This is a genomic window from Cupriavidus sp. FW305-46 (genome assembly GCF_058787075.1).
Genome location: NZ_JBYSZI010000059.1, coordinates 1 through 42,724, shown reverse-complemented (window position 1 = coordinate 42,724; position 42,724 = coordinate 1). Strand labels below are relative to the sequence as shown.

Here is a 42,724-nt window from a genome sequence, read left to right as displayed (position 1 = left end):
GGGTAGTCATTGGGGGCCTGAGAGGAAGGGGTTAGCGGCGCGCCGCATGCATCGTTATTTGCCAACCGATCGGTCGGTTAATTATATGCACATCCGGCTCGCCACCGCACCCCGCGGCCCCAACGTGCGTCAGGCCGCTGCCACCAACTGGTCGATCGCGCCGAATACCGAATGGCCCTGTGCGTCGAACATCTCGATCTTGACCGCGTCGCCGAACTTCATGAACTCGGTCGCGGGCTCGCCCTCATCGATGGTTTCCAGCATGCGCTTCTCGGCAATGCAGCAGTAGCCCTTCTTGCGGTCGACGTTGGAGATCGTGCCCGAGCCCACGATGCTGCCGGCGCGCACATTGCGCGTCTTGCAGATATGCGCGATCAGCTGGCCGAAGTCGAACACCATGTCGGTGCCGCAGTCGGGCTGGCCCACCTTCTTGCTGTTCCAGTGCACGGTCATCGGCAGGTGCACCTTGCGCTCGCGCCAGGCCTCGCCGAGTTCGTCGGGGGTCACCGCCACCGGCGAGAACGCCGTGGCCGGCTTGCTCTGGAAGAAGCCGAAGCCCTTGCCCAGTTCGGCCGGAATCAGGTTGCGCAGCGAGACATCGTTGGCCAGCATCACCAGCCGGATGGCTTCGCCGGCCTGCTCGGGCGTGGCGCCCATCCTCACGTCGCCGGTGATCACGGCCACCTCGGCCTCGAAGTCGATGCCAAACGCCTCGCTGGCGCAGACGATATCGTCCTGCGGCCCGACGAAGTCGTCCGAGCCCCCCTGGTACATCAGCGGGTCGGTCCAGAACTCGGGCGGCATTTCGGCGCCGCGCGCCTTGCGCACCAGTTCAACGTGGTTGACGTAGGCCGAGCCGTCGGCCCACTGGTAGGCGCGCGGCAGCGGCGCCATGCAGTCCCTGGGGACGAACGCGAAGGGGTGGCGTGCGCGGCCGGCGTTGAGCGCGTCGTACAGGTCCTGCAGCTGGGGCGCGTAGAAATTCCAGTCGTCCAGCACGGTCTGCAGCTTGCCGGCGATGTCGGTGGCGTAGTGGGCTTGCTTCAGGTCGCGCGACACGACCACCAGCTGGCCGTCGCGCGAACCGTCCTTCAGGGTTGCGAGTTTCATGGGTGCGATGGGGTAGGGATCAGGGGCGCCTGCATCGCAGGCGCGGCGGCCGCTAGTCTACCGTGGCGCGCCCGCGCGCCAGTCAGTCGACGGTGATGCCCTTGGCCTTGATCAGCTTGCCCCAGCGCTCGCCCTCGGCGCGCGCGTAGCTGGCGAATTCCTCGGGCGTGCTGTAGACCGCCTCCACGCCCACGCCTTCCAGCTTCTTCTGCACCTCGGGCGTCTTCAGCGCCTTGACCAGTTCGGCGTTCAGGCGCGTGACCACGGCCTTGGGCGTGCCGGCCGGCGCCACCATGCCTTGCCAGGCGTAAGCCTCGAAGCCGGCCACGCCGCCCTCGGCCACGGTCGGCACGCTGGGCAGCACGGCAAGGCGCTTGGGCGTGGCCACGCCGAGCGCGCGCAGCTTGCCCGCCTGCACATTCTGCTGGCCCGAGGCCAGGTCCAGGAACATCAGGTCGACCTGGCCCGCGAGCAGGTCCTGCACCGCCGGCGCCGCGCCCTTGTAGGGCACGTGCGTCATCTTGACCCGGGTCTGGTCCATGAACAGTTCCATTGCCAGGTGGTGCGGGCTGCCAGCGCCAGGCGAGCCGAAATTGACCTTGCCCGGGTTCTTCTGCGCGTACTCGACCACTTCCTTGAGCGTGCGCGCCGGGAAATTGGGATTGGCCACCAGCACCAGCGGGAAGCGCGCAAGCTGGCCGATGTAGACGAAGTCCTTGTCCGGGTTGTACGGCAGCTTCTTGTACAGCGACGGATTGGCGGCCAGCGTGGCGGTGTCGGCGGTGAGCACGGTGTAGCCGTCGGGCTTGGCATGCGCCACGGCGTCGGCGCCGACGATCGTCGCCGCGCCCGGGCGGTTGTCGATCACCACCTGCTTGCCCAGCCCCGGGGTAATGGCCTGGGCCACGGTGCGCGCCACCACGTCGGTGCCGCCGCCAGCGGGATAGGGCACGACCCAGCGGATCGGCTGCGACGGCCAGTCATCGGCGCGCGCGGGGGCGCTGGCGGTGAACAGGGCGGCAAACAGGGTACCGGCCGTCAATGCGGCGAGGGCGGGGCGGAAGTGGCCAAGGGGGCGCATCGGTTGTCTCCGTGTTAAAAAGGGCCCGGTTCGGGCGGGCTTGCACGAGAGGCATGCCGCCGGCCAGGTCTGTTGCGAAGAAAGTCTACCGATGGCTTAAAAATTGGTAAATCGATTTCGCTATAGTAAATTTACCTACGAATTTCCCCGGCCCCTGGGGATAGCCAACCATCCGCCGCATGTCAGAGATCGAAGAAGAAGACACCAAGCTGCGTTCCGGCATCCAGTCCATCGAGGTGGGCTTCAGGCTGCTGCAGGCGCTGGCGGTGTCGCCGCGCGCGATGATGCTGCGCGACCTGGCAGCCGCCGCCGACATGAACCCGGCCAAGGCCCATCGCTATCTGGTCAGCTTCATGCGGCTGGGCGCGGTGGCGCAGGACCCCGTCAGCGGGCGCTATGACCTGGGCCCGTTCGCGCTGCAGCTGGGCCTGGCCGGGCTGAACCGTCTCGATCCGGTCAAGAAGGCGCGCCCGATCCTGTCGCAGCTGCGCGACGAACTGGACCTGACCGCCGGCATTGCCGTGTGGGGCAACCACGGTCCCACCGTGGTGCACTGGGAGGAATCCAGCCATCCCGTCACCGTCAGCCTGCGCCTGGGCGATGTGATGCCGATGCTGAACTCCGCCACCGGGCGCCTGTATGGCGCCTACCTGCCGCGCAAGCAGACCCTGCCGCTGATCGAACGCGAGCTGGGCGCTCGCGGCAATGACGGCTTGCCCGACATGCCGCGCTCGCTGGCCGAATACGACGCGATCTGCGCCGAGGTGCGCGCGCATGGCGCGGCGCGTACGCTCGGCGGCGTGCTGCCGGGTATCAATGCGTTCTCGATGCCGGTGTTCAACGCCAACGGCCACCTGGCCATGGGGCTGATCGTGCTGGGCGCGCAGAGCATATTCGATGCAGAATGGGGCGGTACGATGGATCGTCGCATCCGCGACATCGCCCAACAGCTCTCATCGGAACTTGGCTACCTTGGTGCAGCCACCCCGGCCGGAGAAACCGGCCAATCCTGATCCCCTCGCCCGGCCCGGCGCGGATCCCCGCGTCTGGCGCCGGCGGCGCTGGATCATCGTGATCGCCCTGGTGCTGCTGGTCCACGTGCTGGCCGTGGTGGGCTTCGTGCGCATGCCGGGGCCGCTGATCCCGGTGGATGTCAGCAACACGCCCACGCTGGAAGCGGTGCTGCTGCCGCCGCCCAGGCCGCCAGCCCCACCCGCGCCGCGGCCGGTGCCGCGCCCGCGCCCGCAGCCCAGGGCGGCCGCGCCGGCCCCGGAACCCGCGCCGCAGGAAGCCCCCGCTCCCCCGCTCGCCACCAGCCCGCAGGGCGCGACCGAAATGGCCTCGGGCAGCGGCGGCGAGGGCAGCGCGGCCAAGCCTGCCGCCGCAGCCGCGCCGTCCGGCGGGCCGCAGGGCGGCGTCGATGGCGTGCGCTACGACCCGCCGCCGTCGGCGACGATGCACTACGCCAGCTTCGTCAACGGCGTGCAGAACCCCGACGGCCTGATCCGCTGGGAGCAGGACGGCAGCCGCTACCGTCTGGCGGTCGAAACCCGCGTGTTGTGGTTCCGCTTTGCCTTCCAGAGCGGCGGCGCGATGGCGGTGCAGGGGCTGTTGCCGGAACGCTACGAAGAGCGCCGCCGCAACAAGACCGAGACCTCGCGATTCGATGCCGCGGCCGGCACCGCGGTGTTTGCCTCGGGCACGCAGGCGCCGTTCCCGCCCGGCGCGCAGGACCGCTTCAGCGTATTCCTGCAACTGGTGGGGTTGGTGCGCGGCAATCCCCAGCGATATGCCACCCCCGGAGTGACGGAAGCATTCCTTGTGGCCGACACGCGGGATGTGGAACCCATGCAAGTGCAGTATGTTGGAGAGGACGAGATCGACACCGGCAACGGCGTGATACGCGCAAAGCACTTTGTGAGGCTGCAGCGCCGTGCCAATGACAGGCGCCGCGTCGAGCTGTGGCTGGCGCAGTCGCTCGGCTGGATGCCGGTGCGCCTGCGCCAGACCGAGCCCGACGGCACCCAGATCGACCTGGTGTACCGCGGCAGGGAAGGGCAGTAGGACCGCGGCGCGCGCCTCCCGACGCACCATCTAACCGAAAGGAGCCCAGCCATGACCGTTGCCACGCCACCCGCCGAAACCCACCGCATCCACGCCGAAGGCGCCGACCTGCACGTGCGCGTGGACGGGGCGGACGGGCCCTGGGTGATCCTGGTCCACGCCCTGGCTGCCGACCACACGCTGTGGGACGCCACCGCGCAGCACCTGGCGGGCCGCTATCGCGTGGTGCGCCCTGATATGCGCGGCCACGGGGCCAGCGACGCCCCGCTCGGGCCCTATACCATGACGCGGCTGGCCGACGACGTGGTCGCGGTGATGGACGCGCTGCAGATCTCCCAGGCGCATTTCTGCGGGATTTCCGTCGGCGGCATGATCGGGCAGACCATGGGGCTGCGCCATCCCGAACGGCTGTTGTCGCTGGCGCTGGTGGCTACCAACAGCCAGACCCCGATGGAGGCGCACCCGATGTGGCACAACCGCATCGGCCAGGCCGAGGCCCATGGCATGGCCGGCATGGCCGATGCCACCCTCGGGCGCTGGCTGACGCCGGCCTTCCATGAGGCGCATCGCGACCAGGTGTCGCGCATTCGCGACAGTCTGGTGGCCACGCCGGTACGTGGATACGTGGGTGTGGCCGAGGCAATCATGGCTTTTGACCTTGCCGGCGCGCTTTCCCGCATTCATTGTCCTACGCTGGTAGTAGCGGGCGAGCAGGACCAGGGCGCAACCGTGGCGATGGCACAGAGCATCGCCGCGGCGATTCCCGGAGCCAGGCTCGAGGTCGTGCCGCAAGCGGCGCACCTGGTGCACGTGGAGCAGCCCGAGCGCTTCCACGCCGCGCTGGACGCCTTTCTTGGGAATGCCGCATGCGGGGGGCAGTGCGACGTTCCGTGACAAGCAACACACTGATGTGGAAGGCTCAAGAAACTTGTTGCATTGGCCGATGCCCAATCCATGTAAGGCAGAAAATCGTGGCAACGAGGTGACCCGCACCAATAACTTGATTTCCCGCTGGTCACCCCAAGTTTGGAGGTAAAGCCGCGGCGCCCCCTCAAGGCATCAACTGAGGCAAGAACCACAAGGGCATGCCGCCCATCCATGACGCCCAGGAGGTGTGCCATGCAAATGATCTACAACAGCGACAACTACTGCATCGTGGAATTCGGTGCGGATGTCGATCAGGCGCCGCTTGAGTTTGGTGGCTACGAAATCGTCGACAAGAATCTGAAGCGCGAAATCTTCCTCGGCGGCCACCTGGCCGAGAGCTTCCGCGCCGACGTCAAACGCCTGATTGAAAGCGAGCCATCCGTGGAGGAAGTCGACGATTTTCTCGGCAAGTTCGACAACGTCATGATGCACCCGCTGGTGATGCACTGAGCGGCTTTGCCTGGAACGATCACCGCCCGCTTCGGCGGGCGTTTTTGTTGGTGGCGGGCGCTGCGGGCCGCGCTCAGTACTGTTCCCACGGCAGCCCGTCATGGCGCCAGCCGTTGACCGTATTGCGGTGGCGCTGCGCATCGAGGTCGCCCTCGAAGCCGTGCAGCACGAACTGGACGTTGGAGAAGCCCGCGCCCTCCAGTGCCCGCGCCGCCGCCGACGAGCGGTTACCGCTGCGGCAGATCAGCAGCACCGGCCGCGCCGATGCCTGGCCCGCCAGTTTCTTCACCATCTGCACGAAATGCGGGTTGACCTCCCAGTCCGGGCCATCGTTCCAGGGTACGTTGTGCGCGCCCTTGGGATGGCCGACGAACAGGTATTCCATCTCGCTGCGGCAGTCGATAAAGAGCGTCTCGGGCGATTGCGCCAGCAGGTTCTGGGCGTCGGCGGGGGAGAGATGTTGCATGGCGGGCAAGGAAGGGGGCAGCGCGAAGCGCGCCCTGGGGCGGTGACGGTTACGTCTCTCAGTGTAGGCGCCAGCGGGCCGGACAGGCAACCGCGGGCCACCGCGGGCAGCCGCAAGGCCTTGATACACCTGATAAAATCGTCCCTCTTTGGCCAGCATAGGCCACAGCAGCGGCCCGGCGCCGATCCAGCCATGGATACGCCGCAGGCCCGCCTTTCCAGAGTCCCCGCCATGAGTGCCCCTGAATCCACCGCGGCCGCGCCGCGCCCCTACACCCGGGCTGCCGAGTTGCCCCGGCTGCTGCAAGAACGCATCCTGATCCTGGATGGCGCCATGGGCACCATGATCCAGCGCTACAAGCTGACCGAGGCGGACTACCGCGGCGCGCGCTTCGCGGAACACAAGGTGGACGTCAAGGGCAACAACGAGCTGCTGCTGCTGACGCGCCCGCAGGTCATCAGCGAGATCCATGAGCAGTACCTGGCCGCCGGCGCCGACCTGATCGAGACCAACACCTTCGGTGCCACCGGCGTGGCGCAGGAAGACTACAAGATGGCGGACCTGGCGTACGAGATGAACGTCGAGGCCGCGCGCCTGGCGCGCGCCGCCTGCGACAAGTACAGCACGCCGGAGAAGCCGCGCTTTGTCGCCGGCGCCTTCGGCCCGACGCCCAAGACCGCCAGCATCTCGCCCGACGTGAACGACCCGGGCGCGCGCAACGTGACCTTCGAAGAGCTGCGCGATTCCTACTACGAACAGGGCAAGGGCCTGCTGGAAGGCGGCGCCGACGTGTTCCTGGTCGAGACCATCTTCGACACGCTCAATGCCAAGGCGGCGCTGTTCGCCATCGACCAGCTGTTCGAGGACACCGGCGAACGCCTGCCGGTGATGATCTCCGGCACCGTGACCGATGCCTCGGGCCGGATCCTGTCGGGCCAGACCGTGGAAGCGTTCTGGAACAGCCTGCGCCACGCCCGGCCGATCACGATCGGTCTGAACTGCGCGCTTGGCGCGACGCTGATGCGCCCCTATATCGCCGAACTGGCCAAGGTGTGCGATGCCGCGGTGTCGTGCTACCCGAACGCGGGTTTGCCGAACCCGATGAGCGACACCGGCTTCGACGAAACGCCGGAAGTCACTTCGTCGCTAGTGGAAGAATTCGCCGCTTCCGGCCTGGTGAACCTGGTGGGCGGCTGCTGCGGCACCACCCCCGAGCATATCGCCGCCATCGCCGAGCGCGTGGCCGACAAGAAACCCCGCACCTGGCCCGGCCAGTACCGCGACGCCGCCTGAGCCGGAGCCTGACAACATGAGCGACAACCAACTGCCCCCGCGCCCGATGCGCCTGTCCGGCCTCGAGCCCTTCACCATCGACGACGACACGCTGTTCGTCAACGTCGGCGAGCGCACCAACGTGACCGGCTCCAAGGCCTTCGCGCGCATGATCCTGAACGGCCAGTTCGACGAGGCGCTGGCGGTGGCCCGCCAGCAGGTCGAGAACGGCGCGCAGATCATCGACATCAACATGGACGAGGCCATGCTGGACTCGAAGGCCGCCATGGTTCGCTTCCTGAACCTGATCGCCTCCGAGCCGGACATTGCGCGCGTGCCGATCATGATCGACTCGTCCAAGTGGGAAGTGATCGAGGCCGGCCTGCAGTGCGTGCAGGGCAAGCCCGTGGTCAACTCGATCTCGCTCAAGGAGGGCGAGGAACAGTTCCGCCACCACGCCGCGCTGATCCGCCGCTATGGCGCCGCCTCGGTGGTGATGGCCTTCGATGAGAAGGGCCAGGCCGACACCTTCCAGCGCAAGACCGAGATCTGCAAGCGCAGCTACGACATCCTGGTCAATGAAGTCGGCTTCCCGCCGGAAGACATCATCTTCGACCCGAACATCTTCGCGGTCGCGACCGGCATCGAGGAGCACAACAACTACGCGGTGGACTTCATCGAGGCCACGCGCTGGATCAAGCAGAACCTGCCGTACGCCAAGGTCAGCGGCGGCGTGTCCAACGTGTCGTTCTCGTTCCGCGGCAACGACACGGTGCGCGAGGCGATCCACACCGTGTTCCTGTACCACGCCATCGGCGCGGGCATGGACATGGGCATCGTCAACGCCGGCCAGCTCGGCGTGTATGACCAGCTTGACCCCGAGCTGCGCGAGCGCGTGGAAGACGTGGTCCTGAACCGCCGCGAAGATTCCACCGACCGCCTGCTGGAGATCGCGGACCGCTTCAAGGGCGGCGGCGCGAAGAAGGAAGAGAACCTGGCCTGGCGCGGCACGCCCGAGCAGCCGGTGCCGGTGGGCGAGCGCCTGGCGCACGCACTGGTGCATGGCATCACCACCTTCATCGTCGAAGACACCGAAGAGGTCCGCCAGCAGGTCGAGGCGCGCGGCGGCCGCCCGATCGAGGTGATCGAAGGCCCGCTGATGGACGGCATGAACATCGTCGGCGACCTGTTCGGCGCGGGCAAGATGTTCCTGCCGCAGGTGGTCAAGAGCGCGCGCGTAATGAAGCAGGCGGTGGCGCACCTGCTGCCCTACATCGAGGAAGAGAAGCGCCTGCTGGCCGAGGCCGGCGGCGACGTCAAGGCGCGCGGCAAGATCGTGATCGCCACGGTGAAGGGCGACGTGCACGACATCGGCAAGAACATCGTGTCGGTGGTGCTCCAGTGCAATAACTTCGAAGTGGTCAACATGGGCGTGATGGTCCCGTGCAACGAGATCCTGGCCCGCGCCAAGGTCGAGGGCGCGGACATCGTCGGGCTGTCGGGCCTGATCACGCCGTCGCTTGAAGAGATGGCCTACGTGGCCTCGGAAATGCAGCGCGATGACTACTTCCGCGTGAAGAAGATCCCGCTGCTGATCGGCGGCGCCACCACCTCGCGTGTGCATACCGCGGTCAAGATCGCGCCCAACTACGAAGGCCCGGTGGTGTACGTGCCGGATGCCTCGCGCTCGGTCAGCGTGGCGTCGAGCCTGCTGTCGGATGAAGGCGCAACCAGGTACCTGGACGAGCTGAAGACCGACTACGACCGCATCCGCACCCAGCACGCCAACAAGAAGGCCACGCCGATGGTGACGCTGGCGCAGGCGCGCGCCAACAAGACCCCGATCGACTGGAGCAGCTACGTGCCGCCCAGGCCCAAGTTCATCGGCCGGCGCGTGTTCCGCAACTACGACCTGGCGGAACTGGCCAACTACATCGACTGGGGCCCGTTCTTCCAGACCTGGGACCTGGCCGGCAAATTCCCCGACATCCTCAACGACGAGATCGTTGGCGAGTCGGCGCGCAAGGTGTTCTCGGACGGCAAGGCCATGCTGTCGCGCCTGATCCAGGGCCGCTGGCTGACCGCCAACGGCGTGATCGCGCTGCTGCCGGCCAATACCGTCAACGATGACGATATCGAGATCTACACCGACGAGACCCGCAGCAAGGTCGCGCTGACCTGGCACAACCTGCGCCAGCAGAGCGAGCGCCCGGTGGTGGACGGCGTGCGCCGCCCCAACCGCTGCCTGGCGGATTTCGTCGCGCCCAAGGACAGCGGCATCGCCGACTATGTCGGCCTGTTTGCGGTTACCGCGGGCCTGGGCGTGGAGAAGAAGGAAGCCCAGTTCGAAGCCGACCATGACGACTACAGCGCGATCATGCTCAAGGCGCTGGCCGACCGCTTCGCCGAAGGCTTTGCCGAGTGCCTGCACGAACGCGTGCGCAAGGACCTGTGGGGCTATGACGCCGGCGAGCAGCTCAGCAACGAGCAGCTGATCGCCGAGTCGTACCGCGGCATCCGCCCGGCGCCTGGCTACCCGGCGTGCCCGGAGCACACCGTCAAGGGCCCGATGTTCGAGTTCCTCGACGCGGCCGAGATCGGCATGGGCATCACCGAGTCGCTGGCGATGACGCCGGCCGCCTCGGTGAGCGGCTTCTACCTGGCGCATCCGCAGTCGACCTACTTCTCCATCGGCAAGATCGGCCAGGACCAGCTCGACGACATGGCGGCGCGCCGCCACGAGGACCGCGCCACGCTGGAGCGCGCGCTGGCGCCCAACCTGTAACCGGGTGCGACGGCAGGGCGGCGGGGGCGGCGGCATGGCCCCGCCGCCAGCCCATTGATGCAGCAGGGAAAACCGCTGCAGGCGGGCGGCAAAGCCGTGCCGGGGCGGCGTGGCAGGCGCCTCACAACTCCTTACAGAGCCTTTCAACTCCTCACAGACCGGCGCAGCCCGGCTCCCTAGACTGAGGGCTCGATACACGCAATCACCAGCGTGATCACCGCGGCGAATGTTTCGCCGTGGGGCATCCTGAAAGGAGTCTGTCCATGAAGAAACTGCTGCTCTCCCTGTCCGCTCTGTCGATCGCTGCCGCTTCCTCGCTGGCCATGGCCCAAGGCACCGGCGTTTCCGTTGGCACGAAGGCCGATGTCGGCGCATCGGTGACCACACCCTCTCCCGCCGCTGCAGCGCAGGGTGGCCTGAACACTGCCGGCAGCGCCGCCACGGGTGCCGCAGGCGCGGCCGAAAAGGGTCTGTCGACCGCGGGCGCGGCCACCGAGAAGGGTCTGTCGGCAGCAGGCTCCGCCGCTGACAAGGGCCTGTCCACCGCCGGCGCGGCCGTCGACAAGGGGGTTGGCACCGCCGCCGACGCCACCGCCGGCGCCAAGGCAGACGCCGGCAGCAAGTCCAAGCGTGACAAGCATGACAAGCACGCCGCCAAGTCGACCAAGAAGGCCAAGGCCGACGCGAGCGTGGGCGTCAGCGCCGGCGCCGACGCGGGTGCCAAGGCGCAGTAACGTGCCGCGCTGGTCCACAGTCACTGGCCACTAGCGACTAGCCTCAGCCTCATGCCGGTGCCGGCGGCGCCAGCGCCCTCCAGGAAGTTTCAGCACTGACGCGCCGCAGCAAAGCGGGACGGATCACCTCCGTCCCGCTTTGCGTTTGTGCGCGGCGAGCCGGCGCGCCATGTGCCGTGCACGCGTTCTGTCCGCGCATCATGTCAGCCTGACACCGACAGCCCGCGCCCGCGCGCGGCACTACAATGACAATCAACGCAAGCGGTTCCGCCTGCACCCGACTGCACCGGGCATGTGCCGGTCTGTTCAACCCAGTGGAGCCCACATGATCCGCATCCTGATCGCTGACGATCACGAGATTGTGCGTGCCGGGCTGCGCCAGTTCCTTTCCGAAGAGCCCGACATCCAGGTGACAGGCGAGGCCGGAAGCGGCGACCAGGTCATGGCGCAGCTGCGCGATGCCGAGTTCGATGTGCTGGTGCTGGACATCTCGATGCCCGACCGCAACGGCATCGACGTGCTCAAGCTGATCCGCCAGCGCAAGCCCGAATTGCCGGTCCTGATCCTGTCGACCTACCCGGAAGACCAGTACGCGATCAACCTGATCCGTGCCGGCGCTTCTGGCTACCTGACCAAGGAAAGCGCCCCGGACGACCTGGTCAAGGCCATCCGCACGGTGGCCCAGGGCCGCCGCTACGTGAGCGCCACCGTGGCCGACCTGCTGATCGGCGGGCTCGACAAGCCGACCGAGCAGCCGGTGCACCAGATGCTGTCGGAGCGCGAGTTCCAGATATTCTGCAAGCTGTCGCGGGGGCAGTCGGTGTCGGTGATTGCCGACGAACTGTTTCTCAGCGTCAAGACCGTCAGTACCTATCGTTCCCGTATTCTCGAGAAAATGGGCATGAAGACCAACGCTGACCTGACCTATTACGCCATCAAGAACGGCCTGGTCGAATGACAGCCCGCGATGGGCCGCACCGGACGAGGACCAGCAATACATAACATGTCGGAGCAGGCTTCGAACACTTCCTACCGGGCGCTGAGCATACTGCTGATTGAAGACTCGGCGGTCCTGCGAGGCATGCTGCTCGAATACCTGAAGGATTTCCCTTTCATCGAGAACGTGGACTGGGCCGATACCGAAGCCATGGCCCTGCGGCTGCTCGCCGCCGGCAAGTACGATGTGGTCATCGTCGACCTGCAGCTGCGCCAGGGCAACGGCATCAATGTGCTGCGCGCGATGCAGCGCAACGGCACCGGCGCGGTGCGCATCGTCTACACCAACCACGCCCAGGTCAGCATGTACCGCCGCCAGTGCGCCGAGGCCGGCGCGGACTACTTCTTCGACAAGTCGCTCGAGCTCGAGCAGGTGTTCCGCGTGATCGAGGAGCACGCTGCGCCGGCGCCCTGAGCCGCGCCAGCCCATCACATTCCCTGCCTGCCGGTGCGCGTCAGGCGCGCGCCGGCTCCTGGTTTTCCGGCGCCTCTGCCGGCGCCAGCACCGCGTCCGTCAGCGGCACCTCGATGCGGATGCGCACGCCCGCCTGTGCCAGGGAATCGATCTGCATGCTGCCGCCCAGCGCGGTGACGCGCTGCTCCATGCCCAGCAGCCCGTGGTGGCCGGCGGTGCTGCCGGCGTCGAAGTCCGCCGGCAGGCCCTTGCCGTCGTCGCGCACGGTCAGCGTCAGCAGGTTGTCCTGGCAGGCCAGGCTGACATCGATGTGCCTGGCTTCAGAGTACTTGCTGGCATTGGTCAGCGATTCCTGCACGATCCGGTACAGCGCGATCGCGGCCTCGTCGCGCAGCGGCGGCAGGTCTTCCGGCACGCTGACATTGGTCTCCCAGTCATTGCGCGCCCCCACTTCCTCGACCAGCTGGCACACCGCCGCGCGCAGGCCCAGGTTCAGCAGCACCGTGGGGCGCAGGTCCTCGATCAGGCGGCGCTTGATCTGGATGCCCTGGTCCACGTGCAGCATCACACGCGTGAGGCGCTCGGCCGCCACCGGATGGTCCTCCTGCACCTTGCGGCGCACCCAGTGCAGGTCCAGCTTGATCGCGGTCAGGATGGCGCCCAGTTCGTCGTGCAGTTCGCGCGCCAGGCGTGTCTTTTCGTCCTCGGTCACGCGCTGCAGGTGGGCGGCCAGCGCCGACAGCTGGCGCGTGCGTGCGCGCACCTTGCGGTCCAGCCGCACGCTTTCCTCTTCCAGCTGGGTGCGCACCGCCTCGGCCATCGACAGGCGCTTGGCGTGGCCGACGCCCACCGCCATCATCAGGATGATGTTGATGGCGGTGAGCAGGCCGATGCCGTAGCGCGACAGCTGCACGTCGTTCTCGGCGCCTTCCAGCCGGTGCGAGACCGCGCCGGCCTCGCGCGCCTGCAACTGGTCCAGGCCGCGGCGCGCGTTGTCCATGGTCTCTTTGCCGTAGTCGGTGCGGATCAGGTCCAGCGCCACTTCCAGGTCGCGCTTGCCGTAGACCAGCGTCAGCGCCATCTCATTGAGCTTGCTGTTGATCAGCTTGGAGGTGTCGCTGAACTGTTTCAGGCCTTCGGGATCGTTGGCATAGCCGGCGCGGATCTGCGCCATCAGTTCGGCGATGCGCGGCAGGGCCTTGTAGTACGGCTCCAGGTAGCTTTCCTTGCCGGTCAGCAGGAAGCCGCGCTGGCCGGCCTCGGCATTGACCAGCTCGCCGTTGAGCGCGGCCAGCTCGGTCTGCACGCGCTGCGAGCGGATCACGTCGGTATAGCTTTCGCGCAGGCGGATATTGCCGGTTTCCGACGCCACCAGCACCGCCAGCGTCAGCAGGATGCCGCCCGCCAGCAGCAGCGTGTGGGGGAGAAAGGACTGCTTGAACATGGGCAATTCCTGTTTAGTGAAGGCGCGCCGCTCGCCCGCCGCAGCGCCAGGGAGCGCCCATGGAATCACATCGATCGCCATGGGTCAACCTTGAAGCGGGCCCGCGCGGGCCTTGTCCGGGTGCTTGTAGGACTCGGCTGACAGCGGAATCGGCTCGCTGTCAGTATTGGTGCGCGGGCTGGCTTTCTACGATGAGGCTATGAGCTTGCACCCCTTGGCGCAAGCCCTCACATGGGCCCAGCCAGTGCGCCTGGCCTGGTCCGATTGCTTCGGGAGCCTAGCCATGCTGCAATATGCACTCGTATTTTTCGTCATCGCCCTGATCGCCGCGATCTTCGGTTTCGGCGGAATTGCCGCCGGCGCCGTGGAAATCGCCAAGATCCTGTTCTTCATCTTCCTGGTCGTGGCGCTGGTCGCCGCGGTGATGGGCCTGGTCCGCAGGGGGCGATGACACCGGCCGCGAGCCGTTTCCCGCCACCGCCGACCGAAACTGAGGAGACCGTATGCTGACGCAGAACCCGAAAGTCAGGAAGGAACTGAACCACCTGTCCGACAGTGCCGACAGTGCCATCCGCCACATCAGGCATGCTGCGCGCGACACGCGCGATGCGGCAGCGCCGGTATCCGGCGAGGTCAAGGCGCTGATCGCCCAGCTGGAGCACACCATCGAAGTACTGGCGCGCGAGGGCTCTGCCGAGAGCGTGCGCGCCGGGCAGCGCCTGCGCGAGCGGGCCACCGACATGGCCCATCGGCTGCGCGCCCAGACCACCGACGGCATGATGCGCGCCCGCGAGCGCATGGATGGTGCGGTAGAGCACGCCCAGCACCGCGTGGCCGAGTCGCCGTTGAAGGCTGTGGCGATCGCGGCGGCCGTGGGGGCGCTGATCGGGCTGCTGCTGGCCAATGGCCGGCGCCATTCAGAGGAGGAGTAGGCCCGCCCCTAGCCACCAGACCGATACCAGGATCCGCCTGCCACACCTGGCGGGTCCTGCAAGGGATTCCCCCCTTTCCGGAACCCTCGTCCGGAAGCCCGGCAGCCCACTGCGGTGCCGGGCGTTTTTTTGGGCGCGCGGCGATCCGTGCCGCACGCAACTGTGCCTGTTTCCGTCACACCCCCCACATCACATTGGCGCCCTCACGCTGGGAGGCACGCAGCATGTCCAGGAACGGGTAGGCGCGCTGGCCCAGGTGCAGCGGTTCTTCCTCGTCTTCGTCGTTGCCGGTGTCCGCTTCGACGGCCGAGCTGGCGGGATGGGTCTTGGCATCGGCGACCGCGGCTTCCAGCTTGTGGATCGCGGTTGGAAGCTCTTCTACGGTGATCACCCCTCGTTCCCCGAGGCGCTTGCCGATGATGCCCAGCAGCGTCATCGCCAGATCCTTCATCATGATCAGGTCCTGCGCGGCGTGGGATTTGAAGGTGATCAGCATGATGTGTTTTCCTTTCACGGAGAGGCGGGGGGCATTCCCGGGGGCGGGAAGTCTCGCTGATTTTGGGCCCGGATTGTGGCCCGGGGCCATCCTCGCGCATGATGTCAGCATAGCACCTGATAAAATTCGGCGTTCCCGATTCCAATGCCTGTCACGCGGCGCGGCGCGGCGTTCACTGTTCCTTTGCCGTCACTTGCCGCCTTCCGGGCGACGGCGCCGCCCAAGGCGGTGCCTGAATACCTTGCCCACAGGGCTTCCGACATCCATGCTGCCTGTTCAGACCTCCAATCTTGCCGCCGCGTTCACTGATGCGGTGCGCGCGCTCGCCCCGGCCGATGCCACCCTGCCCGCCGTCACCTTCGAGCGGCCCAAGGTGGCCGCCCACGGCGACCTTGCCTGCAACGTCGCCATGCAGGTCGCGCGCGCGCTCAAGAGCAACCCGCGCGAGCTGGCCCAGCGCATCGTCGATGCCTTGCAGGCCGACGCGCGCGCGCAGGGCCTGGTCCAGGCCATGGAGATTGCCGGCCCCGGCTTCATCAACCTGCGCCTGACCCCGGCCGCCAAGGCCGACGTGCTGCGCGCGGTGCTGGCCGAGGGCGACCACTACGGCGCGCGCGAGCGCGGCGTGCACGGCCAGGTGCTGGTGGAGTTCGTCTCGGCCAACCCGACCGGCCCGCTGCACGTCGGCCATGGCCGCCAGGCGGCACTGGGCGACGCGCTGGCCAACCTGCTGTCGTGGCAGGGCTGGCACGTGCACCGCGAGTTCTACTACAACGACGCCGGCGTGCAGATCCAGACCCTGGCGCTGTCGGTGCAGGCGCGCGCGCGCGGCCTCAAGCCCGGCGACGCCAGCTGGCCCGAGGCCGCCTACAACGGCGACTACATCGCCGACATCGCCGCCGACTTCCTGGCCGGCAAGACCGTCAGCGCTTCTGACGGCGAGCCCGTGACCGCGTCGGGCAACGTCGAGGACATCGACTCGATCCGCAAGTTTGCCGTCACCTACCTGCGCAACGAGCAGGACATCGACCTGCAGGCCTTCGGCGTCAAGTTCGACCGCTATTACCTGGAGTCGTCGCTGTACAGCGACGGCCGCGTCGAAGCCGCGGTGCAGTCGCTGGTCGGCAAGGGCAAGACCTACGAGAGCGAGGGCGCGCTGTGGCTGCGCACCACCGACGACGGCGACGACAAGGACCGCGTGATGAAGAAGAGCGACGGCACCTATACGTACTTCGTGCCGGACGTCGCTTACCACACCACCAAGTGGGAGCGCGGCTTCACCAAGGTCATCAACGTGCAGGGCAGCGACCACCACGGCACCATCGCACGCGTGCGCGCCGGCCTGCAGGGCCTGGACATGGGCATCCCGCAGGGCTACCCCGACTACGTGCTGCACAAGATGGTCACCGTGATGAAGAACGGCGAGGAGGTCAAGATCTCCAAGCGCGCCGGCTCCTATGTCACCGTGCGCGACCTGATCGAATGGTCCAACGGCGGCGACGAGACCATCCGCGGCTGCCTGGATACCGGCGTGGCCGACTGGCCGCAGCACTTCACCCGCGGCCGCGACGCGGTGCGCTTCTTCCTGCTGTCGCGCAAGGCCGATACCGAGTTCGTGTTCGATGTCGACCTGGCGCTCAAGCAGAACGACGAGAACCCGGTGTACTACGTGCAGTACGCCCACGCCCGCATCTGCTCGATCTTCGAGTCGTGGGGCGGCGCGGACTGGGAAGCCCGCCTGGCCGAGCTGGCCGGCGCCGACCTGTCCGCCGTGACCGGACCCGAAGCCAGCGCCCAGGCGCAGGCGCTGGGCCGCCGTCTGGCCGAGTTCCCGGACATGCTGTCGGGCGCCGCCGCCGAGCTGGCGCCGCATGCGGTCGCCTTCTACCTGCGCGACCTGGCCGGCGACTTCCACGCCTTCTACAACGCCGACCGTGTGCTGGTTGACGACGAGGCCGTCAAGCGCGCCCGGCTGGCGCTGCTGGCCGCCACGCGCCAGGTGCTGCGCAATGGCCTGGCGGTGATCGGCGTGTCCGCCCCGCGCCGCATGTAAGCAGGCGTCCAGCGCCCCCGCGCGGGGGTACGGGGCCATCCGGCCCCGGGGACGATGCCAGTGCTGCCGTTGGCGGCGCTGGCCCTATAATCCCGGCATCACCGAAGAGGACTTCATGCAACAGCAACGCAAGCGCGAGTCGCGCCATGTCCGCCGCAACCAGCAACGCGGCGGTACGTTCCTGGGCCTGGTGCTCGGGCTGATCGTCGGGCTGGCCATCGCCGTGGTGGTCGCCCTGTACATCACCAAGTCGCCGACCCCGTTCCAGCAGAAGAGTGCCCCGCGCCCGAGCGAGCCGGGCAATGTCACCAGCCAGCTGCCGCCGCCGGCCCAGCGCGCCGACGAGGGCCCGAGCGACCCCAACAAGCCGCTGTGGAGCAAGACCCCGGCCAAGCCGGTGGGCCAGGCGCCCGAGCCGGAACCGAAGCAGAACGGCCAGCATGGCCAGAACGGCCAGAACGGCCAGCAACCCCCGGTGGCCGTCGCCCGTCCGGCCGAGAAGCCGGTGGAAAAGCCCGTGGAGAAGCCGGCTGACAAGCCTGTCGCCAGCAAGCCGGCCGAGAAGCCGGTGGCCGACCCGATCGCCGAGATCGCCCAGGCCGATGCCAACAAGGTGGGCTACCTGCTGCAGGTGGGCGCGTTCCGCTCGTCGGACGACGCCGACCGCCAGAAGGCCAACCTGGCGATGCAGGGCTTCGAAGCCCGGATCACCGAACGCGATGTCAACGGCGTCAAGATGTACCGGGTGCGCCTGGGGCCGTTCAACCGCATCGAAGACATGAACAAGGCACGCGACCGGCTGCAGTCGTCCGGCTTCGAGGCCTCGGTGATCCGCTTCACCAAGCAGTAAGCCGGACCGCAGGGTCAGGCGTTATTCCGGTCGTGTCCGGCGGCACTGGCAGTAATCGCCGGTAACCGCCGCAACACGTTGTCACCAGAAGCAGCCGGCGTTTCGCTGAACCGGACGCCGCCGCCGCTGTCATACGCTCATCGTCCAACCGCAAGGCCGCACCAAGATGAAAAAACTCGCCGCACTGTTCGCCATGTTCGCCGCCGTGGGCGGCCTGCTGATGTCCGCCCCGTCCCGGGCGGCGCCCGCCGAGGGCAAGGAATACCAGGTCCTGAAGGCGGCCCAGCCGGTCGCCGCGGGCAAGATCGAGGTGACCGAGTTCTTCTGGTACGGCTGCCCGCACTGCTACGATTTCGAGCCGGACCTGGAAGCCTGGGTCAAGAAGCAGGGCGGCAACGTGGTCTTCAAGCGCGTGCCGGTCGCGTTCCGTGACGACCTGCTGCCGCACACCAAGATCTTCTATGCGCTGGAAGCCATCGGCAAGCTCGACGCCATGCACAACAAGGTCTTCAACGCCATCCACGTGGACCGCAAGCGCATGACGGACCCCAACGAGATCGCCGAATTCATGGCCAAGAACGGCGTGGACCGCAAGGCCTTCCTGGATGCCTACAACTCGTTCACGGTGACCACCAACTCGCAGCGCGCCAACAAGATCGCCGACGCCTACAAGATCGACGGCGTGCCGACCGTGGTGGTGCAGGGCAAGTACGTGACCTCGCCGTCGATTGCCGGCAACAAGCAGGGCGCGATCCAGACCATGGATTACCTGGTGGATCAGGTTAAGGCGAAGAAGATGTAATCTGCTGGCGACCTTCGCAAGCCGAGGGTTATCCAACACCTGTAGCAAGCCAAACGGCTGGTATCCTGTACCAGCCGTTTTTTATTTCAGACTGCAACCCTGCCTTCATGCGTCCCCTCAAAGTCTTCCTCACCGGCGCCTCCAGCGGCCTGGGCCAGGCTCTCGCGCGCGAATACGCGTCGCAAGGCGCCATCCTCGGGCTGGTGGCGCGCCGCGAGGACGCGCTGCGCGAGTTTGTCGCCACGCTGCCCAACCCGGGCGCGGTGCGCGTCTACGGCGCCGATGTGCGCGATGCCGATGCCATGGCGCGTGCCGCTGAAGACTTCGTCGGCCATTTCGGCTGCCCGGACGTGGTGATCGCCAATGCCGGGGTCTCGGTCGGCACCGTCGCCAGCGAGCGCGAGGACCTCGACGCCTTCCGCCAGGTGATGGATACCAACTGGTTTGGCGTGCTGACCACCTTCCAGCCGTTCATGCATGCGATGCAGGCGCGCGAGCCCGGCCACTTCGGGCGCCGCGGCACGCTGGTGGGCATTGCCAGCGTCGCCGGCGTGCGCGGGCTGCCGGGCGCGGGCGCCTACAGCGCGTCCAAGTCGGCGGTGATCAAGCTGCTGGAAAGCCTGCGGCTGGAGCAGCGCGCGCACGGCATCCGCGTGGTCACGATCGCGCCCGGCTATATCCGCACGCCGATGACCGCGCACAACCCGTACCGCATGCCGTTCCTGACCGATGCCGACGTGTTCGCGCGCAAGGCCGTGCGGGTAATCGCGGCAGGACGGCGGTTCCGCGTGATTCCGTGGCCGATGGGCGTGGTGGCGGCGCTGCTGCACGTGATGCCGCGCTGGCTCTACGATGCGCTGGCCGCGGGGGCGCCGCGCAAGCCGCGGCGCCCCGACCCGCCGCAGGAGCCCTGACCATGTGGCGCGACGCCATCGGCCAGCAGCATGCCGCCGCCAGCGGGGTGGTGCGGATCGCGTCGCTGGTGCCGTCGGTGACGGAGTTGCTGTTCGCGCTCGGGATGGCCCGGCAGATGGTGGCGCGCACCGGCTTCTGCATCCACCCGGAGCCGGCCGTGCGCGCGGTGCCCAAGGTGGGCGGCACCAAGGACGTGAACGTGGCGCGGCTGCGCGAGCTGGCGCCCACGCACGTGGTGGTCAATATCGATGAGAACCGGCGCGAGACCGTGGACGAGATCCGCGCATTCGTGCCCAATGTCATCGTCACCCATCCGTGCGCGCCGGAAGACAACCTGGGGCTGTACCAGCTGCTGGGCGGGATCTTCGGCTGCCACGCCGAGGCCGAGGCGCTGTGCATGGCGCTGCAGGTGCAGCTGGACGCGATCCGAGTGCGCCCGTGGCCGGCGCGCCGCGTGCTGTATGCGATCTGGCAGGACCCGTGGATGACGGTGTCGCGCGACACCTATATCAGCCGCATGCTGGCATTGGCCAACTGGCACACCTGGCCCGAGGGCAGTGCCGCATTGCAGGCCTGCGCGGGCGGCGACTGCAGCCGCCCCAACGCGCCCGGCGAGCGCTATCCCGCCTTCCGCTGGAGCGACGCGCTGGTGCGCGAGCTCGACCTGGTGCTGCTGTCGACCGAGCCCTACCGCTTCACCGAAGACCATGCCGACGCGCTCGAGCGCCAGCTTGGCAAGCCGGTGCTGCTGGTCGACGGCGAGATGCTGTCCTGGTATGGCAGCCGCGCCGTCGACGGGGTGCGCTACCTGGCGGCGCTGGCGGCCGCCAACTAAGCCAGTCAGGCCGCGCGGAAGCGGATCACGCCGTCGTCGCCGGTTTCCCGCGCCAGCTCGCCGCGGTGCCACAGGCAGTGCAGGTGGGCCAGCGACTCGCCCATGGCGAAGGTCATCTGGTGGATGTCGAACTGGCGCTTGAAGATCACGCTGACGATGTCGTGCGCGCTGCAGGCCTTCTCGCCGCAGGCTTCGAGCGTTTCGGCGAGGCGGTCGGCATGGTGCTCGCGCAGCTGCATGATGCGGGTATGCAGGTTGCGGAAGGGGCGGCCATGCGAGGGCAGGATCAGCACGTCCTGCGGCAGCGGTTCGTACTTGCCGAGCGAATCCAGGTAGAGCTGCAGCGAATTGCCTTCGGGCTCCATGTCGAACACGCTGACATTGGTCGAGATGCGCGGCAGCACCATGTCGCCGGAGATCAGCACATTGGTGGCGGCGTTGTACAGCGCCACGTGCTCGGGCGAATGGCCGAAGCCGGTGATCACGCGCCAGGCCGAGGTCGCCGCATCGGTGCCGATCCGCACCGTGTCGCCCTCCATCATGCGGCGGTACTGCGCCGGCAGGTCCGGCACCAGCGACGGGTAGTAGGTCTTGCGCGCGCGCAGCTTTTCCTGGCTGTCGGCATCGGTCAGGCCGTGCAGCGCGAAGTGCGCGGCGGCGGCGTCGCCGCCCGCGCTGGAGCCGGCACCGGTGCCGCTGCCCATCACGCGCGCGCTCATGTAGTCGCCCAGGCTCATCCACAGCCGCACGCCGAAGCGCTTGCACAGCCAGTGCGCCAGGCCGACATGGTCGGGGTGGCTGTGCGTCACCAGCACGCGCACCACTGGCAGGCCTTCCAGCTCATTGGCGAAGATGGTTTCCCAGTGGCCCTTGATGATGTCGTTGGTGATGCCGCAGTCGATGATGGTCCAGCCGTCGCGGCCGTCCAGGCGGTCGCGCAGCAGCCACAGGTTGATATGGTCGAGCGCGAACGGCAGCGGCATGCGCAGCCAGTAGACGCCGGGGGCGACTTCCTGCTTGGAGCCGGGCTCGGGCATGGTATCGCCGAACGGGTATTGGAGCTGGTGTTCGAGTGCGTTCATGAGGAGTCTCGTGGTCGAAGCCTGGCGCGGGGCGCGGGCTTTCTCGTTCTGCCGGCACGCCAAGCATTGAGCAGGGGCGTGCAAGCACCGGTTGCCAGCCGATCTGGTTGACGCTAACGTAAACGTCAATCATACGGGTTCGTTTCCATCTTAAGCGAAAACTTGACTTCACAACGAACGACCGTTCACTTTCTTTGGGCAGGCTATGTCAGCGACGCCAGCGGCGGCTTCCGCCACTTACACCATCACCGACCTTGCGCGTGAATTCGACATCACGCCCCGGGCCATCCGTTTCTACGAGGACCAGGGCCTGCTGTCGCCGGAGCGCGAAGGGCCGGGCGGGCGCAAGCGTGTCTACAACGGCCGTGAACGGACCCGGCTGAAGCTGACGCTGCGCGGCAAGAGGTTGGGGCTTACTCTCAATGAGATCCGTGAGATCCTTGACCTCTACGAGTCACCACGCGACACAGCCCCGCAGCTGGAGCGCTTTCTGCACTCGCTCGCGGCGCACCGGCGCACACTGGAGCGGCAGATGGAAGACCTGCAGGCACAACTGGCCGAGATCGACCAGCATGAGCGCCAGTGCAGGGCCTTGCTGGCCGCCCAGACCGGCAAGCAGCAGCCGGCCACGGAAGGCGGCGATGCGCCGGCCCGGACCTCGGCCGCCTGAAGCGCCACTTCCACCGGCATCCGTGCCGGATAGGATTGACGTTTACGTAAACGTCAATAGAATACCCGGACAGCGCGCGCAGCCTGTTGCTGCCGGCGACCCAACGTTTTCACACCGGAACTCCGCCATGACGTCATCCAACGCCAGTGCCGTACCCGCTGAACCAGGATCGCTGTCCGCCGCGCGCGCCGACGCCATCGCCACCAGCTTTTCCCGCCAGGGGCTGATGGCCACCTTTGGCGCGACCCTGCGGCGGGTGGAGCGCGGCGAGGTCGAGCTGGCGATGCCGTGGTCCGACGGCGTGACCCAGCAGCACGGCTTCTTCCACGGCGGTGCGGTGGGCGCGCTGGCCGACAGCGCCTGCGGCTACGCCGCGCTGACCATGGTGGGCGAAGATGAGGCGGGCCTGACCGCCGAGTACAAGATCAACCTGCTGTCCCCCGCCCAGGGCGAACGCCTGGTGGCGGTGGGGCGGGTCCTCAAGCCCGGGCGCACGCTGATCGTGGCGCAGGGCGATGTCTATGTCGAGCAGGACGGCCGCCGCAAGCAGGTGGCCACCATGCTGATGACGCTGTGCGTGGTCAAGACTCTGGGCCACGTCTGAACTGACGGCTCCGGCCATCCATCCGGAACCCGACACACATACCGATTCCAAACAGGAGACCATCATGACCGAACTGCCAGGCCTGAAATTCGATCTGGGCGAAGACATCGAGATGCTGCGCAACTCCGTGCGCGACTGGGCCCAGGCCGAGCTGGCCCCGCGCGCCGCCGAGATCGACCGCACCGACCAGTTCCCGATGGACGCCTGGAAGAAGATGGGCGACCTGGGCGTGCTGGGCATCACCGTGGCCGAGGAATACGGCGGCGCCAATATGGGCTACCTGGCGCACATGATCGCGATGGAAGAGATCAGTCGCGCCTCGGCGTCGGTGGGCCTGTCCTACGGCGCGCACTCCAATCTGTGCGTGAACCAGATCCACCGCAACGGTACTGCCGCGCAGAAGGCCAGGTACCTGCCCAAGCTGGTCTCGGGCGAATGGATCGGCGCGCTCGCCATGAGTGAGCCCAATGCCGGCTCCGACGTGGTCAGCATGAAGCTGCGCGCCGAGCTCAAGGGCGACCGCTACGTGCTCAACGGCACCAAGATGTGGATCACCAACGGCCCCGACTGCGATGTGCTGGTGGTCTACGCCAAGACCGAGCCCGAGCTGGGCGCGCGCGGCATGACCGCCTTTATCGTCGAGAAGGGCATGAAGGGCTTCTCGGTGGCGCAGAAGCTGGACAAGCTGGGCATGCGCGGCTCGCACACCGGCGAACTGGTGTTCCAGGACGTGGAAGTGCCGGTCGAGAACATCCTGGGCGCCGAGAACGGCGGCGCCAAGGTGCTGATGAGCGGGCTGGACTATGAGCGCGCGGTGCTGTCCGGCGGACCGGTCGGGATCATGCAGGCGTGCATGGACGTGGTCACCCCGTATATCCACGACCGCAAGCAGTTTGGCCAGAGCATCGGCGAATTCCAGCTGATCCAGGGCAAGGTGGCCGATATGTACACCACGCTGCAGGCGGCGCGCAGCTACCTGTACACGGTCGGCAAGAACCTGGACGCGCTGGGCAGCGGCCATGTGCGCCAGGTGCGCAAGGACTGCGCCGCGGTGATCCTGTACACCGCCGAGAAGGCCACCTGGATGGCGGGCGAGACCGTGCAGATCCTGGGCGGCAACGGCTATATCAACGAATACCCGGCCGGCCGCCTGTGGCGCGACGCCAAGCTGTACGAGATCGGCGCCGGCACCTCGGAAATCCGCCGCATGCTGATCGGCCGCGAGCTGTTCGCCGAGACCATATAAAGCGCAAGGGGGGCGCCGAAATCACCCGGAGCCCCCGCCCGAACCCCATTACAATCTCAGTACCCGTCGCAAGACCTCTCGCCGCACTTTCTCCCCGGCCCCCGTCGACCCATGTCCCACTTCCCCAAACTGCTCTCCTCGCAGATTGCCTTCGATGTGGCGAGAACGATGCTCGACGGGTTCGACAAGCATTACCGCCTGTTCCGCGAGGTCAGCCACCAGGCCAAGCTGAAGTTCGAGGCCGGCGACTGGCACGGGCTGCAGCAGATCCAGCGCGACCGCATTGCGTTCTACAACGAGCGCGTGCGCGAATCGAGCGTGATCCTGGAAGACGAGTACGACGCCGAGAACATCGAGGACGAGATCTGGCAGCAGATCAAGCTGCACTACATCGGCCTCCTGACCAACCACCACCAGCCCGAGCTGGCCGAGACCTTCTTCAATTCGGTCTGCACGCGCATCCTGCACCGCTCGTACTTCAACAACGATTTCATCTTCGTGCGCCCGGCGATCTCGACCGAGTACATCGAGAACGAGGAATCGCCCACGCGCCCGACCTTCCGCGCCTACTACCCGGGCAGCCGCGAGGGTATGGCCGCGTGCTTCGAGCGTATCGTGCACAACTTCCAGCTGGAGTCCCCGTTCGAGGACCTGCAGCGCGACATCGGCTACGTGGTGCGAGCGGTCAGCGAGCATTTCGGCGACCTGCGCATCGCGCCGAATTTCCAGGTACATACGCTGTCGTCGCTGTTCTTCCGCAACAAGTCGGCCTTCATCATCGGCCGTATCCTGAACGGCGACCGCACTTTCCCGCTGGCGATCCCGATCGTGCATGGCCCCGGCGGCAAGCTGGCGCTGGACACGGTGCTGCTCAAGAAGGAACAGCTGCTGATCCTGTTCTCGTTCACGCACTCCTATTTCATGGTCGACATGGAGATCCCGTCGGCCTACGTGACCTTCCTGCGCGACATCATGCCGCGCAAGCCGCGCGCCGAGATCTATACCTCGCTGGGCCTGCAGAAGCAGGGCAAGAACCTGTTCTACCGCGACTTCCTGCACCACCTGCAGCATTCGTCGGACAAGTTCATCGTTGCACCCGGCATCCGCGGGCTGGTGATGCTGGTGTTCACGCTGCCGTCGTACCCCTACGTGTTCAAGGTCATCAAGGACTTTTTCCCGGCGCCCAAGGAAACCACGCGCGAGCTGGTCAAGTCCAAGTACCAGCTGGTCAAGCAGCACGACCGCGTCGGCCGCATGGCCGATACGCTGGAGTACTCCGACGTGGCCTTCCCGCTCTCGCGCTTCGACGAGGCGCTGGTGCGCGAGTTCGAGCAGCACGCGCCGTCGATGATCGAATACCAGCGCGGCAAGGACGGCGGCGAAGAGATCGTGGTGCGCCACGTCTATATCGAACGCCGCATGACGCCGCTGAACATCTACCTGACGGAGGGCACTGACGAGCAGGTCGAGCACGGCGTGATCGAATACGGCAACGCCGTCAAGGAGCTGATCGCAGCGAACATCTTCCCGGGAGACATGCTGTACAAGAACTTCGGCGTCACGCGCCACGGGCGCGTGGTGTTCTACGACTACGACGAGATCGAGTACCTGACCGACTGCAACATCCGCCACGTGCCGCAGCCGCGCAACGAGGAAGAGGAGATGTCGGGCGAGGTCTGGTACACGGTGCGTCCGCACGATATCTTTCCCGAGACCTTCCGCACCTTCCTGCTGGGCGACACGCGCGTGCGCGCGGCGTTCCTGCGCCATCATGCGGATTTTTTCGAACCTGCCATGTGGCAGAGCCATAAGGACCGGCTGCTGGCCGGACATGTTCATGACTTCTTTGCCTATCACAGTTCAGAGCGATTCATTTACCGCTACGGCGAAGCCGGCGGCGCGCAGGGCGCTGTTGCCGATCCTGGTCCCGCAAGGAGGGTCGCATGACTGACGCCATCGCCCAGCTGTTCCGCAACAACCGCGAGTGGGTTGACCGGGTCAACGCCGAAGACCCCACCTTTTTCATGCGCCTGGCCAACCAGCAGGCGCCCGAGTACCTGTGGATCGGCTGCTCCGATTCGCGCGTGCCGGCCAACCAGATCCTGGGCCTGGCCCCGGGCGAGGTGTTCGTCCACCGCAATATCGCCAACGTGATCGCGCACAGCGACCTGAACGCGCTGTCGGTGATCCAGTTCGCGGTAGAGGTGCTCAAGGTGCGCCATATCACCGTGGTGGGCCACTACGGCTGCGGCGGTGTCAAGGTCGCGCTCAAGCGCGAGCGCATCGGCCTGGCCGACAACTGGCTGCGCCATGTGCGCGACGTGGCTGACAAGCACGAGGCCTATCTCGGCACGCTGCTGCGCGAGGACGACGCCCATACCCGGCTGTGCGAGCTCAATGTGATCGAGCAGGTCAACAACGTCTGCCAGACCACCGTGATCCAGGACGCCTGGACCCGCGGCCAGGCCGTGACCGTGCATGGCTGGGTCTACGGCGTGTCCGACGGCCTGCTGCGCGACCTGGGCATGGCCGCCAGCAACAACGACGAACTGCATGAGCAGCTGGCCGCGGCCTACCGCCAGTACGGCGACCCGCCGCAGGCGTCGATCCGCTGACCGGACGCACCCGACACCGCTTCTTCATACACCGATCCAGGAGACCCGACATGGAAGAGATCGTCATCGTTTCAGCCGCCCGCACGCCGATGGCTGCGTTCCAGGGCGAATTCGCCAGCGTCACCGCGCCGCAGCTGGGCGCCGTGGCCATCCGCGCCGCCGTCGAGCGCGCCGGCCTGAAGCCCGAGCAGGTGGAAGAAGTGGTGTTCGGCTGCGTGCTGCCGGCCGGCCAGGGCCAGGCCCCGGCGCGCCAGGCCGCGCTGGGCGCGGGCCTGCCGCTGGGCGTGGGCTGCACCACCGTCAACAAGATGTGCGGCTCGGGCATGCGCGCGGCCATGACCGTCTACGACGGGCTGATCGCGGGCTCGTTCGATGTTGCCATTGCCGGCGGCATGGAGAGCATGACCAATGCGCCGTACCTGGTGCCGAAGGGCCGCGGCGGCTACCGCATCGGCCACGGCATGATCTACGACCACATGATGCTGGACGGCCTGGAAGACGCGTATGACAAGGGCCGCGCCATGGGCACCTTCGGCGAGGACTGCGCCGCCAAGTATGGCTTTACGCGCGAGCAGCAGGACGAATTCGCGATGGAAAGCGTGCGCCGCGCCCAGCAGGCCACCGAGAACGGCGACTTCCGCTGGGAGATCGCGCCGGTGACCGTGTCCGGCAGGGGTGGCGACACCGTGATCGACACCGACGAAGGCCCGCGCCGCATCAAGCTCGACAAGATCCCCTCGCTCAAGCCCGCCTTTGCCAAGGCCGGCACCATCACGGCGGCCTCGTCGTCGTCCATCAACGACGGCGCCTCGGCGCTGGTGATGATGCGCGCCTCCACCGCGAAGCAGCTCGGCCTGCAGCCGATCGCGCGCATGCTCGGCCACACCACCCACGCGCAGGCGCCGGGCTGGTTCACCACCGCGCCGGTGGAAGCGATTTCCAAGCTGTACCGCAAGCTGGACTGGACCACCGACAGCGTCGACCTGTTCGAGATCAACGAGGCCTTCGCCGTGGTGCCGATGGCGGCCATGCACGACCTCAAGATCCCGCGCGACAAGGTCAATATCCATGGTGGCGCCTGCGCACTGGGGCACCCGATCGGCGCTTCGGGCGCGCGCATCATGACCACGCTGATCGGCGCATTGCGCAAGACCGGCGGCAAGCGTGGGGTGGCGAGCTTGTGTATCGGTGGGGGTGAGGCGACTGCGGTGGGGATCGAGATCCTGTAACGCGCTCCTTCCCGCTTGTTTTCTCCCCTCTCCCGCAAGCGGGAGAGGGAGCAAGACAGAGGCAGTTTGCTGAACCCGTGGCCGGGCGAGTCATTTCGCGCTCCGGCCAGCCCGACAAAGGAGCACAGCCTTGCCAACCGTCCTGATCCTCGGTGCCTCGCGCGGCATCGGCCTTGAATTCGTACGCCAGTACCGTGCCGACGGCTGGCGCGTCATTGCGGCGGCGCGTACGCCCGAAGGCGTCGGCGCATTGCAGGCGCTGGGCGCCGAAGCCCATCAGGTCGACCTGTCCGATGCCGGCGCGGTCGCGGGCCTGGGCTGGAAGCTCGACGGCGAAGCCCTCGACGTGGCGATCTACAACGCCGGCGTGCTGGGACCCCGCACCGAAGGCGCGCAACCGGTCACGCCGCAGGAATTCGACCGGGTGATGCATGTCAACGTGTTGGGCCCGATGATGGCGCTGCCGCTGCTGCTGCCCTATGTCGAAGCGGGCCAGTCCGGCCACGGCGGCGTGCTGGCGGTGCTGTCTTCGCGCATGGGCAGCATCACCGCGATGGAGCACAGCACCAGCTGGCTGTACCGCGTCAGCAAGGCCGGCGCCAATGCGGCGCTGCGCGCGGTGTCGCTCGATGCGCGCCACGCCACCTGCGTCGCGCTGCACCCGGGCTGGGTCAAGACCGACATGGGCGGCCAGGAAGCCGACCTGACCGTGCAGCAGAGCGTCAAGGGCATGCGCCAGGTGCTGGCCGGCGTCAAGCGGCGCGACAACGGCACCTTCCACAACTACGACGGCACGCCCATCCCCTGGTAAGCGCGCCCGCACACTGAGCATCGAACCGACATGCTGCTGACCCCCGAACAGGAAATGATCCGAGACGCCGTGCGCCAGTTCGCGCAGGAAGTGATCGCGCCGCAGGCCGCGCAGTGGGACCGCGACAAGACCTTCCCCAAGGACGTGCACCGCGAACTCGCGGCGCTGGGTGCCTACGGCGTGGCGGTTCCGGAGGAATATGGCGGCGCCGGACTGGACTACCTGTCGCTGGCGCTGATCCTGGAAGAGATCGCGGCCGGCGATGGCGGCACCTCCACCGTCATCAGCGTCAACAACTGCCCGGTGTGCAGCATGCTGATGTCGTTCGCCAGCGAGGCGCAGAAGCAGCAGTGGCTGGTGCCGCTGGCGCGCGGCGAGATGCTGGGCGCGTTCTGCCTGACCGAGCCGCACGTCGGCTCGGATGCGTCGGCGCTGCGCACCACTGCGGTACGCGATGGCGACCACTACGTGCTCAACGGCGTCAAGCAGTTCATCACCAGCGGCCAGAACGCCGACGTGGCGATCGTGCTGGCCGTGACCGACAAGGCCGCAGGCAAGCGCGGCATCAGCGCCTTCATCGTGCCGACTTCGACCCCGGGCTACGTGGTGGCGCGGCTGGAGGACAAGCTCGGCCAGCACTCGTCGGACACCGCGCAGATCCTGTTCGAGGACTGCCGCGTGCCGGCGGCCAACCTGCTCGGCGACGAGGGCGGCGGCTACAAGATGGCGCTGTCGGGACTGGAAGGCGGGCGCATCGGCATCGCCTCGCAGAGCATCGGCATGGCGCGCGCGGCGTTCGAGGCGGCGCTGGCCTATGCCAAGGAGCGCGAGAGCTTCGGCCAGCCGCTGTTCCAGCATCAGGCGGTGCAGTTCCGCCTGGCCGAGATGGCCACCCGCATCGACGTGGCGCGCCAGATGGTGTGGCACGCCGCCGCACTGCGCGACGCCGGCCGCCCGTGCCTGAAGGAAGCGGCCATGGCCAAGCTCTTTGCCAGCGAGATGGCAGAGCGGGTGTGCTCGGATGCGATCCAGGTGTTCGGCGGCTACGGCTACGTCAGCGACTTCCCGGTGGAGCGCATCTACCGCGACGTGCGCGTATGCCAGATCTATGAGGGCACCAGCGATATCCAGAAGATCCTGATCGCGCGCGCGCTGGCCTAGCGATGCGCGTACGATGGGGCGTGTGCCGCGAAGGCGGCACGCTTCCCTGATCCCAGTACCGGCAACCACAACAAGAAGGGCCCCGACATGACCGCAGCGATCGACTTCTACTTTGATTTCTCTTCGCCCTACGGCTACTTTGCCAGTACCCGCATCGACGACCTGGCGCAGAAGTACGGGCGCATCGTCGCCTGGCATCCCATCCTGCTGGGCGTGGTGTTCAAGACCACGGGCGCCTCGCCGCTGCCGCAGCTGCCGCTCAAGGGCGATTATTCGTGGCGCGATTTCGAGCGCACCGCGCGCTTCCACGGCATCGAATACAAGCGCCCCACGCATTTCCCGCTGCCCACCACGCACGCCGCGCGCGCCATGCTGTGGCTGCAGAACCACCACGGCGACGACATCGCCGCGGCCTTTGCCAAGTCGGTGTACCGCGCGCTGTTCGTCGACGACATCAATATCGCCGAGCCGGCCGAGATCATGAAGCTGGCCGAGCCGCTGGGCGTGGACGTGCAGGCGCTGGATGCCGGCGCCACCAGCTACCAGATCAAGGACCAGCTCAAGGCCGAGATCGACGTGGCGATGGCCAAGGGCGTGTTCGGCTCGCCCTTCGTCATCATCGACGGCGAGCCGTTCTGGGGCTTCGACCGCTTCGACCAGGTCGAGGCCCACCTGAAGAGCCGCCGCCAGACTGAACTCCGGGCCGTGCCGAGCCTGGACACCAAGGAAAAGAAACCCGCATGACTGCAGCAACCCGTGGCCATTCCGGCCGATTCGATTGCGTGATCTTCGACTGCGACGGCGTGCTCGTCGACAGCGAGCCCATCGTCAACCGCGTGCTCAACCAGATGCTGAACGAGCTTGGCATCGAGATCTCGCTGGAAGACTCCACGCGCCTGTTCCTCGGCCGCGCCGTGCGCGAAGAGCTGGAGATGATCGAGCGCATGCGCGGCGCGCCGCTGCCCGAGAACTGGCTGTCGACCTGGCTGGCGCGCCGCAATGCGGTGCTGGAAGCGGAAGTCGCCGCGGTCGCCCATGTGCGCGAGGCGATTGGCAAGATCGCCGCCACCGGCATGCCGGTGTGCGTGGCGTCGGGTGCGGACCGCGTCAAGGTCAAGCTGCAGCTGACCAGGACCGGCCTGGTCGAGCTGTTCCAGCAGGATGAGCGCGAGCATATCTTCTCCGCCACCGAAGTGGCGCGCAGCAAGCCCGCGCCCGATGTGTACCTGCTGGCCGCGCGCACCATGGGCGTTGAGCCGGGGCGCTGCGCCGTGGTGGAAGACAGCCCGACCGGCGTGACCGCGGGCGTTGCCGCCGGCATGACGGTGTTCGGCTACGCCGAGCGCAACGATGCCGCGCTGCTGCGCGAGGCCGGCGCGGGCACCATCTTCACCGATATGCGCGACCTGCCGGAGCTGGTGGGATGACGGCGAAAGCGGCAGGCCGCCTGCCCAAGGCCGGACCGGTGCCGTGCCCGTGTGGCAGCGCGGACTATGCCGCCTGCTGCGGCCGCTTCCATCGTGGCGAGGCACTGCCGCCCAATGCCGAGGCGCTGATGCGCTCGCGCTACAGCGCCTATGTGCTGAACGACATGGAATGGCTGCGGCAGACCTGGCATGCATCGACCTGCCCGGCCGACCTGTTGCCGGATACCGCCACGCGCTGGCTCGGGCTCACGGTGAAGGCGCATGCGCAGCAGGACGATGCGCATGCCGAAGTGGAATTCGTGGCGCGCTACAAGGTAGGCGGGCGCGCCATGCGGCTGCACGAACGCAGCCGCTTTGTACGCGAGCCGCGCGCGCCTGGCGAGGCACCGCGCTGGCTCTATGTGGATGGCGACATGATCGGGGAGACATCATGAGCATCGAGAAGCGGAACGAGCCTGAGTACCTGCTGTATTGCTTTGCCCAGTCCGGCAATGCCTACAAGGTGGCGCTGCTGCTGGAAACCGTCGGCGTGCAGCGCGGCCAGCAGCTGTGGCAGCCGCGCTTCGTCGATTTCTTCAACGGCGAGACCCGCACGCCCGAATACCGCGCCATCAACGTGATGGGCGAGGTGCCGGTACTGGAGTTCGGCGGCCAGCGCCTGTCGCAGTCCGGTGCCATCCTGGAAACGCTGGCCACGCGCCTCGATGCCTACGGCCCGCGCGACGAGGCCGAGCGCGCCGAGGTGCTGCGCTGGCTGCTGTTCGACAACCACAAGTTCACGTCCTACACCGCCACCTACCGTTTCATGCGCACCTTTGCCAGGTCGCCTGACCCGGCCGTGCTGGAGTTCTTCCGCGCGCGCTGCGAAGGCGCGTGGAACGTGCTCAATGCGCACCTGGCCGGGCGAGCGTTCCTGCTGGGCGAGCGCGTCACCATCGCGGACTTCTCGCTGGCGGGCTACGTCTTCTTCGACGACGAGATCGGCGTGCACTGGCGCAAGGAGTATCCGCATATCCACGCCTGGGCCGAGCGCATCCGTGCGCTGCCGGGCTGGAAGCACCCCTACGACCTGATGCCGGGGCACCCGCTGCCCAGGCACGCAAGCTGAGCCCGGCCGCTGGCAGGACGGCGAAAACCAATATCAAGCAGGAAGAGACACAGATGCCCACCCTGGAAACCAAACTCAACGCCCGCTCCGAATCCTTCAAGGCCAACGCCGAGTCGATGCAGGCCCTGGTGGCCGACCTCAAGGCCAGGATCGCGAAGCTGGCCGAAGGCGGCGGCGAAGACGCGCGCAACAAGCACCTGTCACGCGGCAAGCTGCTGCCGCGCGAGCGCGTGCAGCAACTGCTCGATCCCGGCACGCCGTTCCTGGAGCTGTCGCAGCTGGCCGCCTACGACATGTACGACGATGCCGCGCCGGGCGCGGGCATCATCACCGGCATCGGCCGCGTGGCCGGGCAGGAGTGCGTGATCGTCTGCAATGACGCCACCGTCAAGGGCGGCACCTACTACCCGATGACGGTCAAGAAGCATGTGCGCGCGCAGGAGATCGCCGAGGAGAACAACCTGCCGTGCATCTACCTGGTGGATTCCGGCGGCGCCAACCTGCCCAACCAGGACGACGTGTTCCCCGACCGCGACCACTTCGGCCGCATCTTCTACAACCAGGCCAACCTGTCCAAGCAGGGCATCCCGCAGATCGCGGTGGTGATGGGATCGTGCACCGCCGGCGGCGCCTACGTGCCGGCGATGAGCGACGAGTCCATCATCGTCAAGAACCAGGGCACCATCTTCCTGGGCGGCCCGCCGCTGGTGAAGGCCGCCACCGGCGAGGAGGTCAGCGCCGAGGACCTGGGCGGCGCCGACGTGCATACGCGCCTGTCGGGCGTGGCCGACTACTTTGCACAGAACGACCATCACGCGCTGAGCCTGGCGCGCAATATCGTGCAGCACCTGAACCGCCGCAAGCCGGACCAGATCCGCCTGCACGAGCCGGTCGAGCCGCTCTACCCGGTGGAAGAACTGTACGGCGTGATCCCCACCGACACGCGCAAGCCCTACGACGTGCGCGAGGTGATCGCGCGCCTGGTCGACGGCTCCGAGTTCGACGAGTTCAAGGCGCGCTACGGCACCACGCTGGTGTGCGGCTTCGCGCGCATCTGGGGCTACCCGGTCGGCATCGTCGCCAACAACGGCATCCTGTTTTCCGAATCCGCCCTGAAGGGCGCGCACTTTATCGAGCTGTGCTGCCAGCGCAAGATCCCGCTGGTGTTCCTGCAGAACATCACCGGCTTCATGGTGGGCCGCAAGTACGAGAACGAAGGCATTGCCCGCAATGGCGCCAAGATGGTGACCGCGGTCGCCACCGCGCAGGTGCCCAAGTTCACGGTGATCATCGGCGGCTCGTTCGGCGCCGGCAACTACGGCATGTGCGGGCGCGCCTATTCGCCGCGCTTCCTGTGGATGTGGCCGAACGCGCGCATCTCGGTGATGGGCGGCGAGCAGGCCGCCAGCGTGCTGGCCACGGTGCGCCGCGACGGCATCGAAGGCAAGGGCGGCAAGTGGAGCGCGCAGGAGGAAGAGGCGTTCAAGCAGCCGATCCGCGACCAGTACGAGCACCAGGGCCATCCGTACTACGCCAGCGCGCGGCTGTGGGACGACGGCGTGATCGACCCGGCGCAGACCCGCACCGTGCTGGGCCTGGGTCTTTCCGCCAGCCTGAACGCACCGATCGACGAGATGAAGTTCGGCGTGTTCCGCATGTAATCCCGGCCACGCCGCTACTGACCCCATTACCGCCTTCCACCCCATGCGCAGCGTCGCCCGCCTGCTTCGCAGCCCAGCCCTGGTCACGGCGCTTGCCTTGCTGGCGCCGCTGTCCGGGCATGCGCAGAGCGAGAACGGCAACGGCAATCCTGCGCCGCGCATGCGCTTCCAGGAGCAGGTGGTGATGCTGCCCAAGGCGGCGATCCCGTCGCGCATCGACCTGGAGGCCACGGTATTCAAGCCGGCTGGCGACGGGCCGTTCCCGCTGGTGGTGATCAACCACGGCAAGGCGCCGGGCCGGCCCGCGATGCAGGGGCGCGCGCGCTTTCCGGCGCAGAGCCTGGAATTCCTGCGCCGCGGCTACGCCGTGGTGCTGCCGATGCGGCAGGGTTTTGCGCGCTCGGGTGGCGCCTATGTGGGCGGCAGCTGCGACATCGAGACCAACGGCATGATGCAGGCCGACGATGTCGTCGCCACGCTCGACTTCATGGCCACGCAGCCCTATGTGGACATGGACCGCATTGTCGTGATCGGCCAGTCGCACGGGGGCCTGACCACGATGGCGTTCAGCACCATCGGCTATCCGGGGGTGCTGGGCGTGGTCAATTTCGCGGGCGGGCTGCGCAACCTGAACTGCCCGGACTGGGAAGAGCGCCTGGTCGATGCCTTTGCCAGCTATGGCGGCCTGGCGCGCTACCCGTCGCTGTGGGTGTACGGCGACAACGACAGCTACTGGCCGGTGCCCTTGCCCGGCCGCATGTTCAACGCCTTCAAGGCGCGCGCCACCGGTCCCGCGGCCAGATCGCGGCTGGTGGACGTGGGCGAGTTCGGGAACGACTCGCATCGCGTCTTCAGCGCACGCGAAGGCATCCCGGTGTGGTTGCCTGAAGTCGGCAACTTCTTCCGCTCGCTGGGGCTGCCGTTCGACGCCGGCACCTGAACCGCACCAGACAACTTAATCCGCCAACGGAGCGAACCATGGAATTCACCGCCCTGACCGTCAATATCGCCAGCCACGTCGCCACCGTCACGCTGAACCGGCCCGATGTGCGCAACGCCTTCAACGAGACCGTGATCGCCGAGCTGACCGGCGCCTTCCGCGCGCTGGGCGACATGGACGAGGTGCGCGCCATCGTGCTGGCCGGCAACGGCCCGGCCTTCTGCGCCGGCGCCGACCTGAACTGGATGAAGAAGATGGCGGGCTATTCCGACGACCAGAATCGCGCCGATGCGCTGACCCTGGCGCAGATGCTGCACACCATCTGGTCGTGCCCGCGCCCGGTGATCGCGCGCATCCAGGGCGACACCTACGCCGGCGGCATGGGCCTAGTGGCCGCCTGCGATATCGCGGTGGCCGCCGAGCACGCGCACTTCTGCCTGTCCGAGGCGCGCCTGGGCCTGCTGCCCGCCACCATCAGCCCGTATGTGATCCGCGCGCTGGGCGAGCAGGCCGCACGCCGCTACTTCATCACCGCCGAGCGTTTCGATGCCGCCGAGGCGCTGCGGCTGGGCTTTGTGCATGCGGTGGTGCCGGCCGAGGCCCTGGACGCCAAGGTCGCTGAACTGGCGACCGCGCTGGTGGCCAACAGCCCGAACGCCGTGCGCGAAAGCAAGCGGCTGGTGCAGGACATCGCCGGGCGCGTGATCGACAACGACTTGCTGGCCGATACCGCGGACCGGATTGCGAAGATCCGGGCGTCGGAAGAGGGGCGTGAAGGGGTGAAGTCGTTCCTGGAGAAGCGCTCGCCGTCGTGGCGCCCCGCTTGAGTCACACATCCGGCCTGCCGCAGTGAAAAAAGACACCGGCAGGTTGCGTGGAGATCGCGGCACGCTAGCGACAAGAACGGCGCTTCACCCCGATAACGTTCGGCAAATCCGGTCAAAGCACAGCTAACGTAAAAATATCGCCTTCGTTGCCAAGCCCGAGAAGACTTTCCTAACATGACCCTCCCCAACCTGTCCGCCACCATCGCACTGCCCGGCCTCGCCGGCAGCGGCGCGCGCGCGGACGGTCAACAAAGGAGGGCTATCTTGGATCACCTGTCCCTTTCCCCAGGCAGCGACGCGCAGGCACTCGGCCAGCGCAGCCGCAACGCCGTCTGGCATCCATGCACGCGGCTGCGCCCCGACGACGACGCGGTGCCGCTGGCGATCGTGCGCGGCGTTGGCCCGTGGCTGCATGATGCCGACGGCCGCCGCTATTTCGACGCCACCAGCTCCTGGTGGGTCAACCTGTTCGGCCACGCCAACCCGCGCATCAACGCCGCGCTGGCCAGCCAGCTGGAAACGCTTGAGCACGTGATGCTCGCCGGCTGCACCCACGCTCCGGCGGTGGAGCTGGCCGAGCGCCTGTCGGCGCTGACCGGCGGCGCGCTCGGCAATGTCTTCTACGCTTCGGACGGCGCTTCGGCGGTCGAGATCGCGCTGAAGATGAGCTTCCACTACTGGCGCAATACCGGCCTGCCGGCCAAGCGCGAGTTCGTCTGCCTGCGCCATGGCTACCACGGCGAGACCGTGGGCGCGCTCGCGGTGACCGACGTGGAAGTGTTCCGCGATGCCTATGATCCGCTGATCCGCCGCGCACACGTGGTGATGTCGCCCGACGCACGCCAGGCCGCACCCGGCGAGAGCGCTGCGGACGTGGCCGCCCGCGCCCTGGCGGAGCTGGAAACCCTGCTGCGCGAGCGCGCCGGCCAGATCGCCGCGCTGATCGTCGAGCCGCTGGTGCAGGGCGCCGCCGGCATGGCAATGTACGACCCGTCGTATCTGGATGGCGCGCGCGCACTGTGCGACCGCTACCGGATCCACCTGATCGCCGACGAGATCGCGGTGGGCTGCGGGCGCACCGGCACCTTTTTCGCGTGGGAACAGTCGCGCGCCGGGGAGGCGCCGCTGCCCGCGCACCTGTGGCCTGACTTCCTGTGCCTGTCCAAGGGCATCAGCGGCGGCTACCTGCCCCTGTCGCTGGTGCTTTCGCGCCCGGAGATCCAGCGCGCCTTCGTCGCCGACGAGCTGGCCCGCAGCTTCCTGCATTCGCACTCCTACACCGGCAACCCGCTGGCCTGCCGCGCCGCGCTGGCCACGCTGGACCTGTTCGCGCAGGACGACGTGCTCGCGCGCAACCGCGAGCGCGCGCACTGGCTTGCCGACGGCATGGCCGCGCTGGCCGCCGACGCGCGCCTGCGGCACGTGCGCCAGCGCGGGCTGATCTGGGCCGCCGATGTGCGCGATGACGTCGCCGGCGCCGACTTTGCCGCGCGCTTCCATCACGCCGCGCGCGAGCGCGAGCTGCTGGTGCGTCCGATCGGCAATACGGTGTACGTGATGCCGCCCTACGTCTTCGATGCCGCGCAGGCACGCTGGCTGGGCGAGCAGATGCTGGCCACGCTCGACGATGTAACCACCGATGTGACCACGAGCGGGGAGGTGCGCCATGCTGCTTGAACAACTGAGGCAGGCCGCCGAACAGCGCCACGCGCTGGCCCTGACGCGCCGCCGCCGCGTTGCCCACACTGCCTGCGCGCCGCATCAGGCCGTGGGCGAAGACGGGTCCGAGCCGGAATCGCTGCTGACCTTCTGCAGCAACGACTACATGGGGCTGGCCAACCACCCGGATGTGATCGCCGCGCTGGTGGAAGGCGCGCAGCGCTATGGCGCGGGCAGCGGGGCCTCGCACCTGGTCAGCGGGCATTCGCTGGCGCACACGCAGCTGGAAGCGGAACTGGCGCGCTGGCTCGCCCCGCATATCCCGCATGCGCGCACGCTGTATTTCTGCACCGGCTACATGGCCAACATGGCGGTGCTGACCGCGCTGGGCACGGCGGGCGCCACGCTGTTCTGCGAGTCGCTCAACCATGCCTCGCTGATCGATGGGGCGCGGCTCGCGCGCGCCGACGTGCAGCGCTACCCGCATTGCGACACCGCCGCGCTGGAAGCGCTGCTGGCGGCCAGCACCAGCGAGCGCAAGCTGATCGTGACCGACAGCGTGTTCAGCATGGACGGCAATGTCGCGCCGCTGCGCAAGCTGCTGGAACTGGCCGAGCGCCATGACGCCTGGATCATCGTCGATGACGCCCACGGCTTCGGCGTGCTGGGCGAGCAGGGCCACGGCGTGCTGGAAGCGCTCGGGCTGTCGTCCGAGCGGCTGATCTATATCGGCACGCTCGGCAAGGCCGCCGGCGTGGCGGGCGCCTTCGTTGCCGCGCACGAGACCATCATCGAACACCTGGTCAACACCGCGCGGCCGTATATCTACACCACGGCCGCGCCGCCGGCAGTCGCGCATGCGCTGCTGGCCAGCCTGGCGATCATCGAAGGAGAAGAGGGCACGCAACGCCGCGCGCAACTGACGCGCTGCATCGCCATGCTGCGCGAGGGGCTGGCCCAGCTGGCTGCCATCGCGGGCTGGACGCTGGGCGACAGCGAGACCGCGATCCAGCCGCTGATCGTCGGCGACAATGGCGCCGCGCTGGCGCTGTCGGCCACGCTCGAGGCGGATGGCATCCGCGTCGGCGCGATCCGGCCGCCGACCGTGCCGGAAGGCACCGCGCGGCTGCGCATCACGCTGTCGGCCGCGCACACCGAAGACGATGTGCGGCGCCTGCTGGATGCCCTGAGCGCCGCCGTGGCGCAGCGGGAGGTCGCATGAGCACGCGTGCGCCTTTCGCCTGCTTTATCACGGGCACCGATACCGGCATCGGCAAGACCCACGCCAGCGCCACGCTGCTGCATGCGCTCCATGCCGCCGGCTACCGCACCGCGGGCATGAAGCCCGTGGCCAGCGGCAGTGAGTGGCGCGACGGCCATTGGCACAACGACGACGTGGCGCAGCTGCGCGCCGCCAGCTCGGTGGCGGTGCCGCTGGGCCAGACCTGCCCGTTCCTGCTGCGCACCCCGTGCTCGCCGCACCTGGCCGCCGCGCACGAGGGCGTGCGCATCACGCGCGCGCCGGTCCGTGCCGCCTTCGACGCGCTGCGCCGGCAGGCCGATGCGGTGGTGGTTGAGGGCGTGGGCGGCTTCAACGTGCCGCTCGACGCAGGCGCGGTGCGCTGGAACACCGCCGACCTGGCGGTGATGCTGGCGGTCCCGGTAGTGATGGTGGTCGGCATCCGGCTCGGCTGCCTGAACCACGCCATGCTGACCGCCGAAGCCATCCGCGCGCGCGGCCTGCCGCTGGCGGGCTGGATCGCCAACCGGGTCGACCCGGACATGCTGCTGGCCGACGAGAACATCGCCACGCTGCACGCGTCGCTGGACGCGCCTTGCCTGGGTGAATTGCCCTGGCAACTGGCGCCCGCCGCGGCAGCTGGCCGGCTCGACCTTGCGCCGCTGTTCGCCGCCGCTACCCAATACCAAGCCGAGGCCGCCGGCCTTGCTGCCTGAACCAGAATTCGCATCGATCATGACTCAAGCTCACACCGCTACCACCGTTACTACCGTTTCCGTCGATTCCCTGCGCCAGAGCGCGCGCTCGCACGCACTGCCCGATGACGCCGCGTGGCGCGTCGATGACGTTGCCGCGCTGTTCGCGCTGCCGTTCAACGACCTGCTGTTCCGCGCCCAGCAAGTGCACCGCGAGCACTTCGACGCCAATACCGTGCAGCTGTCCACGCTGCTGTCGATCAAGACCGGCGGCTGCGAAGAGGATTGCGGCTACTGCCCGCAGAGCGCGCACCACAATGCCGGCGTGAAGGCCGAGAAGCTGATGGCGCTGGACGAGGTGCTGGACGCCGCGCGCGCGGCCAAGGCCAATGGCGCCACCCGCTTCTGCATGGGCGCCGCCTGGCGCAGCCCCAAGGACCGCCACCTGGAGCCGGTGATGGACATGGTGCGCGAAGTCAAGGCCATGGGCCTGGAGACCTGCGTCACGCTCGGCATGCTCAAGGCCGAGCAGGCGCAGCAGCTCAAGGAGGCGGGGCTGGACTACTACAACCACAACCTGGATACCTCGCCTGAGTTCTACGGCAAGATCATCACCACGCGCACCTACCAGGACCGGCTCGACACCATCGGCCATGTGCGCGACGCCGGCATCAATGTCTGCTGCGGCGGCATCGTCGGCATGGGCGAGGCGCGCGAAGCGCGCGCCGGCCTGATCGCGCAGCTGGCGAATATGGACCCGTATCCGGAGTCGGTGCCCATCAACAACCTGGTCCAGGTCGAGGGCACGCCGCTGGCGGGCACCGAGGCGCTGGACCCGTTCGAGTTCGTCCGCACCATTGCCGTGGCACGCATCACCATGCCGCGCGCCATGGTGCGCCTGTCCGCCGGCCGCGAGGCCATGGACGAAGCGTTGCAGGCGCTGTGCTTCATGGCCGGCGCCAATTCCATTTTTTACGGCGAAAAGCTACTGACCACCGGCAACCCGCAGGCCGACCGCGATCGCGCCCTGCTGGCCCGCCTCGACATCCGCGCAGAGGGCTACGCGGGATGACGAGGTAAGGAAGCCCACCGGTAGTCAGCTGGCTCGCCGTCCTGTCGAAAAACTAGGAGGAGCCATGTTCAACAAGATCCTGATCGCCAACCGCGGTGAAATCGCCTGCCGCGTGGCCGCCACCTGCCGCCGGCTCGGCATCCGCACCGTCGCGGTGTACTCGGATGCCGACGCCGACGCGCGCCACGTCGCCTTCTGCGACGAGGCCGTGCATATCGGCGGCGCGGCCGCGCGCGACAGCTACCTGCGCGCCGACCACATCATCGAGATGGCGAAGGAAGCCGGCGCCCAGGCCATCCACCCGGGCTACGGCTTCCTGTCCGAGAACGAAGCCTTTGCCGAGGCCTGCGCCGCGGCGGGGCTGGTCTTCATCGGCCCGCCGGCGTCCGCCATCCGCGCGATGGGCAGCAAGAGCGCGGCCAAGCAATTGATGGAGAAGGCCGCGGTGCCGCTGGTGCCCGGCTACCACGGCGAGGACCAGGGTCCGGCGCTGCTGCGCCGCGAGGCCGACCGCATCGGCTACCCGGTGCTGCTCAAGGCCAGCGCCGGCGGCGGCGGCAAGGGCATGCGCGTGGTCGAGTCGGGCGACGCCTTCGAGGCTGCGCTCGCTTCGGTTAAGCGCGAGGCCAGCGCCAGCTTCGGCGATGACAAGGTGCTGGTGGAGAAGTACCTGACGCGCCCGCGCCATATCGAGATCCAGGTGTTTGCCGATACCCACGGCAACTGCGTCTACCTGTTCGAGCGCGACTGCTCGGTGCAGCGCCGCCACCAGAAGGTGCTGGAAGAAGCTCCCGCGCCAGGCATGACCGAGGCGCGCCGCCGCGCCATGGGCGAAGCGGCGGTGGCCGCGGCCAAGGCGGTCGGCTATGTCGGCGCCGGTACGGTGGAGTTCATCGCCAACCAGGACGGTTCGTTCTACTTCATGGAGATGAACACGCGCCTGCAGGTGGAGCACCCCGTCACCGAGATGATCACCGGGCAGGACCTGGTCGAATGGCAGCTGCGCGTCGCCGCCGGTGAAGCGCTGCCGCTCACGCAGGACCAGCTGCGCATCGACGGCCACGCCCTGGAAGCACGCATCTACGCCGAGAACCCCGACAAGCAGTTCCTGCCGTCCACCGGCACGCTGCGCTTCCTGCGCACGCCGCCGGCGGTGCAGTTCATGCGCGGTGAGGATGTGCACGGCCCGGCCGGCATCCGCATCGACGCCGGCGTGCGCGAGGGCGACACCATCAGCCCGTTCTACGACCCGATGATCGCCAAGCTGATCGTCTGGGGCAAGGACCGCGACGAGGCACTCTCGCGCATGCGCCAGGCGCTGGCGGCCTACCACGTGGTGGGGTTGTCGACCAACGTGGCCTTCCTGCAGCGGCTGGTGTCGTCCCAGGCGTTCCGCACGGCGGACCTCGACACCGGCCTGATCGAGCGCAACGAGAAGGTCCTGTTCCCGCCGCCGGCGCCGGTCGGCCTGGAAGTCATCGCGCTGGCGGTGGCGGCGCTGTTCGACCGCGAGGCCCGCGAGCGCCGCATCGACGCCGCCGACCAGCATTCGCCGTGGACCCATGGCGGCGCGTGGCGGCTGAACGGCGGCGTGTCGCGCACGCTGCGCTTCGGCTATGGCGAGCAGGTGCTGGAGGTGATGCTGAGCACCAACGAGCGCGGCAGCACGCTGATCTATGCGGACCAGGCGGCGCCCTTTGCCTGCACCTGCCAGGCCGACGATATCCGCATCAACCTCGGCACCCGGCGCGCGCACGGGCAGGTGCATGCCGATGGCGAGACCTTCCACGTCTTCTATGCCGGGCGGCATGTGAGCCTGGCCTGGCTCGATCCGCTGGCCCATGCCGGCGAGACCGAAAGCGAAGGCGGCAAGCTCACCGCGCCGATGCCCGGGAAGGTCATTGCGGTGATGGTCGAGGCTGGCAGCACCGTCACGCGCGGCACGCCGTTGCTGGTGATGGAGGCCATGAAGATGGAGCACACCATCAGCGCACCGGTGGACGGGGTGGTGAGTGAGGTGCTTTACGGGGTCGGGGAGCAGGTGGTGGAG

General features: G+C 67.6%; 42 protein-coding genes. 36 read left to right on the top strand and 6 right to left on the bottom strand.

Annotation, left to right across the window (positions count from 1 at the left end):
• Positions 1 to 129: 129 nt before the first annotated feature.
• Both AC3WON_RS24830 and AC3WON_RS24825 read right to left on the bottom strand, forming a co-directional pair.
• Positions 130 to 1,110, bottom strand: coding sequence for a fumarylacetoacetate hydrolase family protein (locus tag AC3WON_RS24830; RefSeq protein WP_492320774.1), 981 nt, complete (start codon positions 1,108 to 1,110; stop codon positions 130 to 132).
• 82 nt (positions 1,111 to 1,192) lie between these two features.
• A complete protein-coding gene (locus AC3WON_RS24825) occupies positions 1,193 to 2,191 on the bottom strand; it encodes a Bug family tripartite tricarboxylate transporter substrate binding protein (protein WP_492352928.1) in 999 nt (332 codons plus the stop codon).
• Positions 2,192 to 2,370: 179 nt separating this feature from the next.
• Here AC3WON_RS24825 and AC3WON_RS24820 point away from each other — a divergent pair, with 179 nt between their 5' ends.
• From AC3WON_RS24820 to AC3WON_RS24805, 4 genes are all read left to right on the top strand, one after another.
• Positions 2,371 to 3,204, top strand: a complete 834-nt coding sequence (locus AC3WON_RS24820; RefSeq protein WP_492320772.1) for an IclR family transcriptional regulator — start codon at positions 2,371 to 2,373, stop codon at positions 3,202 to 3,204.
• Positions 3,164 to 4,255: a DUF3108 domain-containing protein gene (locus AC3WON_RS24815; RefSeq protein ID WP_492352927.1), complete on the top strand. Its 1,092-nt coding sequence runs from the start codon at positions 3,164 to 3,166 to the stop codon at positions 4,253 to 4,255. Before AC3WON_RS24820 ends, AC3WON_RS24815 begins: the two co-directional genes overlap by 41 nt.
• Before the next feature lie 51 nt (positions 4,256 to 4,306).
• A complete protein-coding gene (gene pcaD / locus AC3WON_RS24810; RefSeq protein ID WP_492320770.1) occupies positions 4,307 to 5,149 on the top strand; it encodes a 3-oxoadipate enol-lactonase in 843 nt (280 codons plus the stop codon).
• A gap of 225 nt (positions 5,150 to 5,374) precedes the next feature.
• On the top strand, positions 5,375 to 5,632 hold the full coding sequence (locus AC3WON_RS24805; RefSeq protein WP_010812891.1) for a BTH_I0359 family protein: 258 nt from the start codon (positions 5,375 to 5,377) through the stop codon (positions 5,630 to 5,632).
• 73 nt (positions 5,633 to 5,705) lie between these two features.
• Here AC3WON_RS24805 and AC3WON_RS24800 read toward each other — a convergent pair whose 3' ends face one another.
• On the bottom strand, positions 5,706 to 6,098 hold the full coding sequence (locus tag AC3WON_RS24800) for a rhodanese-like domain-containing protein (protein ID WP_492352926.1): 393 nt from the start codon (positions 6,096 to 6,098) through the stop codon (positions 5,706 to 5,708).
• Positions 6,099 to 6,329: 231 nt separating this feature from the next.
• Between AC3WON_RS24800 and AC3WON_RS24795 the strand changes: the two genes are divergently transcribed.
• From AC3WON_RS24795 to AC3WON_RS24775, 5 genes are all read left to right on the top strand, one after another.
• Positions 6,330 to 7,391: a homocysteine S-methyltransferase family protein gene (locus AC3WON_RS24795; RefSeq protein WP_316152324.1), complete on the top strand. Its 1,062-nt coding sequence runs from the start codon at positions 6,330 to 6,332 to the stop codon at positions 7,389 to 7,391.
• A 16-nt stretch (positions 7,392 to 7,407) separates the two neighbouring features.
• The gene (metH, locus tag AC3WON_RS24790) at positions 7,408 to 10,155 is read left to right on the top strand and encodes a methionine synthase (protein ID WP_492352925.1); all 2,748 of its coding nucleotides are present in this window, start codon (positions 7,408 to 7,410) and stop codon (positions 10,153 to 10,155) included.
• 263 nt (positions 10,156 to 10,418) lie between these two features.
• Positions 10,419 to 10,889, top strand: coding sequence for a hypothetical protein (locus AC3WON_RS24785; protein WP_492320767.1), 471 nt, complete (start codon positions 10,419 to 10,421; stop codon positions 10,887 to 10,889).
• Positions 10,890 to 11,214: 325 nt separating this feature from the next.
• On the top strand, positions 11,215 to 11,847 hold the full coding sequence (locus AC3WON_RS24780; protein ID WP_010812886.1) for a response regulator: 633 nt from the start codon (positions 11,215 to 11,217) through the stop codon (positions 11,845 to 11,847).
• A gap of 45 nt (positions 11,848 to 11,892) precedes the next feature.
• Complete coding sequence (locus AC3WON_RS24775; RefSeq protein ID WP_035820351.1) at positions 11,893 to 12,300, top strand: response regulator; 408 nt, start codon at positions 11,893 to 11,895, stop codon at positions 12,298 to 12,300.
• Positions 12,301 to 12,340: 40 nt separating this feature from the next.
• Here the strand turns inward: AC3WON_RS24775 and AC3WON_RS24770 are convergent, their stop codons facing one another.
• On the bottom strand, positions 12,341 to 13,744 hold the full coding sequence (locus AC3WON_RS24770) for a sensor histidine kinase (RefSeq protein WP_492320766.1): 1,404 nt from the start codon (positions 13,742 to 13,744) through the stop codon (positions 12,341 to 12,343).
• 283 nt (positions 13,745 to 14,027) lie between these two features.
• Here AC3WON_RS24770 and AC3WON_RS24765 point away from each other — a divergent pair, with 283 nt between their 5' ends.
• Entirely contained in the window at positions 14,028 to 14,195 is a 168-nt protein-coding gene (locus AC3WON_RS24765; protein ID WP_010812883.1) for a DUF1328 domain-containing protein, read from the top strand.
• A gap of 52 nt (positions 14,196 to 14,247) precedes the next feature.
• Positions 14,248 to 14,676 carry a DUF883 family protein gene (locus tag AC3WON_RS24760; protein WP_492320765.1) on the top strand — a complete coding sequence of 143 codons (429 nt, stop codon included), beginning with the start codon at positions 14,248 to 14,250 and terminating at the stop codon, positions 14,674 to 14,676.
• Positions 14,677 to 14,851: 175 nt separating this feature from the next.
• Here AC3WON_RS24760 and AC3WON_RS24755 read toward each other — a convergent pair whose 3' ends face one another.
• The gene (locus AC3WON_RS24755; RefSeq protein WP_035820355.1) at positions 14,852 to 15,172 is read right to left on the bottom strand and encodes a DUF1840 domain-containing protein; all 321 of its coding nucleotides are present in this window, start codon (positions 15,170 to 15,172) and stop codon (positions 14,852 to 14,854) included.
• Positions 15,173 to 15,437: 265 nt separating this feature from the next.
• On the opposite strand from AC3WON_RS24755, the gene argS reads away from it, so the two are divergent.
• The 5 genes from argS to AC3WON_RS24730 all read left to right on the top strand — a co-directional run bounded on the left by argS (position 15,438) and on the right by AC3WON_RS24730 (position 20,627).
• Entirely contained in the window at positions 15,438 to 17,225 is a 1,788-nt protein-coding gene (gene argS / locus AC3WON_RS24750) for an arginine--tRNA ligase (RefSeq protein ID WP_492352924.1), read from the top strand.
• Positions 17,226 to 17,340: 115 nt separating this feature from the next.
• Positions 17,341 to 18,075 carry an SPOR domain-containing protein gene (locus AC3WON_RS24745; RefSeq protein WP_492320763.1) on the top strand — a complete coding sequence of 245 codons (735 nt, stop codon included), beginning with the start codon at positions 17,341 to 17,343 and terminating at the stop codon, positions 18,073 to 18,075.
• Positions 18,076 to 18,241: 166 nt separating this feature from the next.
• Entirely contained in the window at positions 18,242 to 18,877 is a 636-nt protein-coding gene (locus tag AC3WON_RS24740) for a thiol:disulfide interchange protein DsbA/DsbL (RefSeq protein WP_492352923.1), read from the top strand.
• A gap of 107 nt (positions 18,878 to 18,984) precedes the next feature.
• Positions 18,985 to 19,791: an SDR family oxidoreductase gene (locus AC3WON_RS24735; protein WP_492344970.1), complete on the top strand. Its 807-nt coding sequence runs from the start codon at positions 18,985 to 18,987 to the stop codon at positions 19,789 to 19,791.
• 2 nt (positions 19,792 to 19,793) lie between these two features.
• A complete protein-coding gene (locus tag AC3WON_RS24730; RefSeq protein ID WP_492352922.1) occupies positions 19,794 to 20,627 on the top strand; it encodes a helical backbone metal receptor in 834 nt (277 codons plus the stop codon).
• Positions 20,628 to 20,632: 5 nt separating this feature from the next.
• Here the strand turns inward: AC3WON_RS24730 and AC3WON_RS24725 are convergent, their stop codons facing one another.
• Positions 20,633 to 21,709 (bottom strand): MBL fold metallo-hydrolase, encoded by a 1,077-nt coding sequence (locus AC3WON_RS24725; protein WP_492320759.1) that lies wholly within the window; start codon positions 21,707 to 21,709, stop codon positions 20,633 to 20,635.
• A gap of 205 nt (positions 21,710 to 21,914) precedes the next feature.
• On the opposite strand from AC3WON_RS24725, the gene AC3WON_RS24720 reads away from it, so the two are divergent.
• The 20 genes from AC3WON_RS24720 to AC3WON_RS24625 all read left to right on the top strand — a co-directional run.
• Positions 21,915 to 22,379 (top strand): MerR family transcriptional regulator, encoded by a 465-nt coding sequence (locus tag AC3WON_RS24720; protein WP_492320758.1) that lies wholly within the window; start codon positions 21,915 to 21,917, stop codon positions 22,377 to 22,379.
• Positions 22,380 to 22,506: 127 nt separating this feature from the next.
• Positions 22,507 to 22,983, top strand: coding sequence for a PaaI family thioesterase (locus AC3WON_RS24715; protein WP_492352921.1), 477 nt, complete (start codon positions 22,507 to 22,509; stop codon positions 22,981 to 22,983).
• A 64-nt stretch (positions 22,984 to 23,047) separates the two neighbouring features.
• Positions 23,048 to 24,229 carry an isovaleryl-CoA dehydrogenase gene (locus tag AC3WON_RS24710; protein WP_492352920.1) on the top strand — a complete coding sequence of 394 codons (1,182 nt, stop codon included), beginning with the start codon at positions 23,048 to 23,050 and terminating at the stop codon, positions 24,227 to 24,229.
• Positions 24,230 to 24,340: 111 nt separating this feature from the next.
• Positions 24,341 to 26,176 (top strand): bifunctional isocitrate dehydrogenase kinase/phosphatase, encoded by a 1,836-nt coding sequence (aceK, locus tag AC3WON_RS24705; RefSeq protein WP_492352919.1) that lies wholly within the window; start codon positions 24,341 to 24,343, stop codon positions 26,174 to 26,176.
• Positions 26,173 to 26,844: a carbonate dehydratase gene (gene can / locus AC3WON_RS24700; protein WP_492320754.1), complete on the top strand. Its 672-nt coding sequence runs from the start codon at positions 26,173 to 26,175 to the stop codon at positions 26,842 to 26,844. The genes aceK and can overlap by 4 nt, the downstream gene beginning before the upstream one ends.
• Positions 26,845 to 26,894: 50 nt before the next feature.
• Positions 26,895 to 28,073, top strand: coding sequence for an acetyl-CoA C-acetyltransferase (locus tag AC3WON_RS24695; protein ID WP_492352918.1), 1,179 nt, complete (start codon positions 26,895 to 26,897; stop codon positions 28,071 to 28,073).
• Between the two features lie 130 nt (positions 28,074 to 28,203).
• Positions 28,204 to 28,884: an SDR family oxidoreductase gene (locus AC3WON_RS24690; protein ID WP_492320752.1), complete on the top strand. Its 681-nt coding sequence runs from the start codon at positions 28,204 to 28,206 to the stop codon at positions 28,882 to 28,884.
• A gap of 30 nt (positions 28,885 to 28,914) precedes the next feature.
• On the top strand, positions 28,915 to 30,045 hold the full coding sequence (locus AC3WON_RS24685; RefSeq protein WP_058698937.1) for an acyl-CoA dehydrogenase family protein: 1,131 nt from the start codon (positions 28,915 to 28,917) through the stop codon (positions 30,043 to 30,045).
• 87 nt (positions 30,046 to 30,132) lie between these two features.
• Complete coding sequence (locus AC3WON_RS24680) at positions 30,133 to 30,789, top strand: 2-hydroxychromene-2-carboxylate isomerase (RefSeq protein WP_010813261.1); 657 nt, start codon at positions 30,133 to 30,135, stop codon at positions 30,787 to 30,789.
• A complete protein-coding gene (locus AC3WON_RS24675) occupies positions 30,786 to 31,472 on the top strand; it encodes an HAD family hydrolase (protein WP_492320750.1) in 687 nt (228 codons plus the stop codon). Before AC3WON_RS24680 ends, AC3WON_RS24675 begins: the two co-directional genes overlap by 4 nt.
• Positions 31,469 to 31,906: a YchJ family protein gene (locus AC3WON_RS24670; RefSeq protein WP_010813263.1), complete on the top strand. Its 438-nt coding sequence runs from the start codon at positions 31,469 to 31,471 to the stop codon at positions 31,904 to 31,906. Before AC3WON_RS24675 ends, AC3WON_RS24670 begins: the two co-directional genes overlap by 4 nt.
• Positions 31,903 to 32,580, top strand: coding sequence for a glutathione S-transferase family protein (locus AC3WON_RS24665; RefSeq protein WP_492352917.1), 678 nt, complete (start codon positions 31,903 to 31,905; stop codon positions 32,578 to 32,580). The genes AC3WON_RS24670 and AC3WON_RS24665 overlap by 4 nt, the downstream gene beginning before the upstream one ends.
• 53 nt (positions 32,581 to 32,633) lie before the next feature.
• On the top strand, positions 32,634 to 34,241 hold the full coding sequence (locus AC3WON_RS24660; protein WP_492320748.1) for a carboxyl transferase domain-containing protein: 1,608 nt from the start codon (positions 32,634 to 32,636) through the stop codon (positions 34,239 to 34,241).
• A 43-nt stretch (positions 34,242 to 34,284) separates the two neighbouring features.
• Complete coding sequence (locus AC3WON_RS24655) at positions 34,285 to 35,181, top strand: dienelactone hydrolase family protein (RefSeq protein WP_492352916.1); 897 nt, start codon at positions 34,285 to 34,287, stop codon at positions 35,179 to 35,181.
• A 38-nt stretch (positions 35,182 to 35,219) separates the two neighbouring features.
• Positions 35,220 to 36,008, top strand: coding sequence for an enoyl-CoA hydratase/isomerase family protein (locus AC3WON_RS24650; protein WP_492320746.1), 789 nt, complete (start codon positions 35,220 to 35,222; stop codon positions 36,006 to 36,008).
• A 264-nt stretch (positions 36,009 to 36,272) separates the two neighbouring features.
• Positions 36,273 to 37,685 (top strand): adenosylmethionine--8-amino-7-oxononanoate transaminase, encoded by a 1,413-nt coding sequence (bioA, locus tag AC3WON_RS24645; protein ID WP_492352915.1) that lies wholly within the window; start codon positions 36,273 to 36,275, stop codon positions 37,683 to 37,685.
• Positions 37,675 to 38,889 carry an 8-amino-7-oxononanoate synthase gene (bioF, locus tag AC3WON_RS24640; RefSeq protein ID WP_492320744.1) on the top strand — a complete coding sequence of 405 codons (1,215 nt, stop codon included), beginning with the start codon at positions 37,675 to 37,677 and terminating at the stop codon, positions 38,887 to 38,889. Before bioA ends, bioF begins: the two co-directional genes overlap by 11 nt.
• Positions 38,886 to 39,623 (top strand): dethiobiotin synthase, encoded by a 738-nt coding sequence (bioD, locus tag AC3WON_RS24635; protein ID WP_492320743.1) that lies wholly within the window; start codon positions 38,886 to 38,888, stop codon positions 39,621 to 39,623. The genes bioF and bioD overlap by 4 nt, the downstream gene beginning before the upstream one ends.
• A gap of 19 nt (positions 39,624 to 39,642) precedes the next feature.
• Positions 39,643 to 40,674, top strand: a complete 1,032-nt coding sequence (bioB, locus tag AC3WON_RS24630) for a biotin synthase BioB (protein WP_492352914.1) — start codon at positions 39,643 to 39,645, stop codon at positions 40,672 to 40,674.
• Positions 40,675 to 40,738: 64 nt separating this feature from the next.
• Positions 40,739 to 42,724 (top strand): acetyl/propionyl/methylcrotonyl-CoA carboxylase subunit alpha (locus tag AC3WON_RS24625; RefSeq protein ID WP_492352913.1); only part of this gene is annotated, 1,986 nt, incomplete at its 3' end.

Excerpts from the sequence above, each read along its gene's own strand:
- AC3WON_RS24765 (WP_010812883.1), top strand. The coding sequence starts at position 14,028 with ATGCTGCAATATGCACTCGTATTTTTCGTCATCGCCCTGATCGCCGCG.
- bioF (WP_492320744.1), top strand. The coding sequence starts at position 37,675 with ATGCTGCTTGAACAACTGAGGCAGGCCGCCGAACAGCGCCACGCGCTG.
- bioD (WP_492320743.1), top strand. The coding sequence starts at position 38,886 with ATGAGCACGCGTGCGCCTTTCGCCTGCTTTATCACGGGCACCGATACC.
- AC3WON_RS24730 (WP_492352922.1), top strand. The coding sequence starts at position 19,794 with ATGTGGCGCGACGCCATCGGCCAGCAGCATGCCGCCGCCAGCGGGGTG.
- AC3WON_RS24830 (WP_492320774.1), bottom strand. The coding sequence starts at position 1,110 with ATGAAACTCGCAACCCTGAAGGACGGTTCGCGCGACGGCCAGCTGGTG.
- AC3WON_RS24805 (WP_010812891.1), top strand. The coding sequence starts at position 5,375 with ATGCAAATGATCTACAACAGCGACAACTACTGCATCGTGGAATTCGGT.
- AC3WON_RS24685 (WP_058698937.1), top strand. The coding sequence starts at position 28,915 with ATGCTGCTGACCCCCGAACAGGAAATGATCCGAGACGCCGTGCGCCAG.
- argS (WP_492352924.1), top strand. The coding sequence starts at position 15,438 with ATGCTGCCTGTTCAGACCTCCAATCTTGCCGCCGCGTTCACTGATGCG.
- AC3WON_RS24785 (WP_492320767.1), top strand. The coding sequence starts at position 10,419 with ATGAAGAAACTGCTGCTCTCCCTGTCCGCTCTGTCGATCGCTGCCGCT.
- pcaD (WP_492320770.1), top strand. The coding sequence starts at position 4,307 with ATGACCGTTGCCACGCCACCCGCCGAAACCCACCGCATCCACGCCGAA.
- AC3WON_RS24655 (WP_492352916.1), top strand. The coding sequence starts at position 34,285 with ATGCGCAGCGTCGCCCGCCTGCTTCGCAGCCCAGCCCTGGTCACGGCG.
- AC3WON_RS24715 (WP_492352921.1), top strand. The coding sequence starts at position 22,507 with ATGACGTCATCCAACGCCAGTGCCGTACCCGCTGAACCAGGATCGCTG.
- AC3WON_RS24770 (WP_492320766.1), bottom strand. The coding sequence starts at position 13,744 with ATGTTCAAGCAGTCCTTTCTCCCCCACACGCTGCTGCTGGCGGGCGGC.
- AC3WON_RS24735 (WP_492344970.1), top strand. The coding sequence starts at position 18,985 with ATGCGTCCCCTCAAAGTCTTCCTCACCGGCGCCTCCAGCGGCCTGGGC.
- AC3WON_RS24675 (WP_492320750.1), top strand. The coding sequence starts at position 30,786 with ATGACTGCAGCAACCCGTGGCCATTCCGGCCGATTCGATTGCGTGATC.
- AC3WON_RS24775 (WP_035820351.1), top strand. The coding sequence starts at position 11,893 with ATGTCGGAGCAGGCTTCGAACACTTCCTACCGGGCGCTGAGCATACTG.
- AC3WON_RS24710 (WP_492352920.1), top strand. The coding sequence starts at position 23,048 with ATGACCGAACTGCCAGGCCTGAAATTCGATCTGGGCGAAGACATCGAG.
- AC3WON_RS24745 (WP_492320763.1), top strand. The coding sequence starts at position 17,341 with ATGCAACAGCAACGCAAGCGCGAGTCGCGCCATGTCCGCCGCAACCAG.
- AC3WON_RS24670 (WP_010813263.1), top strand. The coding sequence starts at position 31,469 with ATGACGGCGAAAGCGGCAGGCCGCCTGCCCAAGGCCGGACCGGTGCCG.
- AC3WON_RS24780 (WP_010812886.1), top strand. The coding sequence starts at position 11,215 with ATGATCCGCATCCTGATCGCTGACGATCACGAGATTGTGCGTGCCGGG.
- can (WP_492320754.1), top strand. The coding sequence starts at position 26,173 with ATGACTGACGCCATCGCCCAGCTGTTCCGCAACAACCGCGAGTGGGTT.
- AC3WON_RS24695 (WP_492352918.1), top strand. The coding sequence starts at position 26,895 with ATGGAAGAGATCGTCATCGTTTCAGCCGCCCGCACGCCGATGGCTGCG.
- AC3WON_RS24755 (WP_035820355.1), bottom strand. The coding sequence starts at position 15,172 with ATGCTGATCACCTTCAAATCCCACGCCGCGCAGGACCTGATCATGATG.
- AC3WON_RS24665 (WP_492352917.1), top strand. The coding sequence starts at position 31,903 with ATGAGCATCGAGAAGCGGAACGAGCCTGAGTACCTGCTGTATTGCTTT.
- AC3WON_RS24800 (WP_492352926.1), bottom strand. The coding sequence starts at position 6,098 with ATGCAACATCTCTCCCCCGCCGACGCCCAGAACCTGCTGGCGCAATCG.
- AC3WON_RS24760 (WP_492320765.1), top strand. The coding sequence starts at position 14,248 with ATGCTGACGCAGAACCCGAAAGTCAGGAAGGAACTGAACCACCTGTCC.
- AC3WON_RS24650 (WP_492320746.1), top strand. The coding sequence starts at position 35,220 with ATGGAATTCACCGCCCTGACCGTCAATATCGCCAGCCACGTCGCCACC.
- bioB (WP_492352914.1), top strand. The coding sequence starts at position 39,643 with ATGACTCAAGCTCACACCGCTACCACCGTTACTACCGTTTCCGTCGAT.
- AC3WON_RS24680 (WP_010813261.1), top strand. The coding sequence starts at position 30,133 with ATGACCGCAGCGATCGACTTCTACTTTGATTTCTCTTCGCCCTACGGC.
- AC3WON_RS24820 (WP_492320772.1), top strand. The coding sequence starts at position 2,371 with ATGTCAGAGATCGAAGAAGAAGACACCAAGCTGCGTTCCGGCATCCAG.
- AC3WON_RS24740 (WP_492352923.1), top strand. The coding sequence starts at position 18,242 with ATGAAAAAACTCGCCGCACTGTTCGCCATGTTCGCCGCCGTGGGCGGC.
- AC3WON_RS24720 (WP_492320758.1), top strand. The coding sequence starts at position 21,915 with ATGTCAGCGACGCCAGCGGCGGCTTCCGCCACTTACACCATCACCGAC.
- AC3WON_RS24660 (WP_492320748.1), top strand. The coding sequence starts at position 32,634 with ATGCCCACCCTGGAAACCAAACTCAACGCCCGCTCCGAATCCTTCAAG.
- metH (WP_492352925.1), top strand. The coding sequence starts at position 7,408 with ATGAGCGACAACCAACTGCCCCCGCGCCCGATGCGCCTGTCCGGCCTC.
- AC3WON_RS24725 (WP_492320759.1), bottom strand. The coding sequence starts at position 21,709 with ATGAACGCACTCGAACACCAGCTCCAATACCCGTTCGGCGATACCATG.
- AC3WON_RS24825 (WP_492352928.1), bottom strand. The coding sequence starts at position 2,191 with ATGCGCCCCCTTGGCCACTTCCGCCCCGCCCTCGCCGCATTGACGGCC.
- AC3WON_RS24795 (WP_316152324.1), top strand. The coding sequence starts at position 6,330 with ATGAGTGCCCCTGAATCCACCGCGGCCGCGCCGCGCCCCTACACCCGG.
- aceK (WP_492352919.1), top strand. The coding sequence starts at position 24,341 with ATGTCCCACTTCCCCAAACTGCTCTCCTCGCAGATTGCCTTCGATGTG.